The organism is Bacillus sp. BPN334, from assembly GCF_008368885.1.
GTDB lineage: Bacteria > Bacillota > Bacilli > Bacillales > Bacillaceae_G > Bacillus_A > Bacillus_A wiedmannii.
Map to the genome: position 1 here is coordinate 1 of NZ_QOZW01000024.1, position 55431 is coordinate 55431.

Below are 55431 nucleotides of genomic sequence, written 5' to 3' on the forward strand. Positions count from 1 at the left end.
TTGAAAGAATATAAAAAACTTATTGACTTTAAAATTTGAATAAGTTAAAATGATTCTTGTCTTAAATGAATACAGTCTGGTAATGATGGCAGAGAGGCCACACCCGTTCCCATACCGAACACGGAAGTTAAGCTCTCTAGCGCCGATGGTAGTTGGGACCTTGTCCCTGTGAGAGTAGGACGTTGCCAGGCAAAATGGAGGATTAGCTCAGCTGGGAGAGCACCTGCCTTACAAGCAGGGGGTCGGCGGTTCGATCCCGTCATCCTCCACCATATATGTCGGAGGGGTAGCGAAGTGGCTAAACGCGGCGGACTGTAAATCCGCTCCTTCGGGTTCGGCAGTTCGAATCTGCCCCCCTCCACCATTCTTAATTAATGGGCTATAGCCAAGCGGTAAGGCAACGGACTTTGACTCCGTCATGCGCTGGTTCGAATCCAGCTAGCCCAGCCATTAAGAGCCATTAGCTCAGTTGGTAGAGCATCTGACTTTTAATCAGAGGGTCGAAGGTTCGAATCCTTCATGGCTCACCATTTTAACAAAATATGCGGGTGTGGCGGAATTGGCAGACGCACTAGACTTAGGATCTAGCGCCTTTGGCGTGGGGGTTCGACTCCCTTCACCCGCACTTTTAATAAAATAACTCAAACATGTCTTGCGGAAGTAGTTCAGTGGTAGAATACAACCTTGCCAAGGTTGGGGTCGCGGGTTCGAATCCCGTCTTCCGCTCCAATTTTCAATATGACATGCCGGGGTGGCGGAACAGGCAGACGCACAGGACTTAAAATCCTGCGGTGGGTGACCACCGTGCGGGTTCGACCCCCGCCCTCGGCACCATATGCGCCCGTAGCTCAATTGGATAGAGCGTTTGACTACGGATCAAGAGGTTAGGGGTTCGACTCCTCTCGGGCGCGCTTTTATTAACGGGAAGTGGCTCAGCTTGGTAGAGCACCTGGTTTGGGACCAGGGGGTCGCAGGTTCAAATCCTGTCTTCCCGATATTCCCAAAAACATGGGGCCTTAGCTCAGCTGGGAGAGCGCCTGCCTTGCACGCAGGAGGTCAGCGGTTCGATCCCGCTAGGCTCCACTTTATTTATTATATGTCTCGGAGGTATACCCAAGTTCGGCTGAAGGGATCGGTCTTGAAAACCGACAGGCGGTGAGAATCGCGCGGGGGTTCGAATCCCTCTACCTCCTCCATTTTCTTTTTAAATGGTTTAGATACATATAATAATAAATTTTTATTTTTCCTTCATGGAGGTATACCCAAGTTCGGCTGAAGGGATCGGTCTTGAAAACCGACAGGCGGCGAGAGTCGCGCGGGGGTTCGAATCCCTCTACCTCCTCCATTTTTAAAAAAACATTATATTGTCGCGGGGTGGAGCAGCACGGTAGCTCGTCGGGCTCATAACCCGAAGGTCGCAGGTTCAAATCCTGTCCCCGCAACCAAATGGTCCCGTGGTGTAGTGGTTAACATGCCTGCCTGTCACGCAGGAGATCGCCGGTTCGACCCCGGTCGGGACCGCCATTTATGTTGGCTCGGTAGCTCAGTCGGTAGAGCAGAGGACTGAAAATCCTCGTGTCGGCGGTTCGATTCCGTCCCGAGCCACCATTTTTTTATGCCGACTTAGCTCAATTGGTAGAGCAACTGACTTGTAATCAGTAGGTTGGGGGTTCAAGTCCTCTAGTCGGCATCCTTTAGGGGCATAGTTTAAAGGTAGAACTGAGGTCTCCAAAACCTCCAGTGTGGGTTCGATTCCTACTGCCCCTGTAAAGTATATGGGCCTATAGCTCAGCTGGTTAGAGCGCACGCCTGATAAGCGTGAGGTCGATGGTTCGAGTCCATTTAGGCCCACCATATATATTATTCCGCAGTAGCTCAGTGGTAGAGCTATCGGCTGTTAACCGATCGGTCGTAGGTTCGAGTCCTACCTGCGGAGCCATGGCCCGTTGGTCAAGTGGTTAAGACACCGCCCTTTCACGGCGGTAACACGGGTTCGAATCCCGTACGGGTCATAAAAAAAGAGTCAGCAATATGCTGACTCTTTTTTATTTTGTGGAATTCTCCTTTATCAACTGATTTTCCTGAAATAAATAAAGGGATTTAGGAAAAGCTATGGTATGTATAAAAAGGAGGAGATACAAATGACACGAGTGAGAGACTTTATGAGTACTCATGTTGTACATTGTACACCGCTAGACAACGTATATGAGGCTGCTGTAAAGATGAAAGAAGAATCGATTGGATTGATTCCAGTTGTTGAAAATGAGCAAGTTGTTGGGCTTGTTACGGACCGAGATTTAGTTGTTCGTGGGATTGCTGAGAAACATCCTGGATCTAATAAAATTACAAATGTAATGACAACAAATATTGTTTCAGTTTCTCCAGATGATTCTATTGAAAAAGCTACAGAGTTAATGGCACAGTATCAAATTAGACGATTACCAGTAGTTGAGAGTGGTCAACTCGTTGGGATGTTAGCACTAGGTGATTTAGCTATAAGAGAATCGGCAGATGATCAAGCGGGATTTGCTTTAAGTGAAATTTCGGAGCATACGGAATGAAGAGAGACGTTCCTTAGTGGGATAAGTTACGTATAAAAATCAGATGCATTATTCTAGTATATATGGATTAAACTAATATGTTAGCATGATGTATCTGAGACATTATATAATATAAGTATACAGTTAGTAATTTCGACAGTTATTTAAAATTTGTCATTCCTAATTTTAAATAAGAGAAAAAATGATATACTGATAGATATAAGTATTATGAAAGATTTCGAATATAACAATATTTATTGTTAACGATGTAATAATGGATTAATATTTCCTATGTAGACAAAAGGGAAGGGGAATTATATGAGGGCTGTACAGCGCGATCCAAATTGGAATTTGGTTACAGATACATATATAGAACCAAATAATTTCGCTGAATTATTTTCTTTGCTTGTACCTTGTCATCCAAAAGGTGAAGGGAAAGAACGAACTATATTAGTGTGGAAAGAAAAAGAATTTTATAAAGAAGAAAATTTAGCGGCATTTATCGTATATGGAATGGATAAAGTAAAGAATTTACCGCAGTTTCATAAAGATGAAATTCCAACTCTAGTACGTATTCTTCGCTTATGCCAAGAGATTGGTTGGTATGAAGAAGCAAATACTTTTATGATAACTCAAGGACTAGCTGAGTTTGTTCACACTTCATTGGAATATGAAACGTGGGATCTGTTGACGCAAGCGGTTGCTTTAAACTATTTAATTATTAAATATCGTATTGGTGAATTGACTGATGGGGATGTAGAAATTTGGGATAGGGTTAAATTTAATGAGAAATGTATAACGGATTGTAAACATTTATTATCTCATAAAGAAGTATTGGAATTTACATTCTTTTATATGTGTAAGAGAGCTAAATTACTATCAAAAGAGCAATTAAATAGTGATATGATGAGTCTAGCGATGTATTGTAATACGTTTGTGTATGACTTATACACACATGACTTATTACGAAAATATCGTAAGTGTACAGATTTCCTATCATATTATGGACCTAGTCAAGCGGTGTTAGCTTGTCAAAGAGCTGTACTTTCTCAAATTTCAGATCGATTAGACCCACTCAAGACTACTCATGTAGATGATTATTTATATGTAATGAAAGAAATGATGGAGCATATGACGATAGGAATAATGGATCGATATGATCATTTTATCGGGAAGTTATTATCATATGTGCCATTTTTCGAAATGATTCAAGTTCCACAACATGCATATTATTGTGAAGAATTGCTGTATATTTGTAAAGGCATTGAATATAAAGAAGAAATATTACGCAATTATATATTTATACAATTACATGATTGTTTACCATCATTCTTTAAACTATTTCTTAAAAATAAACGTTATGCAACAATTCATGATATTCTGTTCTATTGGTGTGATGATGAACAAAGAATGAGCTTAGAGAAAAAATATAACCTTAGCTTTATTTATGAAAAATATGCTTGTGGATAAAGAGCATTTTCTATATAAAAAATTTATATAAATTAAAAAGGATCTCAAGTTTATGTGAGATCCTTTTTTTATTAGTAAAGCAAGGAGAACGTAATTAAGACGAGAAATAACATTCCATAAAGGATAAATTGTGCTGTATTGCTTCCTTGTATACCAAAAAAAGTATTTATTTTGGTGTATACATTCAATATATATTTTAGCGGATTATCTTTGAAAGATTGATACACAGTGTCTCCTCTTTCTAAGCTTCTTGTTCGTGTTTTTTGGTATTAGGAACATGAATGTATCTAGCTATGAATAATAAAACAGCCATAAAGAATACAGGAAATACGGTAGATAAATAAAAACCATTACTAATAATATTTGTTATTAGGGCACTTAATAGAAAGATGGCATTATATATATGGGCAATTTTTTGTTTTAGTTGTACTTGAAAGGATTCCATCATAATTTCTAAAGCAACAAAAGCAATGATAATAGATAAAAATACAGTGTTTGTATTGTAAATGATTAAACAACAGATTAAACCTAAAAAGGCTAAGTATTCAATTAAGAGAGGTATATTGATATTGCGTTGCATACAATTTACCTAACTAAATATGGCAGTGGGTTTACTGCATTTGTTTTTTCAAAATTCCATTCTCCATTGTGTAACTCAAAATGAAGATGTTGCCCGTATGAATGACCTGTGTTGCCCATATGACCTACTAATTGTCCAGCTTGTACTTGATCACCAGCTTGTACAGTGCGATCTTTCATGTGTGCATAGACTGTTGTATATAATTTCCCGTTTATTTGATGGGCGATGAACACAACATTGCCATAGCTAGCTGAATAATATGATTTCACAACTTTACCTGCAGCTGCCGCCTGGATAGAGACATTACCTTGAGCTGCAATATCTATACCATAATGCATTTGTTCCCAACGTATATCAAAGGTTGAGCTAATTCTTCCTTGAGTAGGGAATTTGAAAACTGCTGGAATGGAAGTAGGTTGAGCCGTTTGAGCTTGTGATTGTGATTGATTTTGCATCACATAATGTTTTGCTACGTATCCGTATCCTGTGCCAAAACGAATTTTATACCAAGTTCCTACAGTTTCCACTACTTGTATTTGTGTACCATTTTGTAATGAACCAAGTAGTGCACTACTTGTACTAGCGTTGCCACGTACATTAAGTTTAGGTGTTGCAACTGTGTATTTCGTATTATTTTGAACTGTGATGCCTTTTACTAAAGGCTGTGAACCATTAGATACGAATGCTTTTTGTACGTAACCTGTTTTGCCATTATGTAAAATTTTATACCACTCGCCTTGTTCTTCTTGAATGGTAACGAATTTCCCATTTGGTAATACATCTAAAATTGAAGATTCTAAATTAGGTTCAGAACGAACGTTTAATGCATTGGCATTAACGATGTATTGATTAGTAGATTGAAGTTTGTTTTTTAGTAGAATAGCGTCTTTTTGTACGTAACCTACTTTATTATTAACAGATACTTTATACCAGCCATTAGTTGTTTCAAGTATGTTTACTTTCGTATTAAAGCGAATTGTATCAATTGAAGAGCTATTTGCGTTATTTTTTGTATGTAAGGCTACTTGATCGACTTTGACATATCCAGTTTTCACATTAGATAATTGTTCAGCGTTGGCTGTTTGTACATTTGTTTCTCCCATAGAAGGAAGTAAAGAGGCAATTGCGACAGTAGTTGCTGTTAAAGCAGTAGCTTTCATATTCATATAATAGAGACCTCCTCTAGTTGTATAGTTGTAATTTTATTATAGTATAAAGATATAATATAGTGGGTGTATTCACATAAATGTAATATGAAATCAATATAAAAATAAATTTTTTGAGGATAATGATTCCTTTTTATTCAATTAATTAGGATAATAATTTCTAAGATAGAATATAAGTATTATATAGTTTTGTTATTTTGTTGACAATTGAGAAAATTAAAACAGTTGATGATGTCTTATTACGATGTTATACTGACAGTGATAATTTCATAGTTTGCTAGGAGAGCTGGTGTTGCCAGCTGAGAGTAGGCCGTAAGCCTTTGATCCTTTTCATTACCTGATCTAGATTATGCTAGCGTAGGGAAGCAATTCGGACACTAATAATAAGTCCCCGTTTCTTTGCGTATAGAAACGGGGCTTTTTTGTTTGAAAATTTCATATTGAAACCACTAGGGGTGCTTGTTGTGCTGAGAGAGGAATAATCCTTAACCCTTACAGACCTGATCTAGGTAATACTAGCGAAGGGAAGTGGAGCAACGAATAAATTATAATTTTATTTGCTGTAACCACTTCTTATTTAGAAGTGGTTTTTTATTTAAATACACATACCGGAAGGGGATAGGGAAATGAAATTTTGCGATAGATTATTAGAAACTGTACAACCAGTTTGGGAGATGAGTCATAATCATCCGTTTGTAGTAGGTATGGGGGATGGCACGTTAGAAAAAGATAAGTTTCAGTATTACATTATTCAAGATTATTTATATTTGTTAGATTATGCAAAGCTATATGCGATTGGTGTTGTAAAAGCAACGAATCCACAAGTAATGGGGAAATTTGCTGAACAAATTGATGGCATATTAAATGGAGAAATGACAATCCATAAACAATATGCAAAAAGACTGGGAATTTCTATAGAGGAGATAGAGTCTGCAAAGCCATCTGCTAAAAATTTAGCTTATACAAATTACATGATGTCTGTATCTCAAAATGGCACACTTGCGGAATTAATAGCAGCACTTCTTCCATGTATGTGGAGCTACTGGGAAATTGGAAAGCGTTTAAATGATATTCCTGGAGCAAGAGATCATGAGTTCTTTGGTGAGTGGATTCAAGGATATAGTTCTGAAGAATACGGTAACCTTTGTATTTGGTTAATCGATTTATTAAATGAAATGGCAGTTGGAAAGTCTGAAAAAGAGCTAGATCGATTAGAGGAGATTTTCCTATATTCCAGTCGATTTGAATATTTATTCTGGGATATGTCCTATCGTAAGGAGATGTGGGGATTTGAGGAGCAAGAACATACTACAGTTTCATAATGTTTCTTTTCATTATGATGAGAAACCAATCATCAATGAATTAAATGCTTCTATACAAGATAAAGAGTTTGTAAGTATTATCGGACCGAGTGGATGCGGGAAAAGTACTCTATTTCGCCTTATTACAGGTTTAGAAGAAGTAAGTACTGGGCAGATAGAGCTGACAGAAACGAAGAGCCATCCTGTAGGGTATATGCCCCAAAAAGATATGCTCCTGCCGTGGCGAACGATTATTGAGAATGCTGCTCTGCCGCTAGAGTGTCAAGGTGTACAGAAGAAAGAAGCACAAATAAAGGCCAAGGAACTGCTACATAAATTTGGCTTACAAGGGTATGAGACAAAATATCCGAAAGATTTATCTGGTGGTATGAGACAACGCGTATCTTTTATTCGAACTTTATTAACAGGCGGGGAGATATTGTTGTTAGATGAACCGTTTAGCGCGTTGGACGCTTTAACGAAGGCATCTTTGCAAGAATGGCTGTTTGAACAATGGAAAGAGTGGGAAAAAACAATTTTATTTATCACTCATGATGTGGAAGAAGCGTTGTTTCTTTCTAATCGAATTTTAGTAGTAGAGCAGCAACCGATAACTACTTTAACCGAGAGGGTTGTACCGCTTGATCGTAATCGAACAAGAAAAGATTTATATAAGCCTGAAGTGTTAGCGCTTAAAAATGAGCTTCTTAGTATGTTACAAAGGCAGGTACTCGTATGATGAACCGGTTGAAGGAGCTATTACCTGCCCTTACACTTTCTAGTATTTTACTTGCCTTTTGGGAAGTAGGCGCAAGAATCGTAGATGAAATGTACATTTTGCCGTCACCGTCTGCAATTTTGATGAAGATATGGAAACTAAAAGATATATTATTTACGGTTCATTTGCCGGCAACCTTATCGGTCGTTTTAATAGGGGTGGCTATTTCTATCGTACTTGGGGTAGGGCTAGCGATGTTAATGAATGCGAGTAATTGGATGGAGAGAGCATTTTATCCATTATTAGTTGCCTCACAAACGATTCCTATTACAGCGCTTGCGCCGCTTTTCGTTTTATGGTTTGGATATACGATCTGGAGTAAGGTTGTTGTTACTGTTTTAATTACGTTTTTCCCAATTGCGGTCAATACGTATGATGGACTACGCAGTACGAAAAAAGAATGGGAGGAGCTCTTAGTTACGTATGGGGCAACGAAAAAAGATGTTTTTCTTAAATTAAAGTTACCATCTGCTCTTCCTTATTTTTTCTCAGCTTTAAAAATTGCAGTTCCGCTTAGTGTAATTGGGGCAGCAATCGGTGAGTGGCTCGGTGCACAAGCTGGGCTTGGATATTTCAGTAAAAGAATGATGACGCAGTTAGACGGAGCAGGTGTATTTGCACCCATTGTATTGTTATCATTATTAGCTATTTTCTTCGTCATACTTATCTCAGTATTAGAAAAGAAATTTATTAGTTGGAGGAAGTATTCATGAAATTTTTAAAACGCATCTTTGTGTTGACATTATTAGTTGCAATGATCGCTGGATGTTCTAGTAATTCAGCGTCAGATAAGAATAAAAAAGAAAAAGAAATAACGGTCATGCTTGATTGGTACCCAAATGCGGTACATAGCTTTATTTATGCGGCGATTGAAAAAGGATACTTTAAAGAAGAAGGAGTCAAGGTGAATATAAAATTCCCTTCTAATCCGACTGATCCATTAACTTTAGCAGCTGCAGGAAAAGTAACGGTTGGCTTATATTATCAGCCAGATGTTGTCATGGCAAAAGCAAATGAACAAATTCCAGTGAAATCAATTGGAGCTGTCGTACGTTCACCATTAAATCATGTTGTATCGCTGAAATCAGCAGGCATTCAATCGCCAAAAGATTTAGAGGGGAAAACAGTTGGATATTCTGGAACACCTTTAAGTGAGATGTATTTAAAAACGATGGTAAAAGAAGCTGGTGGTAATCCAGATACAGTGAAAGTAGTCGATGTTGGCTTTGATCTAGTACCGGCATTAATTACGAAGAAAGTGGATGCGGTAACAGGGGCATACATTAACCATGAAGTACCTGTTATGCGTCATGAAGGTCATGAACCGGCGTACTTTAATCCAGCTGATTACGGTGTACCGAATTATCATGAGCTTGTATTTGTAACAGGTGATAAAACGTTGAAAAAAGATAAAGAAGCGTTACAAGCCTTCTTACGTGGTACGAAAAAAGGCTATGATTTCATGAAGAAAAATCCAGATGAAGCATTAAATATTTTATTAAATCATCAAGAAAAAGAAAACTTCCCACTTGTACCAGAAGTTGAAAAAGAAAGTATGAAAATTTTATTAGAGAAAATGGAAACGAAAGATGAGCCATTCTTATCAGATTCAAAAGAATCATGGGAAAAACAAAATAAATGGCTGAAAGATAAAGGAATGACGAAAGAAATCGTTCCGGCCGATGAGTTATTCGAAAACATTTTAAAGTAGGCGAATGAATATGAAAAATGAGCTTCATGTAATCTCAAATGGTCACATGTCATTCGAAGAGTTAGTGAATGTAGCGATGCAAATTGAAAGTGAGATTGACTATTTGCATATTCGTGAGCGTGAGAAAAGTACGAAGGATTTGTATGAAGGTGTGGAAAGTCTTTTGAAGAAAGGCTTTCCGGCATCAAAAATAGTGATAAATGATCGAATTGATATCGCTATTTTATTAAACATTCCACGCGTGCAGCTCGGATATCGAAGCGCCAATGTAAGGTCAGTGAAAGAAAAGTTTTCTTATTTGCATGTCGGCTATTCTGTACATTCTTTAGAAGAGGCGATCGATGCATTTAAGAATGGAGCGGATTCCCTCGTCTATGGTCATGTATTTCCGACAGATTGTAAAAAAGGTGTGCCAGCGAGAGGGCTTGAAGAGGTTTCAGGCATTGCAAAGTGTTTATCCATACCGATTACAGCAATTGGCGGAATTACCACGGAAAATATCGGGGATGTTCTTACTAACGGTGTCAGTGGTATTGCTGTTATGTCTGGGATTATAAGTAGTAGTAACCCGTATAGCAAAGCGAAATCTTATAAGGAATCAATAAGAAAGTGGGCGGAAAAACATGTGTAAGAAGTATGATGTAGCGATAATTGGCGGTGGTGTAATCGGTAGTTCAGTTGCACATTTTCTAGCAGAAAGAGGACATAAAGTAGCGATTGTAGAGAAGCAAAGGATTGCATCTGAAGCTTCGAAAGCAGCTGCTGGTTTACTCGGGGTTCAGGCAGAATGGGATGCATATGACCCGTTATTTGAACTTGCTAGAGAAAGCCGTGCTATATTTCCACAACTTGCAGCAGTTTTACGTGAAAAAACAGGCATCGATATTGGGTATGAAGAGAAAGGCATTTATCGCATTGCCCAAAATGAAGATGAGAAGGAAAGGATTCTTCACATTATGGAGTGGCAGCAGAAAACAGGTGAAGATTCTTACTTTCTAATGGGAGATCGTTTACGAGAGAAAGAGCCGTGTCTATCTAAGTCAATTATAGGTGCTGTATATTATCCAAAAGATGGTCATGTTATTGCACCAGAGCTTACGAAAGCATTCGCACATTCCGCATCAATTTCGGGTGCTGATATATATGAACAGACAGAAGTGTTTGATATTCGTATTGAAAATAATAAAGTGACTGGGATTGTTACAAGCGAAGGTATCATGGCGTGCGAGAAAGTTGTGATTGCGGGTGGTTCATGGAGCACGAAGTTACTAGGTTATTTTCACCGCGAATGGGGTACATATCCAGTTAAAGGAGAAGTAGTAGCGGTAAGAAGTAGAAAACCACTTTTAAAGGCACCTATTTTCCAAGAAAGATTTTACATTGCCCCAAAGCGTGGTGGACGTTACGTAATTGGAGCAACGATGAAGCCTCATACGTTTAATAAAACAGTGCAACCAGAAAGTATTACTTCTATATTAGAGCGCGCGTATACAATATTGCCAGCTTTAAAAGAAGCAGAGTGGGAAAGCGCATGGGCAGGGTTAAGACCTCAATCGAATCACGAAGCTCCTTATATGGGAGAGCATGAAGAAATAAAAGGTTTATATGCTTGTACTGGACATTATCGAAACGGTATTTTATTAAGTCCTGTTTCTGGTCAGTATATGGCTGATTTAATAGAAGGAAAGCAGGAGAATCATTTGCTAGATTCATTGCTTTCTAAAACAGTTTAGAAAGGGGATGGAAGTTTGAATTTAAAAATTAATGGTAACCAACTTGAAGTGCCAGAGAGTGTGAAAACAGTGGCTGAGCTACTTACGCATTTAGAGTTAGATAACAGAATTGTAGTAGTAGAGCATAATAAAGATATTTTACAAAAAGATGATCATACAGATACATCTGTTTTTGATGGAGACCAAATTGAGATTGTAACTTTCGTAGGAGGCGGTTGATTATGTTAAACATTGGACCATTTTCATTTCATTCTAGACTTTTATTAGGAACAGGGAAATTCCCTGATTTTGATGTACAGCAAAAGGCAATTGATGTATCTGAGGCTGAGGTTTTAACGTTCGCAGTACGTCGTATGGATATATTTGATGCAAAGCAGCCTAATTTATTAGAGAAACTTGATGTGAAAAAATATACGTTATTACCGAATACAGCTGGAGCAAAAAATGCTGAAGAAGCTGTTCGTATTGCAAAATTAGCAAAAGCTTCGGGGCTTTGCGATATGATCAAAGTAGAAGTTATTGGTGATGATAGAACGTTATTACCTGATCCAGTAGAAACGTTAAAGGCATCTGAAATGTTACTAGAAGAAGGATTTATCGTACTTCCGTATACATCTGATGATGTTGTATTAGCACGTAAATTACAAGAACTAGGTGTGCATGCAATTATGCCAGGAGCATCACCAATCGGTTCAGGGCTTGGTATTGTAAATCCGTTAAATTTAAGCTTCATTATTGAACAAGCGACAGTACCAGTTATCGTTGACGCTGGTATCGGTAGCCCAGCTGATGCGGCATTTGCGATGGAATTAGGAGCGGATGGTGTGTTATTAAATACTGCTGTATCGGGAGCAAAAGATCCAATAAAAATGGCACAAGCAATGAAATTAAGTATTGAAGCAGGACGATTAGGATTTGAAGCGGGGCGTATTGCACGTAAGCGTTGTGCAACAGCAAGTAGTCCTTTAGAAGGAATGAGCGTAGTTGAATAATCGATATTCTCGCCAAGAATTATTTTCTCCAATTGGAGAAGAGGGGCAACGAAAGATAAGAGAAAAGCATGTACTCATTATCGGTGCAGGTGCATTAGGTAGTGCAAATGCAGAGATGTTTGTAAGAGCAGGTGTTGGCATAGTAACGATTGTTGACCGAGATTATGTCGATTGGAGTAATTTACAAAGGCAACAATTGTATGCAGAGAGCGATGTAGAGAATAACCTACCGAAGGCTGTAGCGGCAAAAAAGCGTCTAGAAGAAATTAATAGTGAAGTAAGAGTAAAAGCTCTCGTTCAAGATGTAACTGCTGAGGAATTAGAAGAACTCGTTACAAAGGTTGATGTAATGATTGATGCAACTGATAATTTTGAAACACGTTTTATTGTAAATGATATAGCGCAAAAGTATTCTATTCCATGGATTTACGGAGCATGTGTAGGGAGTTACGGCCTTTCTTACACAATTCTTCCTAGTAAAACGCCATGTTTATCTTGTTTATTACAATCGATTCCGCTTGGCGGAGCGACATGCGATACAGCGGGCATTATATCTCCTGCTGTATCTCTCGTCGTTTCTCATCAAGTAACGGAAGCTCTTAAACTGTTAGTGGAAGATTACGAGTCACTTCGAGATGGACTTGTATCGTTTGATGTATGGAAGAATGAATACTCATGTATGAATGTGCAAAAGCTTCGTAAGCATAATTGTCCTTCGTGTGGAGAGAATGCGATATACCCGTATTTAAATAAAGAAAATACATCGAAAACAGCAGTTTTATGCGGGAGAAATACAGTTCAAATTAGACCACCTCATAAAGAAGAAATGGATTTTGAACGATACAAAGAGCTGCTGAATGATCGTGTGAATGATTTAAATGTAAATCCATATTTATTATCATTTTCTGTGGAAGAAAAGAGATTAGTTGCTTTCAAAGATGGACGTGTACTTGTACATGGAACGAAAGATATAAGCGAAGCAAAAACGATTTATCATCGCTATTTTGGATAGAAAAGGATGAGTGGGATGAAAGTAAATAAAGCTTTAACAATTGCAGGATCTGATAGCGGCGGCGGTGCCGGCATTCAAGCAGATTTAAAAACATTCCAAGAGCTTGGTGTGTACGGGATGACGACTATTACGGCAATTACTGCTCAAAACACGCTTGGCGTTCAAGGGGTATATCCAGTTCCGTTAGAAGGCATTACGGAACAGCTGAATTCAATTGGTACGGATTTAACACCAGATGCTGTGAAATTAGGTATGTTATTTAGCAGTGAAATTATTCAAATTGTAGCAGAATATATTAATAAATTTGGCTGGAATAATATTGTGCTAGACCCTGTTATGATTGCTAAGGGCGGTGCATCATTATTACAACAAGAAGCAGTACAAGCATTAAAAGAATATTTGTTACCAGTAGCAACCGTTGTAACACCGAATGTTCCTGAGGCAGAAGTGTTAACTGGGATGGAGATTCATAATGTTGAAGATAGTAAGGAAGCTGCGAAAGTACTGCATGAATTAGGTGCGAAATACGTGCTTATGAAGGGTGGACATGCAGAATATCAAGGTAATGAGGTAATTGATTTACTCTTTGATGGTGAACAATTTATTGAATTTAGAAGTGAACGAATTCCTTCAAAGCAAACGCATGGAAGTGGGTGCACATTTGCTTCAGCGGTTACTGCAGGACTTGCGAAAGGATACTCGATTGAAGAGGCAGTTCAAGAAGCAAAACGATTTATTAGTATAGCAATTGAAGAGCCGTTGAATATTGGAAGTGGTCATGGGCCGACGAATCATTTTGCATATAATTTGAATAAAACGCAAGCATAGGTAAGTAAAAAGTCAGTTGTATAGCTGGCTTTTTTTGTTTACTTTTTCCAAATACAGGAGTAATATATCAGCCAGAATACATTTTTTTGTAAACGCTGAGTCCAAATATAAGGAGCGGAGGAACCAATTTGTGCAGTGTCACTAGGGGTGAATCTTTCAATTTTGAAAGTAGGGCTACTCTCAAAGTCCGAATCCGACAGCTAACTTCGTAAGCGTCTTGAGAGAGGACGGTGCCATGATGGATACATCACTTCATCGATCTGATTAGTATAGGGGAATATCAATCTATGTTTGATTTCTTTTATGCTAAGGAGGATGAGGTACATGGAGCTAACACTTATTTGTGTTGGAGAAGAAAGCAAGGTAAATAGTTTAAGAGATTTAGTAGCATTTCAACATGAGTTAATTATTTTTACAGCAAATGAAGAGATAGCTGCTGAAGTTAGGAATTGTGGGTTTGATTGGACTTATAGCTGTAGTAAGGCGCAGGATTTTACTAGTATTTGTGAGTGTATTAAGAAGGTGATTTTACTAGGGGATGAGCTTCCAATCGTTAGCTTCTTCACAGAACACATTCGCTTTTCTTTTCAAGCACCTATTACTGTTGTTACAAGGAATAAACGATATCCAACGAGGCTCTATGAAACAATTGGAGCTACATTTGTCGTGTTTACGAATTGTGATAATATTTCTTTTTTATTTTTTGAATAGGGTGGAGGAAAAGAAGATGAAAGTGTTGTTACTAGGAGATATAGCGAATCGTTGGGCGGTATCAGTAGAGCGAGTTCAAGCATTGGTGGTGCTGGATCCTATTTTTCCAAGGCCCTATATCATATTGCCATCGAAAGACGCTTTATATTTAAAAACAGATGTTATCGAATATGAGCAGCTACATGCAGAATTGTCACAAGTTTATATTCGCGGGAGAAATTTACGTGCTTTTTTACGAGGAGAATAAATAGTGAAATAAAAAGAGCGAATGCTAAGTGCAACAAGCTATGCACTTTATGTCATTCGCTCTTTTTATTTCGTATTGAAAAGATCATTTCTGTGAAAATGAAAGAAAAGACGAGTAAATAGATGAAAGAATATTAATAACACTCAATGTAAGCGTTTAAATAGATGGATATTTTCTTATTTTCAGTAATTTAGCTCTTTACAAGTTAAATATAGAGGAGTATATTTACTCTCATAAATCATTCATAAAATTTCCAAAAAAACCTAAAATCGCTGAGTTCCAGAAATGGAGCGGGGGAACCAATTTTGTGCATCGTCACTTGGGGTGAATCTTTCAGTTTTGAAAGTAGGGCTACTCTTTAGGCCCGAATCCGACAGCTAACCTCGTAAGCGTTTAGAGAGGAGGTTTACTTTGTGTTGTTCATTTCGAACACTAAGTAGAGCTTAGTGTTCTTTTTTTGATCATTTAATGGTAAATTTTTACAAAAAGAGAGGGATAGCTATGTTAGATGTTGTAATGATCGGGATTTTTGTTGTGTTAGTCGCATCGATGGCAAGTCTTGCAAGTTGGTCAGATAAAGTTGTGAAAGAAGGGAAGCAATCATGACGGTTGCCTTATCGGTTATTGTTGCAGCAATTACGGTGTACTTAGTGTATGCATTATTAAATCCAGAAAAGTTTTAATTAGGGGGAATCATTCATTATGATTTGGGTCGCAGTTGTTATTACAATGCTGTTGTTTATTCTTGTGGCAAAGCCAACGGGAATTTATTTAGAGAAAGCATTTCAAGGTAGTAAAAAGTTAGATAAAGTATTCGGGCCTTTTGAAAAACTTATTTTTAAAATTACGGGTGTAAAAGAATACAATCAAACGTGGAAACAGTACGCACTATCATTAGTTTTATTAAATGGATTTATGATTGTTGTCGTATATTTCATTTTCAGACTACAAGGGGTATTGCCATTAAATCCAGCACACATTGAAGGAATGGAGCCTACGCTCGCTTTTAATACAGCAATTAGTTTTATGGCTGATACAAACTTACAGCATTATAGCGGTGAAAATGGTTTATCTTATTTATCACAATTAATCGGAATTACATTTTTAATGTTTGCAGCACCGGCAACGACATTAGCACTCGTTATGGCATTTATAAGAGGGCTCGCTGGAAAAGAACTTGGTAACTTTTTCGTTGATTTTACGAGAGCACTAACGAGGGTTTTTCTTCCTATCGCATTTATTGCGGCGCTAGTCTTTGTCGCACTTGGTGTACCACAAACGTTAGACGGGGCCGTTACAGCACAAACGATTGATGGCGCGAAACAAAGTATATTACGTGGGCCAGTTGCATCGTTCGTTTCCATTAAGGAACTTGGAAATAACGGCGGTGGATTTTTCGGAGCAAACTCTACGCATCCTTTTGAAAACCCAGGACAAATGAGTAATATTTTGCAAATGATGCTTATGATGTTATTGCCAACAGCACTTCCATTTACGTACGGACGAATGGTAGGAAATAAAAAACAAGGTCGTATTCTCTTCGTATCACTATTCATGGTGTTTCTACTAGGGTTTATAACGATTACGACATCTGAACTAAATGGAAATCCAGCGTTAAACGGAATGGGTATCGAGCATGTACAAGGAAGTACAGAAGGAAAAGAAGTACGATTTGGAACGGTATTTTCTTCCCTATACGCAACAGTGACGACAGCTGCTGAAACAGGAGCCGTTAATACGATGCATGATACGTTAACACCAATTGGCGGGTTAGTACCACTCGTAAATATGATGTTAAATACAGTGTATGGCGGCGTTGGAGCAGGCTTTGTGAACATTATTATGTATGCGATTATCGCAGTCTTTATATCTGGATTGATGGTTGGACGGACACCAGAGTTTTTAGGTAAGAAAATTGAAGGTAAGGAAATGAAATTAATTGCGGTAACGATACTATTTCATCCACTGCTTATTTTAGGGTTTTCAGCATTAGCTCTTTCAACAAGTTTAGGAACGGATGCCATTTCTCATTCTGGTTTCCATGGTTTAACGCAAGTGGTATATGAATACACATCGTCGGCTGCGAATAATGGATCTGGATTTGAAGGGTTAGCGGATAATACACCGTTTTGGAATATTACAACTGGCTTAGTTATGTTTTTAGGGCGCTATTTCAGTTTAATTACGATGCTAGCTGTTGCAGCTTCATTGAAAGAAAAGACGGTAGTACCAGAAACAGTCGGAACGTTCCGTACAGATAATAGTTTATTTGGCGGCATTTTCATCGGAACAATTGTAATTGTCGGTGCATTAACATTCTTCCCGATGTTAGTACTCGGCCCAATTGCAGAATTTCTTACATTGAAGTAATGGAGGGTAAATGATGAGACCGGTAGTAGTAAAAGAAAAGAGAGTAAATGAGTCACAAATACATGCTGTAGAAGATGAAGTTAGACAAGCAAAAACGATGGATCGTGATATCGTGACACATGCGATGAAACAATCCTTTGCGAAATTGAACCCGAAAGTCATGATAAAGAATCCGATTATGTTCGTTGTAGAAATTGGATTTATCATTACGTTCATTTTATCTTTTCTTCCAAGTCATTCTAGTAGTGTACCAGGATGGTTTAATATAACAGTTTCTCTCATTCTCTTGTTTACAGTTTTATTTGCTAACTTTGCAGAAGCGTTAGCGGAAGGGCGGGGGAAAGCGCAAGCTGATTCTTTAAAACAGTCGAAGAAAGATGTGTTTGCAAATGTTGTAAAAGAAAATGGAGACATTGTTCAAGTTTCGGCAACTGATCTGAGAAAAGATGACGTTGTTATTGTAAAACAAGGAGAAATGATTCCAAGTGATGGGGAAGTAATTAAAGGATTAGCGTCTGTTGATGAATCTGCGATTACAGGGGAATCAGCTCCTGTAATAAAAGAAGCGGGCGGTGATTTTTGTTCCGTAACAGGCGGAACGATGGTCGTAAGTGATGAGATTACAATTGTCATTACGAGTAATCCTGGTGAATCATTTATTGATAAAATGATTTCGTTAGTAGAAGGAGCTGCTCGTCAAAAAACGCCGAATGAAATTGCTTTAAATACAGTATTAACGAGTTTAACGCTTATTTTCTTAATCGTTGTTGTGACGTTGCCGATTTTTACAAACTATTTAGGATTTCAAATTGATACAGCTGTACTTGTAGCGTTGTTAGTTTGTTTAATTCCAACGACAATTGGTGGTTTATTATCAGCAATTGGTATTGCTGGGATGGACCGCGTGACAAAGTTCAATGTGTTAGCGATGTCGGGTAAAGCAGTAGAAGCTGCGGGTGATATTAATACAATCATTTTAGATAAAACAGGTACGATTACTTTCGGGAACCGAATGGCACATACATTGCTTCCTGTAGGAAATGAGACGATTGAGCAAGTAGGGAAATGGGCCGCGATTAGTTCAGTCTTAGATGAAACACCAGAAGGTCGATCAGTTATAGAATATGTAAAAACGAAAGCTATATCATATAATCGAGAAATTGCAGAGCAAGGTGAGTTTATCCCGTTCAAAGCAGAAACGAGAATGAGTGGTGTGGATTTACAGGACGGAACGAAAGTGAGAAAAGGTGCTGTAGGTAGCGTAATTGAATGGGTTAGGTCACAAGGTGGAACGATTCCGAAAGATGTAAATCAAAAAGCAGATTCCATTTCCAAAGAGGGCGGGACACCACTTGTAGTTGCAGTGGATAATCGTATTTACGGTTTAATTTATTTAAAGGATACAGTAAAGCCAGGTATGCGTGAGCGTTTTGAACAATTGCGCCAAATGGGGATTAAAACGGTTATGTGTACAGGTGATAACCCGTTAACAGCAGCAACGATTGCAAAAGAAGCAGGGGTAGATGAGTTTGTTGCTGAGTGTAAGCCAGAAGATAAAATTGCGGTTATTAAAGCAGAGCAAGATAAAGGGAAACTTGTAGCGATGACAGGTGATGGTACAAATGATGCGCCGGCATTAGCGCAGGCTGACGTTGGATTAGCGATGAATAGTGGTACGACAGCTGCGAAAGAAGCAGCGAATATGATTGATTTAGATTCGAACCCGACAAAAATTATTGAGGTTGTAGGGATTGGTAAGCAATTGTTAATGACGCGTGGTGCGTTAACGACGTTTAGTATTGCGAACGATATTGCAAAATATTTTGCAATCATTCCAGCGATGTTTACACTTGCGATTCCGCAAATGGAGGCATTAAACATTATGAAACTAACATCACCACTGTCAGCGATTTTATCAGCATTACTATTTAATGCAGTTATTATTCCATTACTCATTCCATTGGCGATGAAAGGTATCGCATATAAACCAATGAGTTCGAATGCACTACTTGGCCGAAACCTACTTATTTATGGACTTGGCGGAGTGATTGTACCATTCATTGGAATTAAAGTAATTGATATAATTGTCGGCTTGTTCATATAAGGAAGAGGGGAAAAAGATGGCGAAGAAACAAAGTATACTATCACCAATTATCCGTATTACTTTTACATTTTTAGTGTTGTGCGGGCTTGTATATCCGCTTATTGTTACTGGTATTGCACAAGCAGTAATGAAGGATAATGCGGATGGAAGTTTAATATATAATGATAAAAATGAAGTGATTGGTTCTAAATTAATTGGCCAAAATTTTACAGATCCACGTTATTTTCATGGGCGTGTTTCTAGTATTGAATATAAGGCAGAAGCATCTGGTTCAAATAACTATGCACCGTCTAATCCAGATTTAGAGAAACGAGTAGAGAAAAGTATTGAAGAGTGGAAGAAACAAAACCCAACTGTTCCAGTTACAGAAGTGCCGATCGATTTAGTGACAAATTCAGGTTCAGGGCTTGATCCTGATATTAGTCCGAAGGCAGCTTCTGTACAGGTAGAGCGTATCTCAAAAATAACGAAAGTTCCAAAAGAAACGTTAGATCAATTGATTAAAGATCAAACGGAAGGTGCGGCACTTGGCTTATTTGGGGAGAGCCGCGTAAATGTTTTAAAGTTAAATTTAGAATTACAGAAACTACTGAAATAGTAACAGTGCTACCTCAATCTAACGGATTGAGGTAGTGTTGTTTCGAAAGAAAGGTTGTGAGTGTTTTGTATGCGGATGACTATAAACCAACGTTTCAAAGGCGAACACCAGAAGAGTATTTAGAATATATTCGTCAGCAAAACCGCGGGAAGTTAAAGCTATATGTAGGGGCGGCTCCAGGAGTAGGGAAAAGTTATAAAATGCTACTTGATGCTAGAGAGATGAAAAAGGATGGTATTGATATTGTAATTGGTTTAATTGAAACACATGGGAGGGAAGAGACAGAAGAAGCGATTGCTGATTTAGAAAAAGTCCCTTTAAAAGAAATAGATTATAAAGGAAAGGGATTTTATGAGCTTGATGTGGAAGGAATCATAAAGCGGGCACCACAAATTGTTGTTGTGGATGAACTTGCGCATAGTAATATTCCCGGATCGAAAAATAAGAAACGTTACATGGATGTGCAGGAATTGTTAGATGCCGGTATATCTGTATTATCAGCATTTAATATTCAACATTTAGAAAGTGTTCATGACATTGTAGCTCAAATTACAAATGTAAAAGTAAGAGAGCGTATTCCAGATTTTATTTTGCAAAAAGCAAATGAAATTCAACTTGTTGATGCAACACCTGAGGTACTCCGGAAGAGATTAATCGATGGAAAGATATATAAGGAAGAAAAAATTCAACAAAGCTTACAAAACTTCTTTACGCTTAATAATTTAGGGGCACTCAGAGAATTATCCCTTCGGGAAGTGGCAGATGATATGGACGAGAAAATTAGCCAAACCGTTATAGAACCGATTGGTGTAAAAGAAAAAATTCTCGTTTGTGTACAATACAGTTCAACAGCAGAGAAATTAATACGGAGAGGTTGGCGTATGGCGGATCGCTTAAACGCTGAATTGTATGTATTAAATGTTGAAAGGGAAAATATAGAGTCCCTTTCAGCAGGGAAAAAGCAAACGATTGAAGAGTGGAAGTTGCTAACGAATCAATTTGATGCGAGTTTTGTTTTAGAAGAAGCAAAAGGAAGAAAGCCAGCGGATGTTATTATTGAAGTCGCGAAAAGACTACAAGTAACGCAAATTTTACTCGGACAATCAGCAAGAACAAGGTGGGAAGAAATTCGAAAAGGTTCAATTGTAAATGAAATTATGAGAGAAACGAAGTATATTGATATTCATATCGTTGCAGATCAAAGAGTTTAGAATAGAGACCATCTATAGGTCTCTATTTTGCTTTTTGTACAGCCTGAAAACGTAGCATTTTCATTGCGCATAAAATGATAAATAGAAATGTAATTGCACCTAGGAAGAAAATCCAAAAGTAATTTTGATTAAATACAAGAAAGCCACCTACAAGTGGCCCTGTGCCCATACCGAGATAGCGTATGAAGTTATACATACCGATGGCTGTTGCGCGTTCTTGTACGAATTCTTCCGTTAATAAAGTAGTGTGAGTTGGCATAGAAAGTCCCATACTAAAACCGTATAAAGATGTAACGATAATGATGAATGAGATATTGATGCTATATGTGAAAGAGAATAAAGTGACACATATAATATTGAAGAAACTAGTGATGAATAAAGCTTGCTTTGTTGTGAGGCATTTTTGCAAAAGCTTGTAGCAATAACTTCCTAACATAATAGAAAGGGACATCGGTACAAATATAAGACCAATTTTACTTGCAGTTAAGTGAAATGAATTTGTTAAAATGCTTGGTAAAAAAACGAGGAAGCAAAAGTAAATACAAAATTGAATGAAGCCAATAAGAGTAATAGAAAATCCAGTTTTATTTTTTAAGATAAACCAGTAACTCTTTTTTGCTTGCGGTTGCTTAATTACAGTTGGTTTTGTTTCTGGAAGTAGTGAAATGTTTATAATTAATAAGAGAATGCCAAGTGTAGATAAAAATAAAAATACGTATAAATGGCCATTTATACTGCCGAGATAACCACCTATAAGAGGGCCAATTGCAGGTGCGAGAGCAAGTAACATTTGATACAGGCTCATCGCTTCTCCGCGTTCTTTTCCTTCAAATAAATCACCGATAATCGTTGCTGCAACTACAGGGATAGCTGCTATTCCTATAGCTTGAACAGCCCTAAAAAATAGAAATAAATAAATGTTCGCCGAAAAAGCACATCCGATTGAACCAATTGTACTAATGATTAAACTAGGGATAAGGACAGATTTTCTCCCTTTTGTATCAATTAAAGGTCCATATATGAGCTGCATAATTGCAAGAACGAATGTGAATAGTGAGACTGTTACATTTATTAGATAAAGAGAAGTGTGAAAAGAAGCTTGAATCATAGGCAAGATAGGCGTGTAAATATTTTGAGCGAAGGAACCGAGTAAGGCACTCATACAGACAACGTATAAAATGAAATGTAGTTTGGATTTTTTCATTATGTTAACCTCCTTGTAATTTAGTTTCCTTGGAAACTAAATTTATTTTAACATGTTTTTCTCACTTGTAAATATGAAAAAATGATTTTAAAATGGTATATAGTTAAATTGTTTCTTTGGAAACTTAGGGGGCGAACGGATTGGAACGTACAATGAAACAAATGGAAATAATTTCGGACATTCGTACACTTTTGCATAAAAAAGAAGAACATTTGAAAGGGCAAAATGAGAAGTTTCTTCGTGAGACAGGTATAAGTGGTATGTCTTTATCTGAATTACATGTGATCGAGTGTATCGGAAAAAATGCTCTGATGAATGTAACTGCTATTACGACAGAAATGGGAATGACAAAGGGTGCAATCTCTAAAATTTGTACAAAGTTGTTTCAAAAGCAATTCGTTGAGAAGATGCAAATGTTAGATAATCAAAAAGAAATTTTCTTTCGCTTAACGGAAAGCGGAAATGAAATATATAAAGCTCATGATAAATTGCATAAACAAGCTGAAGAAAAGTGGCTGCTACTGTTAGATGGATATACGGAAGAAGAGCAAAATTTTATTCAAAGGTTTATAAAGGATGTCTCCAAACATCTGGAAATATAATTGGAAGAAAAAACTCCTTTATTTCAAGCCTTTTGAATATAATTTCTAAAAAAACTCATATATAATAGAGAAAGATACTTAACATAGTGAATAATTAAAGAGTCAATATATAAAGAGGAGAGAATAACATGCTTGAAAATACGGGATTAGTATTAGAAGGCGGCGGTATGCGTGGTGTATATACGGGCGGGATATTAGAATATTTTATGGAACAAGATTTATATTTTCCATATGTAATTGGTGTGTCAGCCGGTGCTTGTCATGCAGCGTCGTATCTTTCCAGACAAAGAAATAGAAATAAAACAGTAAATATTGATTATGCATCACACCCACAATATTTATCGTATAAAAATTTATGGAGAAAACGCCAATTGTTTGATATGGAGTTCATTTTTCATGAAATTCCAGAAAAACATGTCCCGTTTGACTTTGAAACATATTTTAATAGTCCAGAGCGTTTCCTTGTAGGTACAACAGATTGTGAAACAGGACAGTCTGTTTATTTTGAAAAAGAGGGAACGAATGATGATGCACTAAATTTATTACAAGCATCTAGTTCATTACCTTTCATTGCACCTGTAGTAAATTACCGTGGTAAGCAGTTATTAGATGGCGGGATTTCGGATCCGATTCCAGTTCGTAAAGCGCAAGAAGATGGATTTAAAAAATCAGTCGTTATTTTAACGAGAAATCAAGGTTATGCTAAGAAAAAGTCAAAGTTTGGATGGGTGGCAGCGAAAGCTTATAAAAAATATCCGAAACTTGTTAATACGATGTTGAATCGTTATGAAGTATATAATGAAACACTTCACTACATTGAAAAAGAAGAGCAAGCTGGGAACTTATTTGTTATTCGTCCAGAAGTACAGCTTCAAGTAGATCGTATGGAAAAAGATACGGCAAAACTACAAAACCTATATGAGCAAGGCTATGAAGATGCAAAGAGACAGTTTGCAAATTTACAGTCGTTTTTACAAAAATAAGTATTAGGCTGTGGAGAAGAGTTTCTCCGCAGCCTTTTTATATTGCTTTTAAAAAGATGTATTAATGTTTAAGTGTTTAAAGAGTTTGTAAAACATCGGGTTTCTTATTGAGGAGAATTTATTTGAAGGATATTATGATGATGTAGCGCTACTAAACTATTAAATTTATGAGGTGATTGTTAATGAAAGGAAAAGTTTTTTCAATTACGACTTTAGTAATATTAGCAACATCAATCTCAACAAGTGCAATCTATCCAACTCTAAGCGGTCACAAAAGCGGTAACCTACTATCTTACAGAGCTCAAACTACTACGAATCAAAATGCATCTCGTTGTTCAGTAGCAATTTCTTTTATTAAATCAAATGGAAATAATTCATATATTGAAAGCGCTTCGGACAAATTAGGATCCCATGAATCTGGAAGAGCATTAAACGCAACTGTGAGTAATGGTGCATATAACGCCTTTGGTGCAAAAGGACTATACTCTGAGCATTATGCTAATGAGAATAATGACTATCAAGAAGATACACACAAAGGTACTTTTGATAGTAATGGTAACTTACGATTACAGTGGTAAAAAGCATTAAACAGTTGTCTTAATAAATATTTGCATAAGGAGAAGGGGATGTTCATCATCTCCTTCTTATTTAAAAGGAGCACAGACATGTACCTAGCTTTTAAAAATATAAAAAACAACAAACTATTTTCCGTAATTCTTCTTATGGCATTTTTTATTTCTTTTCTTTCTATATCAGTAGCTGCGCTTTTAACAGAATCTAAACGGAATTTTATATCTGCTTTTCAAATCGGTTTCCCAGAAAACAATCAAATTTTAACTGTTCCGATAGCGAATGCAACTGAATTGGAAGAAATAATTCCTTTCATACAAGATACTTTTGTGAAAAGTGATATTTACGTAGAGTATTTAAAAGCATTAAATAGTTCAGGGGCAACAAAGATCATAGCTGTGAATTTAAAAGATGATTATTATTGGAAGCCATATATTTCTGAAGGACAATATTTTCATCGTGAAAATGTAAATCATATGGTTGTTGGTGATCAAACGAATGTAGAGGAATTATATGAATTTGATGATACATATAAAAAAATAGGAACTATATCGAGAAAAGACAGTGACATCGGTGTAGCAGGCATATACGTTCCACTTCAAAACTTACCTACTATATCTAAAAAAGGTATTATCGCGAGTAAACAATTACAATTAACAGTTGTTAATCCTACATCATCTATTCATAACGAAATAAAAAAGTTTATGGATAGGAGTAAAGAAGTGCTTTCGGGAGATGTTCAAATACTGAATGAACGAGATCTTCAGGAACTACATGTGACACATATAGATCCAGCAAATAAGTATTATTATAAATTCATTCTTGTTGCAATTGTTTCTGGCATTTCTGCAGTTTTATTTTGGATTTATAAAAAAGAACGAGAGATTTCATTAAAAAAGGCAGTAGGTGCTTCTAATATATCTATTTACTGCGAACTATATATTCAAATTTTGTTTATTTCTCTAGCAGCGATGTTCTTAGTTTTTATTACGCTAGAAATATTTTCGGGAACAATTCATACGTATTTTCAGACATACTTAGTAAAACCGTTAACACTATATGTATTGATATGTAATGTTGTTTTTATAATTTTTCTTACATTTTTTGTTACTGTAATTCCAATCAAGCACGTTATAAATATATATCCCGGAAAACATTTAAGAACGTAGGAGGTCGTCATGTTTTTTATATTTGATTCTATACGGTCTGTGAAAAAACGGTTGTTACCAAGTTTGATTATAGTAATTTCTTTAATTATTGCATTTTCTTCAGCAATAGAATTTGTTAGTAATCTTTCGGGATATCGAAAAATGATGACGGTAGCAAATAATTTATCGACTCATAAAAATTTCTATGAACTTTATGCGACGCAAGATATAACATTGTTTAGCGAAGAAAAAGCGAAAAGTGATTATCAACATTTCATTCAAGGGTTATCTAATACGATACCAATAACAAATAAAACTAATTATCTGTTCCGTAACTATTCACTTAGTTTAAAAAATGAAAATGGAACGATAAAGACTCTTATTGTTGATAAAGATATTAATAAATACTTTCATATACGAATTTCACAAGGAAGATATTTTGAGGAATCGGAATTTCATAAATCAGTATTTGATAGTAGACCTGTTATATTAGGGGCTAATTATAAAGGAAAGGTATCTATTGGTGATATCATACCATCTGGAAAAATGAAACTAAAAGTAATTGGCTTTTTAGAAAGAAATTCAGCATTTACATATCCTCGAAGCGGTGAAATATCGGATAATCGTATTACATTATTAGATGACATGGTGATTTTACCAATTGGAACAGAAGAAATAGAGTTCTATAGTGTAGACCTTTTATACAATGGGTTAATTATAGAAACAAATGAGAAGATAAATATGAATGAATTTCAAAAGAAAGTATTAAAGGTAACAGAAGGTAAGGGGTATTCGTATTATGTTACAAATCCGGATAAATTATTAGAAAATGAAAAGCAAGGCATTGATAATATGTCATATCCCTTATTATTAAGCGGTACAGTCTTATCTTTTTCATTTATATCTATTTTATTAACATCAATGGCCACGCTTTATATGGAACGTAAAAATATTTCTATTAAATCAGCATTAGGAGCAAGTACTTTTCAACTATGTCTTCCGTTTGTTATTGAGTATATGTTGTTATTCACTTTATCTGTATGTATAGGAATTATGTATTTCCAATGGGAGAATAGCGGAGTAATTGAAATTCAGAAAGGGCTAGAAAATAGTATAGTATCTTTCTTTGGAACGTTAAAAGTCTCTATAGAATCATTGATTGTTATAGGTGCTCTATCAATTGTAATGATCCTCATTATATATGCAATCATTTATTTCAATGTACTAAAAATAAAAAATACATATATGAAAGAGGTGCTATAGATGATTCAGCTCGCAAATGTGGCTAAGGGATACGGAAAGAGTAATTTTAGTGCTTTAAAAGATATTAATCTTACAATAGAAAAAGGCGAAATGATAGCAATTATGGGACCATCTGGTTCAGGGAAATCCACCTTGCTTAACATTATTGGTTTAATTGATAGCCCCTCTACTGGAAAGTATTTTTTAGATGGCATGGATACGAGTACATTAAAGTCAAACTATCATAAGTATAGAAATAAGGAAGTTGGATTTGTGTTTCAGAACTTTTCGCTACTAGATGATTATACAGTTATTGAAAATGTAATGCTCCCGCTTATATATAGAAAAATTTCTCATAAGAAACGTATACAAATATCAAAAGAAATGCTGGAAATGGTAGGGATTGAGAGGCATATTAACAAATATCCTTACGAGTTATCAGGTGGAGAACAGCAAAGAACAGCAATAGCAAGGGCTTTAGCACAAGACACAAAAATTATACTCGCTGATGAACCAACTGGTGCTCTTGATCAAGAAAACGGGAAGAAAATTATGAGCATCTTAAAAGAGATTCATAAACAAGGGAAAACGGTGCTAGTTGTTACACATGATCAAAAGGTAGCTGCATACTGCCAGAGGACGATACGTTTGCTTGATGGATATATGGTGTAATGTGGATAAAAGTATGTGGAGAGGTGATAATGGTTATTTCATCTGTTTTCATTCAAAAATATAGTAAAGAATTACAGGTGAATGAAAAATATTCATAATTTTTAACTCCTTTTATCTTTTTCATAGTTTAGGAATAGTGGAGGCTTTCGTATGATTTTCTTATTTATAGTATATTTTGTGATCATTATGACATTAGTAATGACGTTTCTTCTTTCAAAAAAATCATATAAGAAGCCTATTATTAAATATATACCAACGTTAATATTGTTTATTTTTGCTTTCATTTCTTCCGTTATGTTTGTATTGAATAACGGAATGGGAGCGCTGATGATAGCGGTCTCTTTAGGAATTACAGCGATAGTGAACGGTCTTTTACTTCTTGCATTGAAAGTAGCTCGTTTGATTGTTGCAAAAGGAAAGTAGCGCATCGAATTTCGATGCGCTACTTTTTTATGTAAAAAAAAAATCCCTCTTTATGAGGGATTTTAATGTGGTAAGAATACCAATTGATAAGCAAACAAAATTCCAAATACGTATACAAGTGGGTGAACAGAACGGAATTTACCTTTTGCCACTTTCATAAGTGGGTATGAAATAAATCCAAGTGCGATACCTGTTGCGATACTTGATGTAAGTGGCATGCTTAAGATTACTAAGAATGCTGGGAATGCTTCATCAAATGCGTCCCAATCGATGTGGCGAACTGATCCCATCATAAGACTACCAACGATAATTAATGATGGTGCAGTAATAGCTGATACACCAGAAACGGCACTTACTAATGGTCCGAAGAATGCTGCTAGTGCGAATAAAACAGCTACTGTAACAGTTGTTAAACCAGTACGACCACCAGCTGCAACACCAGCAGATGATTCAATGTACGCTGTTGATGGTGTTGTTCCGAACATAGAACCGATTGTTGCTGAGAATGAGTCAGATAGAAGAGCTCGTCCAGCTTTTGGAAGCTTTCCATCTTTCATAAATCCACCTTGTTGAGCAACGCCAAGTAATGTACCTGTTGTATCGAATAATGTAACAAGGAAGAATGAAAATACAACGCCGTATAATCCGTAGTTAATTACATCAGATACTGCAGTAATTGGATTGGAAACGATGATTCCTTCTGGTAATCCAGGCATTGATGTAACGCCGTTTGAGAATGTTAATTGTCCTGTGAAGTAAGCAATAATACCAGTTAATAGCATTCCAATAAATAGTGCACCATTTACATTTAAAGACATAAGGACAATTGTAATTCCAAGTCCAGCTAATGCTAGTAGTACTGGAGCAGAGTGAAGATCACCAAGTCCAACTAAGTTTGCTTCATTTTTTGTAACTATACCTGTTAAACGTAAACCGATAAAGGCAATGAAAAGGCCGATACCCGCAGTAATTGCATGTTTTAAGTTTTCAGGAATTGCTTCCATTAATTTTGTACGGAAAGAAGTGAATGATAACAAAATTAAGATCATACCTGCTACGAATACAGCAGAGAATGCAATTGCGAAAGTCATGCCTTCATGAGCTTTTACAACAGAATAAGAGAAGTAAGCATTTAATCCCATACCTGGTGCAATTGCGATTGGTAAGTTTGTAAAGATCGCCATAAATAATGTTCCGACAACAGCAGCGATAATTGTTGCTGTAAATGCTTGTTCAAATGGAACTCCTGCATCCCCAAGGATGACAGGGTTTACGACAATGATATATGCCATTGTTAAGAAGGTAATAATACCTGCCATAATTTCAGTTTTAATAGAAGTTTTATGTTTTGAAAGGTTAAACATATAAACATCCTTTCTGTTTACGAATAATTTTCACAACAGTTATATATAATATTCGTTTTTTAACTATTTTGCAATAGTTTTGCATAAAAAGTTTATAACAATTCATATTTTATGTCCTAAATTCGAATATTAATCGTAAACCGATTTGCGAATTTCAGTTTTTATTGTGCGCATTATAAGGAAAAGGAGTTGAAAGAAGCTATGCCACAGCAAAAAAACTTTGTAACAATGCCTGCGCAACATCAAAATAAACAGCCTGGTATTGAATCATTAATGAATCCACTTCCGCAGTTTGAAGATCCAAATTATAAAGGAAGTGAAAAGTTAAAAGGAAAAAATATATTAATTACAGGAGGAGACAGTGGGATTGGAAGAGCTGTTTCCATCGCTTTTGCAAAAGAGGGAGCAAATATCGCGATTGCTTATTTAGATGAAGATGGAGATGCAAATGAGACGAAGCAACGTGTAGAACAAGAAGGGGTAAAGTGTGTATTGTTGCCGGGTGATTTAAGTAATGAACAACATTGTAAAGATATTGTAGAAGAGACCGTTCGGCAGCTAGGTAGTTTACATGTTTTAGTAAATAATGTCGCGCAGCAATATCCGCAGCAAGGATTAGAGTATATTACAGCAGAACAGCTAGAAAAGACTTTTCGTATTAATATTTTTTCTTATTTTCACGTTACGAAAGCAGCACTTTCTCATTTAAAACAAGGAGATGTCATTATAAATACGGCGTCTATCGTTGCGTATGAAGGAAATGAAACTTTAATTGATTATTCGGCAACGAAAGGAGCAATCGTAGCTTTTACAAGATCACTGTCTCAATCGTTAGTGCAAAAAGGAATTCGTGTAAATGGTGTTGCGCCGGGACCAATTTGGACGCCACTTATTCCATCGAGCTTTGATGAGAAGAAAGTCTCTCAGTTTGGGAGTAATGTCCCGATGCAAAGACCTGGTCAACCATATGAATTAGCACCAGCATACGTATATTTAGCGTCTGGTGATTCCACATATGTGACAGGGCAAATGATACATGTAAACGGAGGCGTTATCGTCAATGGATAGTTTTCATTTATAAGAGCAAAGTAAAGCTAATCGCATTTATTATGATACTAGTGCTAGGGAGGATTTAGATGAAGAAAGTATTGTTTATCGTAATCCTATTTTTCTGCCTACCAGCTAGCGCTTTTGCTAATACAGATCATTTAATTTTAGTGAACCTTACGACGAATCAGCTATCTTTTTTTGAAGAGGGAAATTATACGAAAACATTTCCAATAACGACGGGAAGGGATAGTACCCCAACGCCTGAAGGTAATTTTTGTATTATAACTAAATATAAAAATAAAGAATACCATCGAAAAAAAATAGCTGGGGGTGCGCCGAATAACCCTCTTGGTACGAGGTGGCTTGGGCTAGACAAGAATGAATATGCGATTCACGGGACAAATCGAGAATGGACGATTGGAAGCAGAGAGTCGAATGGTTGTATTCGCATGCATGACCGGGATATAAAATGGTTATATGATCGGGTGCAATTACAGACGAAAGTAATCATTTCTCGTTTTCATACGAGCCCTGAATATGAAGCGAATAAGCTTGGTTACCGCGTTGTGAGCTGGAACGGTCGTAAAGTAGAAGAAGAGCAAATTGGCATGCTTACGTTAGTAGACCGTGCCGAAATATATTGGCAAGAACCAAATGGGCAGTTAACAAAAGTGAAAACGGTATTGCCAAACGAAAGATATGCAGTGTATTCAAAACGAAAAGAAGGAATATATTATATAGGAAACAATTTGTATATAGTGGATGAAACTGGAGAAAAAATTCGTTATGAGCAAATTCCTACTTCGACCTTAAGTAATATATATAAACGGAAATATAATATTCCGTAATGGCTACCGTATTATAGACGGTAGCTTATTTCTACTTCGAGTTTAACTGCAACTATTGTATTTTGCTGAATATAATACAGTACAGATAGGGGGCGGTTACATTATGAAAAGTGAATTTGCTTTTAAAATTTTCTTAGTAACGACCTGTTTATTTATCGTGTATTTGTATGCGTTTCTCGTTTTTTCTTTTTATGTTCCATATGTTGATTTAATATTGTTCTTCGGATTTATTTGGGCATTTGTGAAAGCAAGAGAAGGAGAGAAGAGTATATATCGGCGCATTACCTTATGTGGGACAGTTGTTCTCGTTATTTTGTACTTTTTTATCATGCATGATTTTTGGAGAGGAATGTAAAAAAGCATACGAGTAATCGTATGCTTTTTTGTTTAATATTTTGGCTTAAATGTATGACAACAAGTTTCTACACTTGTTGTTACAGAACTTTCTAGCGTCTCGTTTGTTAAAACCGCGCCTGTATATGAACCATTTGCATTTGATCCAGATTCTTGTGCATCTGGTTGAACAACAATTGCATTTGCTTGACAAAAGTTACCTTGTCCCCAAAATGAGCAATTGGAAACAGAGCATTTTACTTCTGGCATAAAACCCCCTCCTTATACATTAGTTTGGGATTTTACGCCCATTTCATGTGTAGAAGGAGTTTCCTTTTCTCGTTATTTTTTCGTTTGCTCAAGCCATTCTTTTAATTTGTCTTCCGGTTGTTCACCACTAATACGGCTTACTTCTTTGCCATCTTTAAAGTGAATGATTGTTGGAGTTCCTTTAATTTTATATTCATCCCAAGGAACATCTAGTTTTTCAATATCCATAACTTTCATATCAACGTTCAAGTCTTTAGCCATTGGTACTACGACAGGAGATAGCTTTTGACAATGAACACAAGATGTTTGATAAAAGTATACTGTTTCTTCTTTTTTCTCTTGTAAATTCTTTTGAAGATCTGAAAGAGAGATTTTGTTTGTGTAGTAGTCAGGGCCATTTGTCTTACTATCAGTAGCATTATCAATTTTCTGGCTAGTAGCGTTTTTTTCTTCCATTTGTGTAACAGCAAAAATTGCTGCAAACAAGGCGATAATAATACCACCAAATATAAGCATTTTTTTCATTTTTTCATCTCCTTATTTGTTTTTTATTACAATAAAACTACAAACAGCGATTGTAATAAAGCCGATAAGTGCTAAAAACGGGATTGTAATAAAACCAAACCAGTTTATGAATTCTCCGGTGCAGGGTACACGTCCGCAAGCTGCTCCAGCAGCTGAAAATGCTGCGACTTTTTGAATTGCATAGTGATATAAAGAAATACAAGCACCAATACTTGCAATTGGTAAAGAATAACTTGCGATGCGATAATCTTTCTTTGCTACAGCTATACCAAGCCATAAAACGAATGGATACATAATAATACGTTGATACCAACAAAGTACACAAGGTTCAAATTTCATGATTTCGGAAAAATAAAGACTTCCTAGTGTAGCGATAAAAGAAGCTCCCCACGCGGTAAGTAAAGCATATTCTTGCTTTTTTTCTCGTCTCATATTTTATACCTCTCTTATAATAGTTACATACTAAATTATAGTATGAAGTGGCACAGAAAAGAAAGAAAAAATATGTTTATCAATAAAAGTTTTATAAGAGGAAACTTTTATTGATATCAATATTTAAAAAAGCGCCATTCTCCTGAAGAGAATAGCGCTATATTTTACATTTGAATTTGCTCTACTTCTTCTATATGTGACTTTTGAGATGCATGGTCAATATATTGAAATAGGAGCTGCAATTGTTTATCAACTTCTGGCATTTCTTTACTGTATTGATAAGCGTGTAAAAAATGTTCAATACGCTTAGAAAATAATTGATCGTTCGTTTGAACCATAAGAACGAGTAATTTATCCCAATTACAGCTATACGTGTAATAGAGAGCTTTGTCATAGTCGTTATATGTTTGCACTGTGTACCCTCCTTACTGAGGAGTTATATATAGTGTGTGACAAGCAAGGAGAAATACACTTGAAAGAATTTGTTAAGAAAAAAAGCGAATGAAAAGAAAAAACGAGGAATTTCCTCGTTTTTAAGCTTTTGGCATTGGCGTAGGTGTTGGTTTGCCATAGCCTTCTTTGTATTTATTGTCGATATAGTTACGAATTTCGAGCGTTGATTTTCCTTTTTGTTTCATGGAAGCAGATTCAACTGCGATTTCTAAGCAATTGACACAAGTCGTTGCGTGGGAATCCCAGACAACTTCACCGTTCTTTTTAATTTCACGAATAAAGCAGTTTTTATTATTTTTATGTCCCACACTCTCACCGCAACCGCAGTAACATGGAATCCAATCTAATAGCTCTGCATTTTGTCCAGCTACAGTATAGATATCTTTCATTTGTGGATCAAGCTTGTCTAAGAAGGTAGGAAGTGTGTCGACCCCTTTTGTTTTTTCTTGAATGTCAACTTGCTGAGTATGCGATGCGTGGTCATGCTCTTCTTTTGATTCAGATGATTTCTTTTCATTTGTACTAGTAGCTCCGCAACCAGCAAGAATTAAACTCAGTACTGCAAGTAAAGAAAATACATATTTCTTCATACGCTTGTCCCCTTTACAAATGTATTAATCAAATTGTATCAGACTAAAACACCTAGGGAGAAGCTTTTTTTGAACGATTTTTGAAGTGCCATCGTAGTGAATGAAATAGAAATAAAATTGGGATATAGGCGTATACAATATATAAGCCAGCTTGAGATAGTACTGTATTTAATGTGTTGATACTTTCACGGTTTGTAAAAAATAAGGACGAAATAAAGATAGCTGCGATAAAAAATGGCAGTGTGATTTTAAAAGGTATGTGAAAAGATTTTTTACTAATGCAACAAGAAGACCAAATGGTTAAACAAAGATTAGGTAAAATAATAAGATACCATATGAAAATAATGATGTACTCAAACCTTTGAATAAAAGGCACCTTAATAATTTTTAGCATCGTTAAGGTTGGCCAAATTGTATGATGTAGTTGCCCTTGGCTATAGTACATAAGGGAAACGATGGCTAATATTACGTAGAGGAGCGTCGTAAAAGCAATACCACCATGTGCCCATTTATTTAACGATTTTCCTTTTTTAATAAATGGATAAAAAACAAGGATTGCTTCAAATCCGAGAAATTCTAATGCAGATGCTTTCGCTGCAGTTAAAATGTCTAAAGGTGAATGAGTTAGAATTGGAAAGATGTTACGAACATGCGCATATTTCATTGGGAAAACTAAGAAGAACAGGACGAAAATCGGTATTATGACGCCCCAAAAACATATTCCTGTTACAGAACGAAAGCCGCCTCTAATTATGTAATAAGCTACAAGTAAAAATAGTAAAGTTAATTTCCACGGTTTAATTGTAGGAAAGACCCAAACTTGAATAACTTCAATATATGTACGAAGAACAGTAAGGCAAAATAATAGAAGATATGCCGCAAAGCATACGGAAAAAAATGTTCCAATCCACTTTCCGAAACATGTCGTATGGATATTCATTAAATCATTATCTTTTTCTAACATTTTCAGCATACAAAATAATACGATATGAGTTGCAATACCAGCGATAATAAGAGAAATCCAAGAGTCATAACCGGCAAATTGCGCAATAATCCTTTGGTATCCTAACACCCCTACTCCAATTTGAAGAGAGTGTAATAGAAGGAATGTGAAATACGGGGAAACTGTATGTGTTTTATCTTGTCCAGTCATGATAGCACCTCACTATTCTCCGATACCAGATTGTACGACATTAATCTTTACATTGACAGCAACGTCTACGTTAGGATACATATCTTGAATTTGTTTCATGCTCCATTTTCTTGAATGACTACGAATTTCTTCACGTATACCGATTGGATCGATTTTTTTTTCTTGGAATGTTTGTATTAATTCGTTTAAATCCTTCTCAAGTGTTTTTTCTACATGTCTTTTTACGTAAGTTACATTTTCACTCTTTGATAAATCAAGCCAACTAGGAGCATTTTTTATGAGTCCATTTAATTTTAAGTGTATGTTAACTTTCGGAATATCACCGTTTGGTGAAAGAGAACATACACTTTTTCCAGATAAGTTTTGAGTAGCAATCAAACCTTTATGTTTACCTTGACGTATCGGAACTTCGTAACGCCCATTTTTCGTTGGATTAATGAGTAATTTAAATAAAAAAGACCTTTTCTTATCTGTATACATAGCCACTTTATCCTTTTTTAAAAAAGCTAGTCCTTTAATGGAAGCAGATTTGTCTTCTGATACTTGAATGTAAGGAAGAAATGGATCGCATCCAGATGAATAGAAGTTATATAAAAAAATATTTAAAGCTGTCCGCGGGATTGTCTCGTTTTTTATATTTTGCTCCAGTAAATCAGATAGATAAAGTGATCCATTTGTTCTGACATGTTTAAGTAATTCTTCTGCTGAACCATCTACAAGCGCTAGTTGTACATCTCGTCCAATGTTAGGATCACGTTGTAAGTTGTTAATAACATCTCCAAGTCCATGTTCACCAAATGCTTTTCCAAATAGGACAACACGCATTTGACCTACAGCAATCGTATGTGGCGATTTGGCGTTTAGAAGGGAAGATATAGTTTCAATTGTACCTGCATGGGTTGATTGAGTTTCTGGTTTAGATTGTACGCCTTTTGTGTAATCGGGATATAAAATTGTCCCGCGAAATTTTTTATCTTTTATTATATCGAATCCACCTACGTGAATCATTCGCTGTGTATCAACTATATTTGCTTCTGTACAACCAGATTGAAAAATTAAAATGATAATGAAAAAGCAGAATAAAATATTTTTCATTTTTCCTCACCGTCGTGTTTTTCTTTCGCTTTGTTTGGATCATAGCGCCATTTCTTTTTTGGTCTTAGAAAAGAAGCACGTCCTGCAGTTTGACTAAATGGAAGGCGAAGGAGTCCTTCAGCTGTACCTAACCCGCGAAATGGGTATAAAGGTAATAAATAAGGTGATCCAAGTGATTTTAAGCGAATTAAATGAGCCAATATGAATACAAATCCGACGATAAGCCCTACACCTCCAAATGCTCCAGCTAAAATGATGAGAGGGAAGCGTAATATCCGGATAGTAGAAGACATTTTTACTGTTGGTGTTGTAAAAGAAGCTAGTGCAGACAACGCAACAGCAATTAATAAGATGGTGCTCGTTAAAGCAGCCTCAACAGATGCCTGCCCAATTACAATGCCGCCAACAATACCAATGGTTTGGCCGACTTTAGTCGGTAAACGCGCCCCAGCTTCGCGCAGTAATTCGATTGTAATTTCTAAAAAAAGTGCCTCCAAAACAGGTGGAAATGGTACGTTGGCTCTAGAATAAATAATAGGGCCGAGTAAATCTGCTGGAATCATTTGATAGTGATACGTTAATACAGCTGTATAAATAGCTGATGAAAATAGAGAGAATGCTGCACCAAAAAAACGAACTAATCTAAGAAATGACCCTGCTATCCATGGTAAATAATAGTCTTCTGGAGAGACGAAGAAATCGAGTAGTGTTGCGGGTCCAGCTAATGCATATGGTGAACCGTCTGTTAAAATGACGACTCCTCCATTCAGTAATGCATAAACGGATCGGTCTAAACGCTCTGTAGGCAGTAAAACAGGGAAAGGTGAGTTGCTATTATCACTAATAAACTGTTCAATCATAGTTGCATCAAAAGGGTAATCAAAATCAATATCTCGCAGGCGTTGCACTGCAGTGTTCACATGCTGTTCATTTGTAATATCCGCCATATAAGCGACTACAATTTTTGTTTTTGATATAGAGCCAACGGACAGTTCTTTGAAAATTAATTGCTCTGTTACAATGCTTCGCCGAAGTAAATGTATATTCGTATCAATATTCTCAACGAATCCAATTTTGGGACCGATGACACTATATTCATTTTCTGTATCGTTATATAATCGTGTACCTAAAGCTAAACTTTCAGCACGAATCAGTGCATATTCGGCTGTTTGGGAATCAACTTTTAGCTGCAAGAGTACATATCCACTTAATAGTTTTTCACGGATATCATCAATAGAAGGATTGGTAATAATCTCCTCAAGTGTGACGATGTTTGCTATGTCATTTATATTTTGAATGCGATCTAATTCTTTTTTGATAGGTGTTAAAATGAATCGATTAATAATAAGTGATTCAACTGTAGATTTATAATAAAACAAACATAATGACCCATCCTCTATGACATTGTAAGAGGAAAAATCGCTGGATTCTTTCATAGTGTGGATGAATTCTGGAACAGAGCATACGGATTGTTTCTTCTTTTTAGATGATAAACGAAACATTTTCTCACCCCTGACATACATCATTTACTTGTGTTAGTTTTTGGGAAAGACGGGAATTTATACTTGAAAATTGAAAGTTCATAAAGAAAAGGAAGAGTATTAAATATCTCTTCCTTTTTGGCATGTTAATTTGTGTTCTTTTCTTTAATAGACTTCACTAATTTAATCATTTCTGCACGTATATCTTCTTTTTTCACGTTTAGTTTTTCTGCAATTTGCTTAATGTCCATTCCATCTTTTTTCATTTTTAGTACATCATCGAGAGGGGTATTACTTTTTTGAGAGATGATTGTTAATACTGTAAGTTGACGTAATCCGATATTATATTCTTTCATTTTTTGTTTGAGTCCATCTGGTGTAGATTTTTGCATATTTGCTAATTCTTGCAGTAGTGCTTTTTTCGTCTCTTTATTTATATGATGTTTTTTCAACTTACTTGGATCTACGCCGAAATGCTGGGCTGTTTTCTCCCAAGATTTATTTTGTTTATAGTAAGCTAAAACGTCTTCTATTTCTTTTTTACTCATTTTTGCAATATGAGCAGCTTTCCAAATTTCATGTTTGTTATAGCCGAGTTTTTCGAGCGACTGCATTTCTTCTTCTGAAATAGGCTTATGATGGTGCAATGTTACTTCTTTTGGCGTGGCAGCGAAAGTAGGGAAGACGGTTGCCCCGAATAATAATGTTGCCATGGTCATACTTACTGCGATTTTTTTGTACATATAAACTCCTCCTAGATGGATAATGTGGAAAACTGTACACATATCATTTCCATAAAATGTGAAATACTTGTGAACAAGTTAAGTTTTTTTATTCACAGTATAAAATGACGTTTTTGGAAGTTTTCCAACATAAAACATTGATTAATAGTAAAAAACTAAGGTATAATCGAAATTGAAAATCAATATCAATAACAAATGTATACATATAGATGAAAATAAGGGAGAGAAAAATATGACTACATATACTTCCATCGCAAATGTGATTAAAGAAAGACGCTCTGTACGTACATTCACAGATAAAGCTGTAGATAAAGAGTTATTAATTGAACTATTAAACGACGCAACGTGGGCACCGAATCATAAACACCGTGAACCATGGAATTGTAAATTATACATTGGAGAAGGTCGCAAAAAATTAGTAGATGCAGTATTAAACTCTTTCACAGAAGAAGAAAGAGCGAAACGCGGTAAAATCTTATCAGATCGTTTCTTAAGCACGCCTGCACAAATTGTTGTTTATATTAATGAAGATCCACGTCAAATTCAACGCGACGAAGATTACGCTGCAACATGTGCATTTATGCAAAACTTCCAACTACTTGCTTGGGAGCGTGGATTAGGATGTGTTTGGAAATCAGGCGGATTAAACTACAATCCATTATTTATAGAAGGACTCGGTTTAACAAGAGGTCAACGCATCGTTGGAATTCTTCACCTTGGCTATTTCGATAAAGCACCAGAAGGAAAAGCTCGTACACCGATTATGGAGAAGATGGAGATTATTGAAGGTTAATAGATGAGACATTCTCGTTTTTATGAGGATGTCTTTTTATTATGCAATCAATCCTCATGAAAGCTTGTTCCTCATCATACACTTTCTTAAGGGAAAGTGTAAGGAGGGAAAATAATGAGAGCAAGTGACGATAAAGCACTGCAATATGCGATTGCGGAAATTACGGAAATTGCGACTGGATTTGGGCTTGATTTTTATCCGATGCGTTATGAAATATGTCCAGCGGAAATTATTTATACATTTGGTGCATATGGGATGCCGACGCGGTTTTCACATTGGAGTTTTGGAAAACAGTTTTTTAGAATGAAATTACAATACGATTTAGGTCTTAGTAAAATATACGAACTCGTTATTAACTCTGATCCATGTTATGCCTTTTTATTAGATACGAACTCGTTAATTCAAAACAAATTAATTGTAGCGCACGTTTTAGCGCACTGTGACTTCTTTAAAAATAATATTCGCTTCTCTAATACGAAACGAGATATGGTGGAGAGTATGGCGGCAACGGCTGATCGCGTGAAAGCATATGAGCATAAGTATGGAAAGGCAGAAGTCGAAACATTTTTGGATGCCGTACTTGCCATTCAAGAGCACATTGATCCGTCACTTATGCGTCCAAAACTGGCGTGGAGTATTGAAGATTTAGAAGAGGATGTAGAAAAGAAAAAGATATCACAGTACGATGATTTATGGAATTTAGATGATCGAAACAAAAAGAGAGAACGACCTAATATGCATAAAAAGAAGAAAATTCCGCCGCAACCAGAGAAAGATTTACTCCTCTTTATTGAAGAATATAGCCGTGAGCTAGAAGATTGGCAGCGCGATATATTAACGATGATGCGCGAGGAAATGTTATATTTCTGGCCGCAGCTTGAAACGAAGATCATGAACGAAGGTTGGGCTTCTTACTGGCATCAACGCATACTCCGTGAAATGGACTTAACATCTTCTGAAGCGATTGAATTCGCAAAGCTTAATGCAGGTGTAGTTCAACCATCAAAAACAAGCATTAACCCATACTACCTCGGTATTAAAATGTTCGAAGATATTGAAGAACGCTACAATAACCCGACAGAAGAAATGAAACGACGCGGCGTAAAGCCAGGATCTGGTCGGGACAAAATCTTTGAAGTACGCGAAATCGAATGGGATGTATCATTCTTAAGAAACTACTTAAACAAAGATCTCGTAATGAGAGAAGATATGTACTTATTCCAGCGCCAAGGAAAAGAATATAAAGTAATAGATAAAGAGTGGGAACAGGTACGTGATCAGCTCGTAAATATGCGTACAAACGGTGGCTTCCCGTACTTAGTAGTAGAAGATGGAGATTACTTAAAGAACGGAGAATTGTACATTAAACATAGTTACGAAGGAATCGAGCTCGATTTAAAATACTTAGAAAAAGTACTGCCATATATTCATCAATTATGGGGAAGAACGGTGCATATGGAGTCGATTGTGGAAAGTAAGGGCGTTGTGTTTTCTTATGATGGGAAGATGGTTCATCGGAAGTATGTGTGATAAAAAAGAACGGACATAGAATGCTATGTCCGTTCTTTTTTATTTGGAACAAGGTCAAATATGCTATTCTTGAAAAAGGGAGTTACATAGAGAAATGGAGCGATTCAAATGAGCAAAATAGGGGTATGCAAGGTGGATATTATGCCGCCTGTAGGTATTGATTTTGTCGGATACCATAGAGAGACAGGAATAAATAATATTGAAGAGTGTATTTATGGGACAGTTTTTGTATTTGAAAAAGATGAGACGAAAACTGTGTTTATAAGTATTGATAATATTGGAATGTTAGTAGAAGATACAAATATGATTCGTGAACAAATAGCGAGAGAGCTTCATATATCATTTGAGCGAATAACTGTTGTTTATACACATACACACTCTGGTCCGGAAACAGTCGGTGATCATCCTTTAATAAAGTCGTATAAAACGATTTTAGTAAATAATGTAGTGCACGGTGCTGTTACTGCGAATAACAACTTGAGGCCATGTGAAATTGGCTGGAGTGTTACGACAGGTTATATTGGGGTAAACCGAAGAGAGAGAACATCTGATGGAAGAGCGAAGATGGGAACAAATATAGAGGGTGTTGTAGATAAACGAATTGGCATGTTAGCCATAAGAAATGCTGAAACGAAGGAGCTATCTGGGATTATAGTATTTTGTACGGCACATCCGAATGTGTTAAAAGGTGATAGCGATGTACTATCGGCGGATTATCCGGGAATGACGAGAGAGATTCTTGAGAAAATCGTAAACTGTCCTGTTATTATTGTGCAAGGTGCTGCTGGCAATGTAAATGCAAAGTATCGCGGTTCAAGGGAAGCAGTAAAGCAAATGGCTTACACAGTTAGTGGACATGTATTAACGATGTTGCCAATAGTTACATATAGCCCAATTGTAAGTTTAAGAACAGTTTCAAGTACGATGCAAATGAAGTTGAAAGATATTCCTGAAATTAATGAAATACGAAGCATGGCTCAATTAGCTGAGAAGCAGTGGGATGTGAATACGGATGAATGGCTTACTATAATTTTAGAGAAATATAAGCAAGGTATTCGGCAGTTACGTATTGATTTAGAAGTTCAACTGTTTCAAATTAATGATGGTATGTTCTTTGGTATACCGATGGAACCTTTTTCAGAAACAGCTTTAGAAGTGAAAGAGCGTCTTCAAAATGAAATAGCTTTTTTAGGTGGATATACGAATGGATATATTGGTTATTTACCGACAAAAGAAGAGTTTGCATATGGTGGGTACGAAGTAGAGCTAAACCCTGTTGTATATGGGCCTGTTACGAATTTATTGATGCCACCGGAGGAGAATACGGCAGAATTAGTCGTGCAGAGAGCTATGGAATTATATAATGCGTAAAATATAGACTCTTGCATATTTGATATGAAATTTAAAAGAAGCAATAATTATTAATAAAACTGTAGAAAACGAATCCATTTTGAAAGGGACTGATCAAAATGGATTCGTTTTTATATGGAGTTTTTGCTTACCAAACAGGTCGTATATTTGATGATAATTTCTCTGTATTTTCTTTAGTAACGAATGTTGTTAAATCTTCCTTGAGCATTTGCATTCGTTCAGTACCTATGTTTTCAATCCATCGTTGCTCTATTTCAGCTACTATTTCTTCTTTCGTTTTCATTACAGCTAAACCTCGTTCGGTTAAAATAATGATTTTACCTCTTTTATCAGTAGGATGCTTTTTGCGCGTGACATAACCACTATTTTCAAGAGAATCGATCATTTTACTTACAGCTTGTTTAGAAACTCCTAAATACTCAGCCAATTCTATACCGGTTGCTCCATTAGGAAGGATACGTTTGAACATAAAGCCGTGTGCTGGCCTAATATCTTCAAATCCCAATTCACTTAATCTGTCATGCAGTTCAGTAATTAATGTACTGAAAGATAATGATAAAAGTGAAGTAAGGTCTAGTTCGTTAAATGTTTGATGATTCATGTATAACCTCCACAATTGTAGTCAATTAAGTTGACTATGTATAAAACCTATTGTACTATACAGGATATGGTCAATCAAATTGACTATATCTTGTATAGTACAAATAATGATCTATATAAATAGAATCAACGGAGGTTTCACATGGTTAATATCGTAAAAATTAGAGGGAGTGTATTTGCACCGTATGCGTTGCTGAAGCCTATTAAGGATGCTGCAACAGGAAGAGTTTTTGAATACGCTGGAGATGCACGTGAATTTACACCATTCGCTGTAAATACAAAGCGTTCAAGATTAGAACAAGAAGTGATTGTTGATTTTTATAAAAGAGAAATTTTCACATATGTAGATGCTTGCATCGTTACTGTGAAAATTACAAATTCAGATGGTTCAATTGAGTATCAAAAAGGAGAAACAAGTACAGAAAATATTGTATGTACTAATATCGTATGGGGCGAGGATGAAGTTTCATTTGAAATGAGAGCAAGTGCAAGTAATCCGTTAAACGCAGCGGCACCCGCAGCAGATTATTTTTTGGTTATAAGAGTTAATACAAGTGGCATTGTGCATATTGAAGGTTTACATGATGGTTTCCCTTGCTATGAATTTTATAAACAAATAGACTTTCGTTCATTTGAAAAAATATATACACATGATTTCAGAGAAACGAATGATACCCCAGCAGCGCTAGCTGGAGAAATGGAATATAGCTTTAAAACGAAAATCTAGCTATAAATATAGCGTCATTTTTAAGAAAGAAGTAGCCAATGTAAAAGAGAAAGATTTTAATTATGTGGCTGAAATGGTGTTTTTTTATTAAATAATGCAGTATATAAAATTAGAATTATAGAGGTGTTTCTTATGACTAATATCGTAAAAGTTAGAGCCAGCGTATTTATTCCAATGTCTTGGACAGAACCGAGGAAGGATATGGAAACAGGGAAAATAATTCAATTCGAAGGTGATTCACGCGAATTTACACCACATGCGGTAAATACTATGCGCTCTAGAGTGGAGCAAGAGGTAGTAGTGGATTTTTATAAAGAAGAAGTGTTTTCATATGCGAACACGGGTATTACGACAGAGAAGGTTACGAATCCAGATGGTTCTGTGAATAAAAGAACAGGAAAAGCGAGTACTGAAAATATTGTGTGCACTAATATCGTATGGAATCCTGATGGTGTGCAATTTAAAATGAGTGCGAGTGCAAGTAATCCATTAAATATATATGCACCTCCTGTAGATTATGTATTACATGTATGTGTGAACAAGGATGGTAGTATTGAGATTCAAGGGGAGCATGATGGATTCCCTTGTTTTGAATTTTATAAGCAAGTAGATTTCGGTTCATTTGAAAAAATATATACACATGATTTTAGAGAAACTGGTGATACAGCTGCAGCACTAGGTGGAGAAATGGATTATAGTTTTACAAGGAGTTTATAAGAAGTAAGATAATAATGCAGTGTAGTTGAGAAATGCAAAAGTCAATAAAATCAGTGACTTTTGCATTTTCACTATACGTTAGAAAGTTTCAAAAAAATAAAACGCTTTACAATATACCCTTCAGGGTATATGTTATTATACAAAGTTACAAAGTAATGTATAATATAGTTATAAATACGGAGGTGGTCTACAGTGGAATATAATCAAGATATGAAAAATAGATTGAAACGTATTGAAGGTCAAGTTCGTGGTGTACTTCGTATGATGGAAGAAGGAAAAGATTGCCGAGAGGTTATTACACAGTTAACGGCATCTCGTTCTGCACTTGATCGTACAATTGGACTTGTTGTTGGAACGAATTTAGAGCAATGTTTGCGTGAACAGTTTGAAAGTGGTAATGGTTCAAATGAAGAGTTAATTAAAGAAGCTGTTCAATTACTTGTAAAAAGCCGATAATCTGTCAAACGTAAGTGTTGACAGATTTTCAAAAACATTTTAATATACCCCTACAGGTATATGTATATAAGTTATGGAGGAATCGACTATGAGTATAAAAGTGAATAGGAGTTTAGATTGTAAGGGATTGGCTTGTCCGATGCCGATTGTGAAGACGAAGAAGGCGATGGAAAGTCTCGCATCAGGGCAAGTGATTGAAGTTCAGGCAACAGATAAAGGGTCTACTGTAGATATACAAAGTTGGGCGAGTAAAGTAGGTCATCAATATATCGGGACGAAACACGAAGGAGATCTATTGATGCATTACGTTAGAAAAGCACATGAGCATGAAGTGAATGAAGTAGTGAAATATCCTCAAACAATTACAAATGCGGAATTGCAAGAGATATTATTAAGTGGTGAAGAGTGTATTATATTAGATGTTCGTGAAGCAGCGGAATTCGCTTTTGGTCATATTCCAACGGCTATTTCATTCCCATTAGGCGAACTGGGTAGTGCAGAATTAGATCAGACGAAGCAAATTTATGTTATTTGCCGAACTGGTAACCGTAGTGATGTAGCTTGCCAAATGTTGAAAGAGAAAGGGTATTTAAATGTGAAAAATATCATTCCAGGTATGTTAGAGTGGCAAGGGGATGTGGAAAAGTAAAATTTTTTAAATAAAAATATACCTATGGGGGTAATTAGATGATTGTTAAACCGTTACAAGCAAAAGATGTTGCAGAGAAAGTTTTATTCGGAGAGCTGTTTATTTTAGATGTTCGAAATGAGACGGATTATGAAGATTGGAAAATTGAAGGGAAACAAATTTCTTCTATAAATAAACCGTATTTTGATTTGTTAGATGGTGTAGATCATATTGTAAGTGAATTGCCGAGGGAGAAAGAAATTTTAGTCGTATGTGCGAAAGAAGGTTCTTCACAGTTTGTCGCTGAGCAATTGCTGGATGCTGGCTTCCATAATGTTTTTTATTTAGCTGGCGGTATGAAAGCTTGGAGTGAATATGTGAAGCCGTTAAAGGTAGGAGATGTACAGGGGGGAGGAAGTATATATCAATTTAACCGCCTTGGAAAAGGCTGTTTATCTTATATGGTCGTTTCAAACGGTGAAGCAGCAGTTATTGATGCAGTAAGAACAATTGAAGCATACGAAGAGTTTGCGAAAGAGTATGGCGTTACGATTACGAATGTAATGGATACACATTTACATGCAGACCACATTTCTGGAGGACGTAAGTTAGCTGAAAGAGTAGGTGGCACGTATTGGTTACCGCCGAAAGATGCGGAGGAAGTTGTTTTCTCATATAAACCGCTCGTTGAAGGTTCTGTTATTACGGTGGGGGGTACTAAAATTGAAATTGATGCATTATACTCACCTGGGCATACGATTGGAAGTACATCATTTATTGTAGATGATTCCTATTTATTATCAGGCGATATTTTATTTGTAGATTCAATCGGGCGTCCAGATCTTGCTGGAAAGGCTGAGGATTGGGTGAGTGATTTAAGAGAAACTTTATATAACCGATATAAAGTACTATCTCAACAATTAATCGTGTTACCAGCTCATTATTCAAAAATAAGTGAAATGGATGAGAATGGTGTTGTGAGCGCAAAGTTAAAAGATTTATTTGTGTATAATGCAGGACTAAATATTGAGAGTGAGGGAGAGTTTCGTAAAGTGGTAACGGAGAATTTACCACCTCAGCCGAATGCTTACGAAGAAATTCGTCAAACGAATATGGGTAAGATTCATCCGAGTGTGGATGAAGAACGTGAAATGGAGACTGGTCCAAATCGTTGCGCAGTTCATGAATAAATAAAAAATGGAGGAATAGATGATGAATGTAAAACAAGTATTAGATGCGAAAGGTTTAGCATGCCCAATGCCGATGGTAAGAACGAAGAAAGCGATGGATACTTTGCAAACTGGAGAAGTGTTAGAAGTACATGTAACAGATAAAGGGGCAGTTAAGGATATTCCAGCGTGGGCAAATAAAGGTGGTCATGACATCGTAAAGCATGTAGAAGAAGCTGATGTGCTGAAGTTTTGGATTAAGAAGGCGTAGTAGTTTTATAAATGTAGAGAGGTTGGTTATATGAATACAATATTAAGTACGCTTTTCATTGTACTCGCTGCAGTGTTTGTTATTTCACGTTTTTTACCGGTAAAAGGTGTTCAAAATATAAGTGGGAAAGAATTAAAGAGTATAGCAGGAAAAAAGGGAAAACAATTTATCGATGTTCGTACAGTAGGTGAATATAGAGGAAATCATATGAAAGGGTTTCAGAATATCCCATTAAATGAGTTAGCTAGTAAAGCAAATCAATTAGATAAAAATAAGGAAGTAATCGTTATTTGTCAGAGCGGGATGAGAAGTAAGCAAGCGGCAAAAGTACTAAAGAAATTAGGATTCCAGCACGTTATCAATGTTTCAGGTGGTATGAACGCTTTATAAGGAAGGAATATTAAAATGAAAGAAATAACAGCGGAAGAAGTAGAGGAAAGATTGTTACGAAATGAAGAGTTATATGTAATCGATGTTCGTGAAGTAGAAGAAGTGGCGGAAGGGAAAATTCCAGGAGTGCTTCCTATTAGGTTAGGACTACTAGAGTTTCGAATGCATGAGTTAGATAAGCATAAAGAATATATTATCGTTTGTCGCTCTGGCGGAAGAAGTGCAAGAGCAGTTCAGTTTTTAGAGAGCTACGGTTTTCGAGCAATCAATATGGTAGGTGGTATGTTAGCGTGGAAAGGTAAAGTCATATGAGAATGAGGTAAATGATTTCAGCCTTTTTATAAACAAACAAATACCCCTATAGGTAATTGGAGGGAGCACAACATGGAACAACAGAAGAAAACAACAATTGTTTTATTTAGCGGAGATTATGATAAAGCGATGGCTGCTTATATTATTGCAAATGGTGCAGCGGCGTATGATCAAGAGGTGACTATTTTTCATACTTTTTGGGGATTAAATGCTTTAAGGAAAGATGAACATGTGAAGGTAAAGAAAACTTTCATAGAAAAAGTATTTGGAAAAATGATGCCACGTGGTGCAGATAAGATGGGATTATCAAAAATGAATTTTGCCGGTATGGGGCCAAAGATGATTAAAGGTATTATGAAAAAACATAATGCGATGCCTTTACCAGATTTAATGGATTTAGCGAAAGAACAGGGAATTAAACTTGTAGCTTGTCAAATGACGGTAGATTTATTAGGGTTAAAAGAGGAAGAGATTATGGAAGGGGTAGAGTTTGCAGGAGTAGGAGCTTATTTAGCAGATGCTTCGGATGGGAATGTGAATTTATTCATTTAAATCACCTTCTTTTTAGAAGGCGGGGGATATAAGGTGAGTTTAGTCGTATTACTTTTTATAATTGGGTTTATAGGATCGTTTATATCAGGAATGGTTGGAATTGGCGGTGCGATTATTAATTATCCAATGATTCTATACATTCCGGTATTGCTAGGGTTTACTAGTTATACGTCACATGAAGTGAGTGGTATTACAGCGGTGCAAGTATTCTTTGCAACTTTTGCAGGTGCATGGGCTTATCGGAAAAGTAATGATATGGATAAAACGTTAGTTGTGTATATGGGAGCTAGTATTTTAATAGGAAGTTTCATAGGGAGCTTTGGTGCTAACGTATTAGAGGAACATACGGTCAATGTTGTTTATGCAGCGTTAGCAACAATTGCTGCTATTATGATGTTCGTACCGAAACGAAATAATAGTGGTGAAGTGACATATAATAAATGGTTAGCAAGCTTGTTAGCGTTTCTTGTAGGAGGAGCATCAGGCATTATAGGTGCTGGCGGTTCTTTCTTATTAGTACCGATTATGTTAGTTATTTTAAAATTGCCGATACGTACAACGATAGCAACATCTATCGCTATTACGTTTATTTCCTCAGTAGGGATTACGACTGGAAAAGTGATAACTGGTCAAGTAGTTGTAATTCCAGCTCTTATTATCGCGGTTGCAAGTATCTTTGCTGCGCCGCTTGGAGTGCGAGTCGGGAAGAGGATCAATCAAAAAGCATTGCAATATATGTTATCGATTTTGATTGTAGGCACTGCTGTTAAGATGTGGATTGATATGATATCGAAATAAAAGGATGGGCTGCTTGTAGCCCATCCTTTTATTTATGCCCAAATAACTTTCATTAAGTTTTTATATTCGTCATTTGCTAATTTATATAGCATTCTCGTATGTTCAAAGACAAGCGCTGGATTAAAGTTTGGTTCTGAGAATGCAAGCGATGCTGAAATATCAATTGCATTTTGCTTGTTTAATGTGAATTTTGCAAATCGATAAGATGTGTTTAATTCATTGATAACATGCAAAATATCATTTGTTGATGTTGCATCCGGTACGTGAGCAACATTGAAGCAGTATATATCTACAGTAGGATGTTCGTTTTGGAAAGCAGCGATAAGTTGAATTTTTGCGCCAGCTTCTGTCTCTAATCCTACTGAAAAATGAACAGAACCATCATTTTCATCTATATTTTCTTCCATGAATATATCGTTTGATTTTAAGTAGTCTTTAAAATCTGAGATGTTATGTTTTACTGCAGCTTTCATATGTATGAGCCCCCTGATAATTGGAATAGATTGCTACTATTTATTATAATTTAAAAATATTAAAAAAGATAGTTAGAAAGTTCTGATTTTTGATTCCAAAGAAATAAAAAGAAGCAGCACTCTACCTCCATAGAGAACTGCTTCTTTTTTATTCATTGCCGTTAGACGATGTTTCTGTATCTTCACTGCTATTTTTATTTTTCACTTCATTGTTACTTGATTGGCGTTCACTTGAATTTTCAGACTTAGATTCTTTTGTTTTCTCTGTGCTTGTTTTCTTCGAATCAGAGTCTGTTTTTGTATATGCAGGTAATCCAAGGTGAGTACGAAGTTCGTTTGTAACAGTTGCTAATTCTTTTTTATCTGGATTGTAGTAATACGTTCGGCCGCCACCAGCAGATTTGCTACATGTATCGTCACCTTTTTCCATATAGCAGTCTTCACCTTGAATTTGTAATTTCTCAATTTCCGAGTCCGATCCGTACTTGTAGAATGAAAGCATATCATCGAATGTTAAGTTAGTAACGAATTGTCCGTTAATATCATCAATGATGTTACCAACTTTTGTTACAGATCCAACGCTTGTTAGTTTCTTTAAAATTGCTTCAATAACGAGTTGTTGACGTTGTCCACGCATTGCATCACTATCGATGTGGCGCGTTCTAGCAAGAGCAAGAGCTTCTTCACTATTTAGCTTTTGAACACCTTTTTTCAGATGAATTGCATCAGCATTATCATTGCTATCTTGTTCAGTAAATTCAACTGGTACATCGACTTCAATCCCGCCTAAATCATCGACAATTTTCATAAATGATTTGAAGTTAAACTTTACAAAGTAATCGACAGGAACATTCATTAATTTTTCAACTGCATCAATACTTGCTTGTGGTCCACCATCTTTTCCGTTTTTAGTAGAACCGTATGCATGAGCGTGTGTAATTTTATCTTTTTTCTTTTCCACTGGAATATAAGTATATGTATCTCGTGGAATGCTTAATAGTTTTACAGTTTTGCTATCTTTATTAAACGTTGCAAGTAATAGTGCATCCGTTCTTATAGCTTCACCATATTCTTTCCCGCGGACATCGCTTTCATCAACACCCATGACTAAGACAGAGACGTTATTTGCGATAGGTTTTACAGCTTTATCACGTAAATCAGATTTATCACCGCGTGCTAAATCGTGTGCGGCATTTCGAACAGCAGAAGATGCTTTATTTACTAAAAACCAAGTATAACCGCCACCTATTATTAAAAAGAATAGAATAACGCTTATAATAATTTTTGTTTTTTTCTTACCTTTTTTCGGTTTACTGCGTGTATTTTCTTGCAAAGATGGGTTTTGCTCCATTTCTTGTACTCCTTCATTTGAATTGAAATACGACACTCATATCCACTTATTATAATGAAATTTGACGAAAAAAAACATTACAAATCATTTACATTTCGTAAAAATTCAATATATTTATAAAAAGTCAGATTTTTTATATTTTATTTTTGAGATGTAGAATAAGTATAAGTTGTTTTAGTAGAAATGAAAATATGTATTGTGAGAAAGTAATAGAGAAGTAAGATTTGTTGAAATATAGCCAAGAAGAAATGAGTAGGTTTACTTATTTCTTCTATATAATAAAGAAGAAATTTACGGATAAAGGAGAGAGCATAATGAATCATACATCATTCCGAGCAATCGTTGTGAACGAAACAGAAAGTAAGCAGTTTGTAAGAAACGTTGTAGAGAGAGAAGTAAGTAGTTTACCTGAGGGAGACGTATTAATACAGGTTCATTATTCTTCATTAAATTATAAAGATGCGCTTTCAGCCACGGGTAATAAAGGGGTTACGAGGAGATATCCTCATACGCCAGGAATTGATGCTACGGGAGAAGTTGTGAGTAGTGAAGATGCAACCATTAAGGTAGGCGATCAAGTCATCGTAACGGGTTATGATTTAGGTATGAATACTTCTGGTGGTTTCGGAGAATATATTCGCGTGCCAGCATCTTGGATCATCCCTTTACCAGAGGGAATGTCATTAAAGGAAAGTATGATGTATGGGACAGCAGGTTTTACAGCTGCTTTATCAGTATATAAGCTTATTGGAGCAGGCATAACGCCTAGTATGGGAGATGTTTTAGTAACGGGTGCAACAGGCGGCGTAGGGAGTGTAGCTGTTAGTATTTTAAGTAAGCTAGGATTTAGCGTAGTAGGAGCAACAGGGAAAATGGAAGAGGAAGAGATGCTACTACGTCTAGGAGCGAAACAAGTGATTCATCGTACGGAGTTGAATGATGAATCAGGAAGACCAATGTTAAAAGGGATATACGCCGGGGTTATCGATACTGTAGGTGGACATATGCTAGAAACCGCTTTAAAAACGGTAAAGTATGGTGGTTGTGTAACGACGTGCGGTAATGTGGCAGGGCAGGAATTACAAACAACGGTATATCCATTTATTTTGCGAGGCATAAGTCTTTTAGGAATAGATTCTGTGCAATGCCCAGTGGATGTGAGAAGAGATGTGTGGACGCTCTTAGCAAGTGAATGGGAAAATAATGAGTTACTATCTTATACAGAAGAATGTACATTGGAAGAGTTAGATGAAAAGTTTACACTTATATTGCAAGGAAAGTTAAAAGGAAGAACGGTTGTAAATATGAAATGAAAAAAGAGACGCTAACTTAAGCGTCTCTCTTTTCATTATAATGATTGTTTTAAATTGATTTTACCTTGTTCACCTAAAACACCATCAGCAATATTTACAGCGTGATCACCGATACGCTCTAAGTTACTTACCATATCAACGAAGATGATACTTGCATCACCTGAACAGCTACGTTCGTTTAGGCGTAATACGTGACGTTTACGAAGAACACGTTCCATTTGGTCGATTTTGCGTTCTTTTGCAATAACTGTTTGAGCTAATTCAGTATCGAAGTTTGTTAAAGCATTGATTGCATCTTGTAATGTTGAAATTGTTAACTCAAGCATTTCATTTAATTCAGCTAGTGCTTCGTCTGATAGTGAAACACGGTTTGAAATTTGGAAATCTACAAGTTCTACAAGGTTTTCTACATGATCACCAACACGTTCAATATCTCCAACAACACCAGCTAAAACGGAGTGTTTTTCAGAGTCTGAAGGTGAAAGCGGCTTTTCTGATAGTAAAACTAAATACTCGGTAATTTTTTTATCTAAATTGTTAATAGCTCCTTCTAATTGAGTAGCCATGTTTTCGTGCTTTTTGTCTTGTGTATTTAAATATTGATTCGCTTCTTTTAAGCCGTGTAATGAAAATTCAGCCATACGCACAACCTCTTTTTGAGCTTCAGTTAAAGCGATAGCTGGAGATTGCTCAATAAAGATTGGATTTAAATGTTGTGGTTTGAAGTTAATAGATGAATCTTCACCACGAATAATTTTTGTTACGATCCATGCTAATACTGCAATGAATGGGAACTGAATAATTGTATTCGTTACGTTAAATGTTCCGTGTGCAAATGCAATTGTCATTTCTGGATTTAAATTTAATGACGTTTGGAAATATTGAATTAAACTTGTAAATGGTATTAATATAATCGTAAAGATAATGGTACCGATAATATTAAAGATAACGTGAACTAATGCTGCACGTCTTGCGGCAATTGAAGTACCGATTGCTGCTAAGACTGCTGTAATTGTCGTACCGATATTATCACCGAATAATACAGGAAGAGCAGCTTGTAAATCAATAGCACCTTGACCGAATAGTTCTTGTAAAATACCGATTGTTGCGCTTGAGCTTTGTACAATTAAAGTGAACACTGTACCGACAATAATTCCTAAAATTGGATTGTCACTCATGCTAACCATTAACTCTTGGAATGCCTCTAAAGAACGAAGAGGTTTCATACCTGCGCTCATTAATTCTAAACCGAAGAATAACATACTAAAACCGAATACAACTTGACCTACAGAATGTACTTTTTTATTTTTAAAGAAGAATAGTAAAATTGCTCCAACTGCCATAACTGGGAGAGCGTATTCTCCGATTTTAATTCCGATAATAAATGCAGTAACTGTCGTTCCGATGTTCGCACCCATAATAACACCAATCGCTTGTCTTAATGTCATAAATCCGGCACTTACAAGTCCGACTGTTAAAGCGGTTGTTCCTGAACTTGATTGGATTAATACAGTAACTAACATACCTGCTAGTACACCCATAAGTGGGTTTGTTGTAAAGCGATCTAAAATATCGCGAAGACGATCTCCAGCTGCTTGTTGCAGTCCATCGCCCATGTATTTAATACCGAATAAGAAAATACCTAATCCACCAATGAACTGGAAGATCATATCTTGAACATTATATTCCACGCATTCCACTCCTTAAATTTCATGTACGATGTAATTATTAACTGAACCTTGAGGCACTGTAAACGGTTTGTTAGTAAAATTTACACTAACTTTACAAAGAGATAAAAAGTTTACAATTACTTAAAGAAACAGCTGTATTTTATTGGTTTTCATCTTATATAAATCTTAATTTTGTAAAGAAATCACACTTTTTAGAATAGTATTTTTCAGTTAAATATCAAGGAAAGCGTCTGCGAATTCATCGTATATTTTTTGATGAAAGGTAAAAAAATATGTAGGAAAATGCATGTAGTTTTATAACAGCAAAAATACGATAAAAAAAGCTACTGAAATTATCCAGCAGCTTTTTCTCTGTTTTTATCTCCATGCTTTTGCTTTCTTATACTTGTGATGTAAATGAACAGGAATGCAATAAGTAATAGAGAGGAATAGCGATATACAGTTGCGTAGTTTGTAAAATGTGCAATGAATCCAAATATAATTGCGCCAGCGCCAATGCCGAGATCAAATGCTGAGAAGAATGTAGCTGTTGCGACTCCTCGTCGGTGCGGTGCTACTCGGTCGATCATCCATGCTTGTAGTGCAGGTTGAATCGCTCCAAAACCACTTCCGTAGCATGCTGCTGCAATAATTAAACTCGGAATGGTAGTTGTATACGACAATAAAATAATACCTGTAAACGTAATGATAACCCCTGGAATAATAACGAATGCATGACCTTTCGCATCGTATAACTTTCCAGAAAACGGACGAGTGACAGCGATTGCAAGTGCATTAAATAAGAAGAAGAGGCTTATATCAGCAATTCCGACTTCCGTAGCAAATAATGTAATAAAGCTCCCGATTCCTCCGTACATTAATGTAATACATAATATTAATAATGAAGGAAGTAAAGCTTTGCGCTCAATAAATCCATCGAGAAAAGTACCAGATGTTTGCTTTGGTGGTTGCGGCGATTTTTTGATTTGAAGTAGTTTCGTTAATATTAATGAAACAATTGTACATGAAAGTGCACATAAAAAAAGTATCGTGAAGTTATATGTTTGCATGAGCCAAAGTCCGATAAGTGGACCGAGCGCCATTGCAATCGTTCCAGAAAGACCGAAATATCCCATGCCTTCTCCGCGGCGAGCTTGCGGAATTAAATCTGAAACGACAGTTCCATATGTAGTCGTTGTAATACCAAAACCAGCTCCATGTAAAATTCGAACGGCAAGCAATAGGAAGACGGTTGAAGCGAAAAGATAACTGCCCATAGCGAGTAAACAAATAGCAGTACCGATCATTAAAATGATTTTTTTATTGAATTTTTGCAAGGCGTTTCCAGTTAGCGGTCGAACAAAAAGTGCTGCAACGGTAAACATGCCTACAACAAATCCGATATTGGAACTTGTGCCACCAATTTCTTTCACATAAACAGGTAAAGTAGGAATTAACATTTGAAACCCTAAAAACATACATAAGTTTGCAAAAATTAAAGCGACAAACTCTTTCGTCCATAATGATTCTCGTTTTACGAGTATTGCTTCTCCCATATATTCATCCCCTATATAAAATTTTCTCTTTTCTTTCGAGTATATGTATTGGTCAATGTAACAGTCAAGGAAGGTGCCTTGAAAACGTATAACAATTTTCGAGGTGGAAAAACTGACAAATTTGTGTAAAAGCTACACAACTATGAAAAAAAGTTGTAAAGTATAGATGTATAGACTTGTAGTTGTTATGAATGATAGAAATTGTTTTTTCTTTAAAGAAA

Annotated in this window: 62 protein-coding genes, 20 tRNA genes, 1 rRNA gene and 4 riboswitches; of the genes, 65 read left to right on the plus strand and 18 right to left on the minus strand. The window is 36.1% G+C overall.

What is annotated here, in order from left to right:
- Positions 1-75 precede the first annotated feature (75 nt).
- The 23 genes from rrf (at position 76) to DN393_RS29470 (ending at position 4010) form a co-directional block, all read left to right on the plus strand.
- Positions 76-191, plus strand: a 5S ribosomal RNA gene (gene rrf / locus DN393_RS29360).
- A gap of 5 nt (positions 192-196) precedes the next feature.
- Positions 197-272: transfer RNA gene (locus DN393_RS29365), tRNA-Val, on the plus strand.
- Between the two features lie 8 nt (positions 273-280).
- Positions 281-364 (plus strand) — tRNA-Tyr (locus DN393_RS29370).
- Between the two features lie 11 nt (positions 365-375).
- Positions 376-450 (plus strand) — tRNA-Gln (locus DN393_RS29375).
- A 4-nt stretch (positions 451-454) separates the two neighbouring features.
- Positions 455-530 (plus strand) — tRNA-Lys (locus DN393_RS29380).
- A gap of 14 nt (positions 531-544) precedes the next feature.
- Positions 545-625: transfer RNA gene (locus DN393_RS29385), tRNA-Leu, on the plus strand.
- A gap of 29 nt (positions 626-654) precedes the next feature.
- Positions 655-729: transfer RNA gene (locus DN393_RS29390), tRNA-Gly, on the plus strand.
- A gap of 16 nt (positions 730-745) precedes the next feature.
- Positions 746-834, plus strand: a tRNA-Leu gene (locus DN393_RS29395).
- A gap of 3 nt (positions 835-837) precedes the next feature.
- Positions 838-911: transfer RNA gene (locus DN393_RS29400), tRNA-Arg, on the plus strand.
- A 10-nt stretch (positions 912-921) separates the two neighbouring features.
- A tRNA-Pro gene (locus tag DN393_RS29405) sits at positions 922-995 on the plus strand.
- A 15-nt stretch (positions 996-1010) separates the two neighbouring features.
- A tRNA-Ala gene (locus DN393_RS29410) sits at positions 1011-1083 on the plus strand.
- Positions 1084-1103: 20 nt separating this feature from the next.
- Positions 1104-1196 (plus strand) — tRNA-Ser (locus tag DN393_RS29415).
- A gap of 56 nt (positions 1197-1252) precedes the next feature.
- A tRNA-Ser gene (locus tag DN393_RS29420) sits at positions 1253-1345 on the plus strand.
- A 23-nt stretch (positions 1346-1368) separates the two neighbouring features.
- Positions 1369-1445: transfer RNA gene (locus DN393_RS29425), tRNA-Met, on the plus strand.
- A 3-nt stretch (positions 1446-1448) separates the two neighbouring features.
- A tRNA-Asp gene (locus tag DN393_RS29430) sits at positions 1449-1524 on the plus strand.
- An 8-nt stretch (positions 1525-1532) separates the two neighbouring features.
- A tRNA-Phe gene (locus DN393_RS29435) sits at positions 1533-1608 on the plus strand.
- Positions 1609-1617: 9 nt separating this feature from the next.
- Positions 1618-1690: transfer RNA gene (locus DN393_RS29440), tRNA-Thr, on the plus strand.
- Between the two features lie 6 nt (positions 1691-1696).
- A tRNA-Trp gene (locus DN393_RS29445) sits at positions 1697-1767 on the plus strand.
- A 10-nt stretch (positions 1768-1777) separates the two neighbouring features.
- Positions 1778-1854, plus strand: a tRNA-Ile gene (locus tag DN393_RS29450).
- A gap of 10 nt (positions 1855-1864) precedes the next feature.
- Positions 1865-1939 (plus strand) — tRNA-Asn (locus tag DN393_RS29455).
- A 1-nt stretch (position 1940) separates the two neighbouring features.
- Positions 1941-2012: transfer RNA gene (locus tag DN393_RS29460), tRNA-Glu, on the plus strand.
- A gap of 129 nt (positions 2013-2141) precedes the next feature.
- Positions 2142-2561 carry a CBS domain-containing protein gene (locus DN393_RS29465; RefSeq protein WP_000199001.1) on the plus strand — a complete coding sequence of 140 codons (420 nt, stop codon included), beginning with the start codon at positions 2142-2144 and terminating at the stop codon, positions 2559-2561.
- Between the two features lie 297 nt (positions 2562-2858).
- Entirely contained in the window at positions 2859-4010 is a 1152-nt protein-coding gene (locus DN393_RS29470) for a DUF3965 domain-containing protein (RefSeq protein WP_046956752.1), read from the plus strand.
- Between the two features lie 241 nt (positions 4011-4251).
- On the opposite strand, the gene DN393_RS29475 is transcribed toward DN393_RS29470, so the two are convergent.
- Together DN393_RS29475 and DN393_RS29480 are read right to left on the minus strand one after the other, a co-directional pair.
- A complete protein-coding gene (locus DN393_RS29475) occupies positions 4252-4590 on the minus strand; it encodes a hypothetical protein (protein WP_001189486.1) in 339 nt (112 codons plus the stop codon).
- A 5-nt stretch (positions 4591-4595) separates the two neighbouring features.
- Positions 4596-5756 carry an SH3 domain-containing protein gene (locus tag DN393_RS29480; protein WP_088047985.1) on the minus strand — a complete coding sequence of 387 codons (1161 nt, stop codon included), beginning with the start codon at positions 5754-5756 and terminating at the stop codon, positions 4596-4598.
- Between the two features lie 269 nt (positions 5757-6025).
- Positions 6026-6137: riboswitch (TPP riboswitch) on the plus strand.
- Between the two features lie 60 nt (positions 6138-6197).
- Positions 6198-6300, plus strand: a riboswitch (TPP riboswitch).
- Between the two features lie 82 nt (positions 6301-6382).
- On the opposite strand from DN393_RS29480, the gene tenA reads away from it, so the two are divergent.
- From tenA to kdpDN, 18 genes are all read left to right on the plus strand, one after another.
- A complete protein-coding gene (tenA, locus tag DN393_RS29485; RefSeq protein ID WP_000666826.1) occupies positions 6383-7078 on the plus strand; it encodes a thiaminase II in 696 nt (231 codons plus the stop codon).
- Positions 7047-7796 carry an ABC transporter ATP-binding protein gene (locus DN393_RS29490; RefSeq protein WP_064473926.1) on the plus strand — a complete coding sequence of 250 codons (750 nt, stop codon included), beginning with the start codon at positions 7047-7049 and terminating at the stop codon, positions 7794-7796. Before tenA ends, DN393_RS29490 begins: the two co-directional genes overlap by 32 nt.
- Positions 7796-8548 (plus strand): ABC transporter permease, encoded by a 753-nt coding sequence (locus DN393_RS29495; protein ID WP_064473931.1) that lies wholly within the window; start codon positions 7796-7798, stop codon positions 8546-8548. The genes DN393_RS29490 and DN393_RS29495 overlap by 1 nt, the downstream gene beginning before the upstream one ends.
- Positions 8545-9546, plus strand: coding sequence for an ABC transporter substrate-binding protein (locus tag DN393_RS29500; RefSeq protein ID WP_000670443.1), 1002 nt, complete (start codon positions 8545-8547; stop codon positions 9544-9546). The genes DN393_RS29495 and DN393_RS29500 overlap by 4 nt, the downstream gene beginning before the upstream one ends.
- A gap of 10 nt (positions 9547-9556) precedes the next feature.
- Entirely contained in the window at positions 9557-10177 is a 621-nt protein-coding gene (gene tenI, locus DN393_RS29505; RefSeq protein ID WP_088047981.1) for a thiazole tautomerase TenI, read from the plus strand.
- Positions 10170-11279, plus strand: a complete 1110-nt coding sequence (gene thiO, locus DN393_RS29510) for a glycine oxidase ThiO (protein WP_149174196.1) — start codon at positions 10170-10172, stop codon at positions 11277-11279. The genes tenI and thiO overlap by 8 nt, the downstream gene beginning before the upstream one ends.
- Positions 11280-11294: 15 nt before the next feature.
- Positions 11295-11498 (plus strand): sulfur carrier protein ThiS, encoded by a 204-nt coding sequence (gene thiS, locus DN393_RS29515; protein ID WP_098111382.1) that lies wholly within the window; start codon positions 11295-11297, stop codon positions 11496-11498.
- A 2-nt stretch (positions 11499-11500) separates the two neighbouring features.
- Complete coding sequence (gene thiG / locus DN393_RS29520) at positions 11501-12271, plus strand: thiazole synthase (protein ID WP_000931995.1); 771 nt, start codon at positions 11501-11503, stop codon at positions 12269-12271.
- Positions 12264-13283: a thiazole biosynthesis adenylyltransferase ThiF gene (gene thiF, locus DN393_RS29525; protein ID WP_064473923.1), complete on the plus strand. Its 1020-nt coding sequence runs from the start codon at positions 12264-12266 to the stop codon at positions 13281-13283. The genes thiG and thiF overlap by 8 nt, the downstream gene beginning before the upstream one ends.
- 6 nt (positions 13284-13289) lie before the next feature.
- Positions 13290-14111 carry a bifunctional hydroxymethylpyrimidine kinase/phosphomethylpyrimidine kinase gene (thiD, locus tag DN393_RS29530; RefSeq protein ID WP_098111380.1) on the plus strand — a complete coding sequence of 274 codons (822 nt, stop codon included), beginning with the start codon at positions 13290-13292 and terminating at the stop codon, positions 14109-14111.
- A gap of 83 nt (positions 14112-14194) precedes the next feature.
- Positions 14195-14342: riboswitch (cyclic di-AMP (ydaO/yuaA leader) on the plus strand.
- Positions 14343-14435: 93 nt separating this feature from the next.
- Complete coding sequence (locus DN393_RS29535) at positions 14436-14822, plus strand: hypothetical protein (RefSeq protein WP_064473921.1); 387 nt, start codon at positions 14436-14438, stop codon at positions 14820-14822.
- 16 nt (positions 14823-14838) lie between these two features.
- Positions 14839-15069 (plus strand): hypothetical protein, encoded by a 231-nt coding sequence (locus tag DN393_RS29540; protein ID WP_064473920.1) that lies wholly within the window; start codon positions 14839-14841, stop codon positions 15067-15069.
- Between the two features lie 260 nt (positions 15070-15329).
- A riboswitch (cyclic di-AMP (ydaO/yuaA leader) is annotated at positions 15330-15475 on the plus strand.
- Between the two features lie 95 nt (positions 15476-15570).
- Complete coding sequence (locus DN393_RS29545; protein WP_000887889.1) at positions 15571-15675, plus strand: SipW-dependent-type signal peptide-containing protein; 105 nt, start codon at positions 15571-15573, stop codon at positions 15673-15675.
- Positions 15672-15752 carry a K(+)-transporting ATPase subunit F gene (gene kdpF, locus DN393_RS29550; protein ID WP_000214976.1) on the plus strand — a complete coding sequence of 27 codons (81 nt, stop codon included), beginning with the start codon at positions 15672-15674 and terminating at the stop codon, positions 15750-15752. Before DN393_RS29545 ends, kdpF begins: the two co-directional genes overlap by 4 nt.
- Positions 15753-15771: 19 nt before the next feature.
- Positions 15772-17439: a potassium-transporting ATPase subunit KdpA gene (gene kdpA / locus DN393_RS29555; protein WP_064473919.1), complete on the plus strand. Its 1668-nt coding sequence runs from the start codon at positions 15772-15774 to the stop codon at positions 17437-17439.
- A 13-nt stretch (positions 17440-17452) separates the two neighbouring features.
- A complete protein-coding gene (gene kdpB / locus DN393_RS29560) occupies positions 17453-19543 on the plus strand; it encodes a potassium-transporting ATPase subunit KdpB (protein ID WP_064473918.1) in 2091 nt (696 codons plus the stop codon).
- Between the two features lie 16 nt (positions 19544-19559).
- Entirely contained in the window at positions 19560-20141 is a 582-nt protein-coding gene (gene kdpC, locus DN393_RS29565) for a K(+)-transporting ATPase subunit C (protein ID WP_088047978.1), read from the plus strand.
- Between the two features lie 56 nt (positions 20142-20197).
- Complete coding sequence (gene kdpDN / locus DN393_RS29570; RefSeq protein WP_081257071.1) at positions 20198-21352, plus strand: KdpD-like non-kinase potassium sensor; 1155 nt, start codon at positions 20198-20200, stop codon at positions 21350-21352.
- Positions 21353-21374: 22 nt separating this feature from the next.
- On the opposite strand, the gene DN393_RS29575 is transcribed toward kdpDN, so the two are convergent.
- Entirely contained in the window at positions 21375-22556 is a 1182-nt protein-coding gene (locus DN393_RS29575; protein ID WP_088047977.1) for an MFS transporter, read from the minus strand.
- A 152-nt stretch (positions 22557-22708) separates the two neighbouring features.
- Here DN393_RS29575 and DN393_RS29580 point away from each other — a divergent pair, with 152 nt between their 5' ends.
- The 7 genes from DN393_RS29580 to DN393_RS29610 all read left to right on the plus strand — a co-directional run bounded on the left by DN393_RS29580 (position 22709) and on the right by DN393_RS29610 (position 28196).
- Positions 22709-23158, plus strand: a complete 450-nt coding sequence (locus DN393_RS29580; protein WP_370458114.1) for a MarR family transcriptional regulator — start codon at positions 22709-22711, stop codon at positions 23156-23158.
- Between the two features lie 128 nt (positions 23159-23286).
- The gene (locus DN393_RS29585) at positions 23287-24141 is read left to right on the plus strand and encodes a patatin-like phospholipase family protein (RefSeq protein WP_000892705.1); all 855 of its coding nucleotides are present in this window, start codon (positions 23287-23289) and stop codon (positions 24139-24141) included.
- A gap of 182 nt (positions 24142-24323) precedes the next feature.
- On the plus strand, positions 24324-24719 hold the full coding sequence (locus DN393_RS29590; protein WP_149174197.1) for a hypothetical protein: 396 nt from the start codon (positions 24324-24326) through the stop codon (positions 24717-24719).
- An 87-nt stretch (positions 24720-24806) separates the two neighbouring features.
- A complete protein-coding gene (locus DN393_RS29595; RefSeq protein WP_088047974.1) occupies positions 24807-25880 on the plus strand; it encodes an ABC transporter permease in 1074 nt (357 codons plus the stop codon).
- A gap of 9 nt (positions 25881-25889) precedes the next feature.
- A complete protein-coding gene (locus DN393_RS29600) occupies positions 25890-27122 on the plus strand; it encodes an ABC transporter permease (protein WP_064473911.1) in 1233 nt (410 codons plus the stop codon).
- Positions 27123-27773 carry an ABC transporter ATP-binding protein gene (locus DN393_RS29605; RefSeq protein WP_088047973.1) on the plus strand — a complete coding sequence of 217 codons (651 nt, stop codon included), beginning with the start codon at positions 27123-27125 and terminating at the stop codon, positions 27771-27773. It abuts the gene before it with no gap.
- 150 nt (positions 27774-27923) lie between these two features.
- On the plus strand, positions 27924-28196 hold the full coding sequence (locus DN393_RS29610) for a hypothetical protein (protein WP_064473909.1): 273 nt from the start codon (positions 27924-27926) through the stop codon (positions 28194-28196).
- Positions 28197-28258: 62 nt separating this feature from the next.
- On the opposite strand, the gene DN393_RS29615 is transcribed toward DN393_RS29610, so the two are convergent.
- Positions 28259-29560, minus strand: a complete 1302-nt coding sequence (locus tag DN393_RS29615) for an NCS2 family permease (protein ID WP_000482733.1) — start codon at positions 29558-29560, stop codon at positions 28259-28261.
- A 201-nt stretch (positions 29561-29761) separates the two neighbouring features.
- Here DN393_RS29615 and DN393_RS29620 point away from each other — a divergent pair, with 201 nt between their 5' ends.
- The 3 genes from DN393_RS29620 to DN393_RS29630 all read left to right on the plus strand — a co-directional run bounded on the left by DN393_RS29620 (position 29762) and on the right by DN393_RS29630 (position 31813).
- The gene (locus DN393_RS29620; RefSeq protein WP_064473908.1) at positions 29762-30628 is read left to right on the plus strand and encodes an SDR family oxidoreductase; all 867 of its coding nucleotides are present in this window, start codon (positions 29762-29764) and stop codon (positions 30626-30628) included.
- Positions 30629-30696: 68 nt separating this feature from the next.
- Complete coding sequence (locus tag DN393_RS29625) at positions 30697-31458, plus strand: L,D-transpeptidase (protein WP_064473907.1); 762 nt, start codon at positions 30697-30699, stop codon at positions 31456-31458.
- A gap of 103 nt (positions 31459-31561) precedes the next feature.
- Positions 31562-31813 (plus strand): hypothetical protein, encoded by a 252-nt coding sequence (locus DN393_RS29630; protein WP_000834190.1) that lies wholly within the window; start codon positions 31562-31564, stop codon positions 31811-31813.
- A 32-nt stretch (positions 31814-31845) separates the two neighbouring features.
- Here the strand turns inward: DN393_RS29630 and DN393_RS29635 are convergent, their stop codons facing one another.
- The 9 genes from DN393_RS29635 to DN393_RS29675 all read right to left on the minus strand — a co-directional run bounded on the left by DN393_RS29635 (position 31846) and on the right by DN393_RS29675 (position 38533).
- Positions 31846-32061: a DUF1540 domain-containing protein gene (locus DN393_RS29635; RefSeq protein ID WP_064473906.1), complete on the minus strand. Its 216-nt coding sequence runs from the start codon at positions 32059-32061 to the stop codon at positions 31846-31848.
- 72 nt (positions 32062-32133) lie between these two features.
- Positions 32134-32586, minus strand: a complete 453-nt coding sequence (locus tag DN393_RS29640) for a thioredoxin family protein (RefSeq protein ID WP_088047972.1) — start codon at positions 32584-32586, stop codon at positions 32134-32136.
- 12 nt (positions 32587-32598) lie between these two features.
- Positions 32599-33018 carry a disulfide formation protein C gene (locus DN393_RS29645; protein WP_064473904.1) on the minus strand — a complete coding sequence of 140 codons (420 nt, stop codon included), beginning with the start codon at positions 33016-33018 and terminating at the stop codon, positions 32599-32601.
- Positions 33019-33182: 164 nt separating this feature from the next.
- On the minus strand, positions 33183-33431 hold the full coding sequence (locus DN393_RS29650; protein ID WP_001195461.1) for a YhdB family protein: 249 nt from the start codon (positions 33429-33431) through the stop codon (positions 33183-33185).
- A gap of 120 nt (positions 33432-33551) precedes the next feature.
- Entirely contained in the window at positions 33552-34061 is a 510-nt protein-coding gene (locus DN393_RS29655) for a PCYCGC domain-containing protein (protein WP_064473903.1), read from the minus strand.
- 52 nt (positions 34062-34113) lie between these two features.
- The gene (locus DN393_RS29660) at positions 34114-35214 is read right to left on the minus strand and encodes a GerAB/ArcD/ProY family transporter (RefSeq protein WP_000147538.1); all 1101 of its coding nucleotides are present in this window, start codon (positions 35212-35214) and stop codon (positions 34114-34116) included.
- 12 nt (positions 35215-35226) lie between these two features.
- Positions 35227-36309, minus strand: a complete 1083-nt coding sequence (gene gerYC, locus DN393_RS29665) for a spore germination protein GerYC (protein WP_088047971.1) — start codon at positions 36307-36309, stop codon at positions 35227-35229.
- A complete protein-coding gene (locus DN393_RS29670) occupies positions 36306-37811 on the minus strand; it encodes a spore germination protein (RefSeq protein WP_064473901.1) in 1506 nt (501 codons plus the stop codon). The genes gerYC and DN393_RS29670 overlap by 4 nt, the downstream gene beginning before the upstream one ends.
- 125 nt (positions 37812-37936) lie before the next feature.
- Entirely contained in the window at positions 37937-38533 is a 597-nt protein-coding gene (locus DN393_RS29675) for a hypothetical protein (protein ID WP_149174198.1), read from the minus strand.
- Between the two features lie 232 nt (positions 38534-38765).
- On the opposite strand from DN393_RS29675, the gene DN393_RS29680 reads away from it, so the two are divergent.
- The 3 genes from DN393_RS29680 (at position 38766) to DN393_RS29690 (ending at position 42227) form a co-directional block, all read left to right on the plus strand.
- Complete coding sequence (locus tag DN393_RS29680; RefSeq protein WP_064473899.1) at positions 38766-39326, plus strand: nitroreductase family protein; 561 nt, start codon at positions 38766-38768, stop codon at positions 39324-39326.
- Between the two features lie 114 nt (positions 39327-39440).
- Positions 39441-40856 carry a stage V sporulation protein SpoVR gene (gene spoVR / locus DN393_RS29685; protein ID WP_001202704.1) on the plus strand — a complete coding sequence of 472 codons (1416 nt, stop codon included), beginning with the start codon at positions 39441-39443 and terminating at the stop codon, positions 40854-40856.
- A gap of 108 nt (positions 40857-40964) precedes the next feature.
- Positions 40965-42227 (plus strand): neutral/alkaline non-lysosomal ceramidase N-terminal domain-containing protein, encoded by a 1263-nt coding sequence (locus tag DN393_RS29690; RefSeq protein ID WP_064473898.1) that lies wholly within the window; start codon positions 40965-40967, stop codon positions 42225-42227.
- A 127-nt stretch (positions 42228-42354) separates the two neighbouring features.
- Here the strand turns inward: DN393_RS29690 and DN393_RS29695 are convergent, their stop codons facing one another.
- Positions 42355-42828, minus strand: a complete 474-nt coding sequence (locus DN393_RS29695; RefSeq protein WP_064473897.1) for a MarR family winged helix-turn-helix transcriptional regulator — start codon at positions 42826-42828, stop codon at positions 42355-42357.
- Between the two features lie 141 nt (positions 42829-42969).
- Here DN393_RS29695 and DN393_RS29700 point away from each other — a divergent pair, with 141 nt between their 5' ends.
- The 10 genes from DN393_RS29700 (at position 42970) to DN393_RS29745 (ending at position 48847) form a co-directional block, all read left to right on the plus strand.
- Positions 42970-43554: a DUF3238 domain-containing protein gene (locus tag DN393_RS29700; RefSeq protein ID WP_000247255.1), complete on the plus strand. Its 585-nt coding sequence runs from the start codon at positions 42970-42972 to the stop codon at positions 43552-43554.
- 132 nt (positions 43555-43686) lie between these two features.
- The gene (locus DN393_RS29705) at positions 43687-44271 is read left to right on the plus strand and encodes a DUF3238 domain-containing protein (protein WP_000182107.1); all 585 of its coding nucleotides are present in this window, start codon (positions 43687-43689) and stop codon (positions 44269-44271) included.
- 192 nt (positions 44272-44463) lie between these two features.
- A complete protein-coding gene (locus DN393_RS29710; RefSeq protein ID WP_000456206.1) occupies positions 44464-44727 on the plus strand; it encodes a metal-sensitive transcriptional regulator in 264 nt (87 codons plus the stop codon).
- A 73-nt stretch (positions 44728-44800) separates the two neighbouring features.
- The gene (locus tag DN393_RS29715; RefSeq protein WP_103655907.1) at positions 44801-45376 is read left to right on the plus strand and encodes a sulfurtransferase TusA family protein; all 576 of its coding nucleotides are present in this window, start codon (positions 44801-44803) and stop codon (positions 45374-45376) included.
- A 38-nt stretch (positions 45377-45414) separates the two neighbouring features.
- A complete protein-coding gene (locus DN393_RS29720; protein ID WP_149174199.1) occupies positions 45415-46545 on the plus strand; it encodes an MBL fold metallo-hydrolase in 1131 nt (376 codons plus the stop codon).
- Between the two features lie 19 nt (positions 46546-46564).
- A complete protein-coding gene (locus tag DN393_RS29725) occupies positions 46565-46795 on the plus strand; it encodes a sulfurtransferase TusA family protein (protein ID WP_098111374.1) in 231 nt (76 codons plus the stop codon).
- A gap of 30 nt (positions 46796-46825) precedes the next feature.
- A complete protein-coding gene (locus DN393_RS29730) occupies positions 46826-47185 on the plus strand; it encodes a rhodanese-like domain-containing protein (RefSeq protein WP_048562489.1) in 360 nt (119 codons plus the stop codon).
- Between the two features lie 15 nt (positions 47186-47200).
- A complete protein-coding gene (locus DN393_RS29735; protein WP_149174200.1) occupies positions 47201-47497 on the plus strand; it encodes a rhodanese-like domain-containing protein in 297 nt (98 codons plus the stop codon).
- Between the two features lie 72 nt (positions 47498-47569).
- The gene (locus tag DN393_RS29740) at positions 47570-48049 is read left to right on the plus strand and encodes a DsrE/DsrF/DrsH-like family protein (RefSeq protein WP_000437730.1); all 480 of its coding nucleotides are present in this window, start codon (positions 47570-47572) and stop codon (positions 48047-48049) included.
- 33 nt (positions 48050-48082) lie between these two features.
- Positions 48083-48847: a sulfite exporter TauE/SafE family protein gene (locus DN393_RS29745; protein WP_064473892.1), complete on the plus strand. Its 765-nt coding sequence runs from the start codon at positions 48083-48085 to the stop codon at positions 48845-48847.
- A gap of 32 nt (positions 48848-48879) precedes the next feature.
- Here DN393_RS29745 and DN393_RS29750 read toward each other — a convergent pair whose 3' ends face one another.
- A complete protein-coding gene (locus tag DN393_RS29750; RefSeq protein WP_000642356.1) occupies positions 48880-49320 on the minus strand; it encodes a hypothetical protein in 441 nt (146 codons plus the stop codon).
- A 148-nt stretch (positions 49321-49468) separates the two neighbouring features.
- Positions 49469-50671, minus strand: a complete 1203-nt coding sequence (locus DN393_RS29755) for an LCP family protein (protein WP_064473891.1) — start codon at positions 50669-50671, stop codon at positions 49469-49471.
- 314 nt (positions 50672-50985) lie between these two features.
- On the opposite strand from DN393_RS29755, the gene DN393_RS29760 reads away from it, so the two are divergent.
- Positions 50986-51984 carry a YhdH/YhfP family quinone oxidoreductase gene (locus DN393_RS29760; RefSeq protein WP_149174201.1) on the plus strand — a complete coding sequence of 333 codons (999 nt, stop codon included), beginning with the start codon at positions 50986-50988 and terminating at the stop codon, positions 51982-51984.
- 35 nt (positions 51985-52019) lie between these two features.
- Here DN393_RS29760 and DN393_RS29765 read toward each other — a convergent pair whose 3' ends face one another.
- Together DN393_RS29765 and DN393_RS29770 are read right to left on the minus strand one after the other, a co-directional pair.
- Positions 52020-53675, minus strand: a complete 1656-nt coding sequence (locus DN393_RS29765; protein ID WP_149174202.1) for a Na/Pi cotransporter family protein — start codon at positions 53673-53675, stop codon at positions 52020-52022.
- Between the two features lie 332 nt (positions 53676-54007).
- Entirely contained in the window at positions 54008-55210 is a 1203-nt protein-coding gene (locus tag DN393_RS29770; protein ID WP_064473888.1) for an MFS transporter, read from the minus strand.
- Positions 55211-55431 lie beyond the last annotated feature (221 nt).

Excerpts from the sequence above, each read along its gene's own strand:
- DN393_RS29465 (WP_000199001.1), top strand. The coding sequence starts at position 2,142 with ATGACACGAGTGAGAGACTTTATGAGTACTCATGTTGTACATTGTACA.
- DN393_RS29470 (WP_046956752.1), top strand. The coding sequence starts at position 2,859 with ATGAGGGCTGTACAGCGCGATCCAAATTGGAATTTGGTTACAGATACA.
- DN393_RS29475 (WP_001189486.1), bottom strand. The coding sequence starts at position 4,590 with ATGCAACGCAATATCAATATACCTCTCTTAATTGAATACTTAGCCTTT.
- DN393_RS29480 (WP_088047985.1), bottom strand. The coding sequence starts at position 5,756 with ATGAATATGAAAGCTACTGCTTTAACAGCAACTACTGTCGCAATTGCC.
- tenA (WP_000666826.1), top strand. The coding sequence starts at position 6,383 with ATGAAATTTTGCGATAGATTATTAGAAACTGTACAACCAGTTTGGGAG.
- DN393_RS29495 (WP_064473931.1), top strand. The coding sequence starts at position 7,796 with ATGAACCGGTTGAAGGAGCTATTACCTGCCCTTACACTTTCTAGTATT.
- DN393_RS29500 (WP_000670443.1), top strand. The coding sequence starts at position 8,545 with ATGAAATTTTTAAAACGCATCTTTGTGTTGACATTATTAGTTGCAATG.
- tenI (WP_088047981.1), top strand. The coding sequence starts at position 9,557 with ATGAAAAATGAGCTTCATGTAATCTCAAATGGTCACATGTCATTCGAA.
- thiO (WP_149174196.1), top strand. The coding sequence starts at position 10,170 with ATGTGTAAGAAGTATGATGTAGCGATAATTGGCGGTGGTGTAATCGGT.
- thiG (WP_000931995.1), top strand. The coding sequence starts at position 11,501 with ATGTTAAACATTGGACCATTTTCATTTCATTCTAGACTTTTATTAGGA.
- thiD (WP_098111380.1), top strand. The coding sequence starts at position 13,290 with ATGAGTGGGATGAAAGTAAATAAAGCTTTAACAATTGCAGGATCTGAT.
- DN393_RS29535 (WP_064473921.1), top strand. The coding sequence starts at position 14,436 with ATGGAGCTAACACTTATTTGTGTTGGAGAAGAAAGCAAGGTAAATAGT.
- DN393_RS29540 (WP_064473920.1), top strand. The coding sequence starts at position 14,839 with ATGAAAGTGTTGTTACTAGGAGATATAGCGAATCGTTGGGCGGTATCA.
- DN393_RS29545 (WP_000887889.1), top strand. The coding sequence starts at position 15,571 with ATGTTAGATGTTGTAATGATCGGGATTTTTGTTGTGTTAGTCGCATCG.
- kdpF (WP_000214976.1), top strand. The coding sequence starts at position 15,672 with ATGACGGTTGCCTTATCGGTTATTGTTGCAGCAATTACGGTGTACTTA.
- kdpA (WP_064473919.1), top strand. The coding sequence starts at position 15,772 with ATGATTTGGGTCGCAGTTGTTATTACAATGCTGTTGTTTATTCTTGTG.
- kdpB (WP_064473918.1), top strand. The coding sequence starts at position 17,453 with ATGAGACCGGTAGTAGTAAAAGAAAAGAGAGTAAATGAGTCACAAATA.
- kdpC (WP_088047978.1), top strand. The coding sequence starts at position 19,560 with ATGGCGAAGAAACAAAGTATACTATCACCAATTATCCGTATTACTTTT.
- DN393_RS29575 (WP_088047977.1), bottom strand. The coding sequence starts at position 22,556 with ATGAAAAAATCCAAACTACATTTCATTTTATACGTTGTCTGTATGAGT.
- DN393_RS29580 (WP_370458114.1), top strand. The coding sequence starts at position 22,709 with ATGAAACAAATGGAAATAATTTCGGACATTCGTACACTTTTGCATAAA.
- DN393_RS29585 (WP_000892705.1), top strand. The coding sequence starts at position 23,287 with ATGCTTGAAAATACGGGATTAGTATTAGAAGGCGGCGGTATGCGTGGT.
- DN393_RS29590 (WP_149174197.1), top strand. The coding sequence starts at position 24,324 with ATGAAAGGAAAAGTTTTTTCAATTACGACTTTAGTAATATTAGCAACA.
- DN393_RS29595 (WP_088047974.1), top strand. The coding sequence starts at position 24,807 with ATGTACCTAGCTTTTAAAAATATAAAAAACAACAAACTATTTTCCGTA.
- DN393_RS29600 (WP_064473911.1), top strand. The coding sequence starts at position 25,890 with ATGTTTTTTATATTTGATTCTATACGGTCTGTGAAAAAACGGTTGTTA.
- DN393_RS29605 (WP_088047973.1), top strand. The coding sequence starts at position 27,123 with ATGATTCAGCTCGCAAATGTGGCTAAGGGATACGGAAAGAGTAATTTT.
- DN393_RS29610 (WP_064473909.1), top strand. The coding sequence starts at position 27,924 with ATGATTTTCTTATTTATAGTATATTTTGTGATCATTATGACATTAGTA.
- DN393_RS29615 (WP_000482733.1), bottom strand. The coding sequence starts at position 29,560 with ATGTTTAACCTTTCAAAACATAAAACTTCTATTAAAACTGAAATTATG.
- DN393_RS29620 (WP_064473908.1), top strand. The coding sequence starts at position 29,762 with ATGCCACAGCAAAAAAACTTTGTAACAATGCCTGCGCAACATCAAAAT.
- DN393_RS29625 (WP_064473907.1), top strand. The coding sequence starts at position 30,697 with ATGAAGAAAGTATTGTTTATCGTAATCCTATTTTTCTGCCTACCAGCT.
- DN393_RS29630 (WP_000834190.1), top strand. The coding sequence starts at position 31,562 with ATGAAAAGTGAATTTGCTTTTAAAATTTTCTTAGTAACGACCTGTTTA.
- DN393_RS29635 (WP_064473906.1), bottom strand. The coding sequence starts at position 32,061 with ATGCCAGAAGTAAAATGCTCTGTTTCCAATTGCTCATTTTGGGGACAA.
- DN393_RS29640 (WP_088047972.1), bottom strand. The coding sequence starts at position 32,586 with ATGAAAAAAATGCTTATATTTGGTGGTATTATTATCGCCTTGTTTGCA.
- DN393_RS29645 (WP_064473904.1), bottom strand. The coding sequence starts at position 33,018 with ATGAGACGAGAAAAAAAGCAAGAATATGCTTTACTTACCGCGTGGGGA.
- DN393_RS29655 (WP_064473903.1), bottom strand. The coding sequence starts at position 34,061 with ATGAAGAAATATGTATTTTCTTTACTTGCAGTACTGAGTTTAATTCTT.
- DN393_RS29660 (WP_000147538.1), bottom strand. The coding sequence starts at position 35,214 with ATGACTGGACAAGATAAAACACATACAGTTTCCCCGTATTTCACATTC.
- gerYC (WP_088047971.1), bottom strand. The coding sequence starts at position 36,309 with ATGAAAAATATTTTATTCTGCTTTTTCATTATCATTTTAATTTTTCAA.
- DN393_RS29670 (WP_064473901.1), bottom strand. The coding sequence starts at position 37,811 with ATGTTTCGTTTATCATCTAAAAAGAAGAAACAATCCGTATGCTCTGTT.
- DN393_RS29675 (WP_149174198.1), bottom strand. The coding sequence starts at position 38,533 with ATGTACAAAAAAATCGCAGTAAGTATGACCATGGCAACATTATTATTC.
- DN393_RS29680 (WP_064473899.1), top strand. The coding sequence starts at position 38,766 with ATGACTACATATACTTCCATCGCAAATGTGATTAAAGAAAGACGCTCT.
- spoVR (WP_001202704.1), top strand. The coding sequence starts at position 39,441 with ATGAGAGCAAGTGACGATAAAGCACTGCAATATGCGATTGCGGAAATT.
- DN393_RS29690 (WP_064473898.1), top strand. The coding sequence starts at position 40,965 with ATGAGCAAAATAGGGGTATGCAAGGTGGATATTATGCCGCCTGTAGGT.
- DN393_RS29695 (WP_064473897.1), bottom strand. The coding sequence starts at position 42,828 with ATGAATCATCAAACATTTAACGAACTAGACCTTACTTCACTTTTATCA.
- DN393_RS29700 (WP_000247255.1), top strand. The coding sequence starts at position 42,970 with ATGGTTAATATCGTAAAAATTAGAGGGAGTGTATTTGCACCGTATGCG.
- DN393_RS29705 (WP_000182107.1), top strand. The coding sequence starts at position 43,687 with ATGACTAATATCGTAAAAGTTAGAGCCAGCGTATTTATTCCAATGTCT.
- DN393_RS29715 (WP_103655907.1), top strand. The coding sequence starts at position 44,801 with ATGGAGGAATCGACTATGAGTATAAAAGTGAATAGGAGTTTAGATTGT.
- DN393_RS29720 (WP_149174199.1), top strand. The coding sequence starts at position 45,415 with ATGATTGTTAAACCGTTACAAGCAAAAGATGTTGCAGAGAAAGTTTTA.
- DN393_RS29725 (WP_098111374.1), top strand. The coding sequence starts at position 46,565 with ATGATGAATGTAAAACAAGTATTAGATGCGAAAGGTTTAGCATGCCCA.
- DN393_RS29730 (WP_048562489.1), top strand. The coding sequence starts at position 46,826 with ATGAATACAATATTAAGTACGCTTTTCATTGTACTCGCTGCAGTGTTT.
- DN393_RS29735 (WP_149174200.1), top strand. The coding sequence starts at position 47,201 with ATGAAAGAAATAACAGCGGAAGAAGTAGAGGAAAGATTGTTACGAAAT.
- DN393_RS29740 (WP_000437730.1), top strand. The coding sequence starts at position 47,570 with ATGGAACAACAGAAGAAAACAACAATTGTTTTATTTAGCGGAGATTAT.
- DN393_RS29750 (WP_000642356.1), bottom strand. The coding sequence starts at position 49,320 with ATGAAAGCTGCAGTAAAACATAACATCTCAGATTTTAAAGACTACTTA.
- DN393_RS29755 (WP_064473891.1), bottom strand. The coding sequence starts at position 50,671 with ATGGAGCAAAACCCATCTTTGCAAGAAAATACACGCAGTAAACCGAAA.
- DN393_RS29760 (WP_149174201.1), top strand. The coding sequence starts at position 50,986 with ATGAATCATACATCATTCCGAGCAATCGTTGTGAACGAAACAGAAAGT.
- DN393_RS29770 (WP_064473888.1), bottom strand. The coding sequence starts at position 55,210 with ATGGGAGAAGCAATACTCGTAAAACGAGAATCATTATGGACGAAAGAG.